32 protein-coding genes and 5 pseudogenes are annotated in these 42,457 nt (G+C 44.2%); 19 read left to right on the top strand and 18 right to left on the bottom strand.

Features of this window, described 5'->3' with window-relative positions; genetic code table 11:
• Positions 1–620 precede the first annotated feature (620 nt).
• Positions 621–5,057, top strand: coding sequence for a response regulator (locus tag RIG66_RS33980; RefSeq protein ID WP_446384542.1), 4,437 nt, complete (start codon positions 621–623; stop codon positions 5,055–5,057).
• A gap of 122 nt (positions 5,058–5,179) precedes the next feature.
• On the opposite strand, the gene RIG66_RS33975 is transcribed toward RIG66_RS33980, so the two are convergent.
• The 5 genes and pseudogenes from RIG66_RS33975 to RIG66_RS33955 form a co-directional block, all read right to left on the bottom strand.
• A complete protein-coding gene (locus RIG66_RS33975; RefSeq protein ID WP_446384540.1) occupies positions 5,180–5,638 on the bottom strand; it encodes a GUN4 domain-containing protein in 459 nt (152 codons plus the stop codon).
• A gap of 115 nt (positions 5,639–5,753) precedes the next feature.
• A pseudogene (locus RIG66_RS33970) lies at positions 5,754–6,052 on the bottom strand (putative quinol monooxygenase).
• Between the two features lie 236 nt (positions 6,053–6,288).
• Complete coding sequence (locus tag RIG66_RS33965; protein ID WP_006100016.1) at positions 6,289–6,642, bottom strand: DUF1257 domain-containing protein; 354 nt, start codon at positions 6,640–6,642, stop codon at positions 6,289–6,291.
• A gap of 144 nt (positions 6,643–6,786) precedes the next feature.
• On the bottom strand, positions 6,787–8,298 hold the full coding sequence (ycf46, locus tag RIG66_RS33960; protein WP_006100306.1) for a stress-responsive protein Ycf46: 1,512 nt from the start codon (positions 8,296–8,298) through the stop codon (positions 6,787–6,789).
• Between the two features lie 85 nt (positions 8,299–8,383).
• Complete coding sequence (locus RIG66_RS33955; protein WP_044206195.1) at positions 8,384–8,734, bottom strand: hypothetical protein; 351 nt, start codon at positions 8,732–8,734, stop codon at positions 8,384–8,386.
• 289 nt (positions 8,735–9,023) lie between these two features.
• On the opposite strand from RIG66_RS33955, the gene RIG66_RS33950 reads away from it, so the two are divergent.
• Complete coding sequence (locus RIG66_RS33950) at positions 9,024–9,527, top strand: hypothetical protein (protein ID WP_446384538.1); 504 nt, start codon at positions 9,024–9,026, stop codon at positions 9,525–9,527.
• Between the two features lie 258 nt (positions 9,528–9,785).
• Positions 9,786–10,463, top strand: coding sequence for a response regulator (locus RIG66_RS33945; RefSeq protein ID WP_446384536.1), 678 nt, complete (start codon positions 9,786–9,788; stop codon positions 10,461–10,463).
• A 465-nt stretch (positions 10,464–10,928) separates the two neighbouring features.
• Here RIG66_RS33945 and RIG66_RS33940 read toward each other — a convergent pair whose 3' ends face one another.
• Positions 10,929–11,246 carry a hypothetical protein gene (locus tag RIG66_RS33940; protein WP_446384534.1) on the bottom strand — a complete coding sequence of 106 codons (318 nt, stop codon included), beginning with the start codon at positions 11,244–11,246 and terminating at the stop codon, positions 10,929–10,931.
• Between the two features lie 315 nt (positions 11,247–11,561).
• Here RIG66_RS33940 and ggpS point away from each other — a divergent pair, with 315 nt between their 5' ends.
• The 4 genes from ggpS (at position 11,562) to RIG66_RS33920 (ending at position 17,278) form a co-directional block, all read left to right on the top strand.
• Positions 11,562–13,070, top strand: coding sequence for a glucosylglycerol-phosphate synthase (ggpS, locus tag RIG66_RS33935; RefSeq protein ID WP_446384532.1), 1,509 nt, complete (start codon positions 11,562–11,564; stop codon positions 13,068–13,070).
• A 243-nt stretch (positions 13,071–13,313) separates the two neighbouring features.
• Positions 13,314–15,002 carry a glycerol-3-phosphate dehydrogenase gene (glpD, locus tag RIG66_RS33930; RefSeq protein ID WP_446384530.1) on the top strand — a complete coding sequence of 563 codons (1,689 nt, stop codon included), beginning with the start codon at positions 13,314–13,316 and terminating at the stop codon, positions 15,000–15,002.
• 90 nt (positions 15,003–15,092) lie between these two features.
• Complete coding sequence (locus tag RIG66_RS33925; protein WP_446351880.1) at positions 15,093–16,121, top strand: NAD(P)H-dependent glycerol-3-phosphate dehydrogenase; 1,029 nt, start codon at positions 15,093–15,095, stop codon at positions 16,119–16,121.
• Positions 16,122–16,297: 176 nt separating this feature from the next.
• The gene (locus RIG66_RS33920; RefSeq protein ID WP_446384548.1) at positions 16,298–17,278 is read left to right on the top strand and encodes an aldo/keto reductase; all 981 of its coding nucleotides are present in this window, start codon (positions 16,298–16,300) and stop codon (positions 17,276–17,278) included.
• A gap of 152 nt (positions 17,279–17,430) precedes the next feature.
• Here the strand turns inward: RIG66_RS33920 and RIG66_RS33915 are convergent, their stop codons facing one another.
• The 5 genes from RIG66_RS33915 to RIG66_RS33895 all read right to left on the bottom strand — a co-directional run bounded on the left by RIG66_RS33915 (position 17,431) and on the right by RIG66_RS33895 (position 25,987).
• Positions 17,431–17,775 carry a slr1659 superfamily regulator gene (locus tag RIG66_RS33915; RefSeq protein ID WP_446384528.1) on the bottom strand — a complete coding sequence of 115 codons (345 nt, stop codon included), beginning with the start codon at positions 17,773–17,775 and terminating at the stop codon, positions 17,431–17,433.
• A gap of 204 nt (positions 17,776–17,979) precedes the next feature.
• Positions 17,980–18,561: a slr1658 superfamily regulator gene (locus RIG66_RS33910; protein ID WP_446384526.1), complete on the bottom strand. Its 582-nt coding sequence runs from the start codon at positions 18,559–18,561 to the stop codon at positions 17,980–17,982.
• A 94-nt stretch (positions 18,562–18,655) separates the two neighbouring features.
• Complete coding sequence (locus tag RIG66_RS33905; protein ID WP_446384524.1) at positions 18,656–20,521, bottom strand: SpoIIE family protein phosphatase; 1,866 nt, start codon at positions 20,519–20,521, stop codon at positions 18,656–18,658.
• Between the two features lie 60 nt (positions 20,522–20,581).
• A complete protein-coding gene (amt, locus tag RIG66_RS33900) occupies positions 20,582–23,092 on the bottom strand; it encodes an ammonium transporter (protein WP_446384522.1) in 2,511 nt (836 codons plus the stop codon).
• A gap of 165 nt (positions 23,093–23,257) precedes the next feature.
• On the bottom strand, positions 23,258–25,987 hold the full coding sequence (locus RIG66_RS33895; RefSeq protein WP_446384520.1) for a tetratricopeptide repeat protein: 2,730 nt from the start codon (positions 25,985–25,987) through the stop codon (positions 23,258–23,260).
• 237 nt (positions 25,988–26,224) lie between these two features.
• Between RIG66_RS33895 and RIG66_RS33890 the strand changes: the two genes are divergently transcribed.
• The 5 genes and pseudogenes from RIG66_RS33890 (at position 26,225) to RIG66_RS33870 (ending at position 29,926) form a co-directional block, all read left to right on the top strand.
• The gene (locus RIG66_RS33890; RefSeq protein ID WP_446384518.1) at positions 26,225–26,782 is read left to right on the top strand and encodes a Uma2 family endonuclease; all 558 of its coding nucleotides are present in this window, start codon (positions 26,225–26,227) and stop codon (positions 26,780–26,782) included.
• A 24-nt stretch (positions 26,783–26,806) separates the two neighbouring features.
• A complete protein-coding gene (locus RIG66_RS33885; RefSeq protein WP_446384516.1) occupies positions 26,807–27,178 on the top strand; it encodes a hypothetical protein in 372 nt (123 codons plus the stop codon).
• Positions 27,179–27,247: 69 nt separating this feature from the next.
• Positions 27,248–27,901, top strand: coding sequence for a hypothetical protein (locus RIG66_RS33880; RefSeq protein WP_446384514.1), 654 nt, complete (start codon positions 27,248–27,250; stop codon positions 27,899–27,901).
• A gap of 129 nt (positions 27,902–28,030) precedes the next feature.
• Positions 28,031–29,266 carry a hypothetical protein gene (locus tag RIG66_RS33875; protein ID WP_446384512.1) on the top strand — a complete coding sequence of 412 codons (1,236 nt, stop codon included), beginning with the start codon at positions 28,031–28,033 and terminating at the stop codon, positions 29,264–29,266.
• A 96-nt stretch (positions 29,267–29,362) separates the two neighbouring features.
• A pseudogene (locus tag RIG66_RS33870) lies at positions 29,363–29,926 on the top strand (Uma2 family endonuclease).
• 206 nt (positions 29,927–30,132) lie between these two features.
• On the opposite strand, the gene RIG66_RS33865 reads toward RIG66_RS33870, so the two are convergent.
• Positions 30,133–30,261 (bottom strand): hypothetical protein, encoded by a 129-nt coding sequence (locus RIG66_RS33865; RefSeq protein ID WP_446384510.1) that lies wholly within the window; start codon positions 30,259–30,261, stop codon positions 30,133–30,135.
• A gap of 57 nt (positions 30,262–30,318) precedes the next feature.
• Between RIG66_RS33865 and RIG66_RS33860 the strand changes: the two genes are divergently transcribed.
• The 6 genes from RIG66_RS33860 (at position 30,319) to RIG66_RS33835 (ending at position 32,708) form a co-directional block, all read left to right on the top strand.
• Positions 30,319–30,675: a toxin-antitoxin system TumE family protein gene (locus RIG66_RS33860; RefSeq protein WP_446384508.1), complete on the top strand. Its 357-nt coding sequence runs from the start codon at positions 30,319–30,321 to the stop codon at positions 30,673–30,675.
• A 12-nt stretch (positions 30,676–30,687) separates the two neighbouring features.
• On the top strand, positions 30,688–31,086 hold the full coding sequence (locus RIG66_RS33855) for an HVO_A0114 family putative DNA-binding protein (RefSeq protein WP_446384506.1): 399 nt from the start codon (positions 30,688–30,690) through the stop codon (positions 31,084–31,086).
• A 157-nt stretch (positions 31,087–31,243) separates the two neighbouring features.
• On the top strand, positions 31,244–31,423 hold the full coding sequence (locus RIG66_RS33850) for a hypothetical protein (RefSeq protein WP_446384504.1): 180 nt from the start codon (positions 31,244–31,246) through the stop codon (positions 31,421–31,423).
• Complete coding sequence (locus RIG66_RS33845) at positions 31,386–31,658, top strand: BrnA antitoxin family protein (RefSeq protein WP_446384502.1); 273 nt, start codon at positions 31,386–31,388, stop codon at positions 31,656–31,658. Before RIG66_RS33850 ends, RIG66_RS33845 begins: the two co-directional genes overlap by 38 nt.
• Before the next feature lie 298 nt (positions 31,659–31,956).
• On the top strand, positions 31,957–32,169 hold the full coding sequence (locus RIG66_RS33840; RefSeq protein WP_446384546.1) for a hypothetical protein: 213 nt from the start codon (positions 31,957–31,959) through the stop codon (positions 32,167–32,169).
• Positions 32,170–32,279: 110 nt separating this feature from the next.
• On the top strand, positions 32,280–32,708 hold the full coding sequence (locus RIG66_RS33835; RefSeq protein WP_446384500.1) for a retroviral-like aspartic protease: 429 nt from the start codon (positions 32,280–32,282) through the stop codon (positions 32,706–32,708).
• A 246-nt stretch (positions 32,709–32,954) separates the two neighbouring features.
• On the opposite strand, the gene hcp is transcribed toward RIG66_RS33835, so the two are convergent.
• The 6 genes and pseudogenes from hcp to RIG66_RS33805 all read right to left on the bottom strand — a co-directional run bounded on the left by hcp (position 32,955) and on the right by RIG66_RS33805 (position 41,826).
• Positions 32,955–34,604, bottom strand: a complete 1,650-nt coding sequence (hcp, locus tag RIG66_RS33830) for a hydroxylamine reductase (RefSeq protein ID WP_446384498.1) — start codon at positions 34,602–34,604, stop codon at positions 32,955–32,957.
• Positions 34,605–35,028: 424 nt separating this feature from the next.
• Positions 35,029–36,057: pseudogene (locus tag RIG66_RS33825) on the bottom strand (cysteine desulfurase family protein); the annotation flags it as partial.
• 114 nt (positions 36,058–36,171) lie between these two features.
• Positions 36,172–37,572: an HNH endonuclease domain-containing protein gene (locus tag RIG66_RS33820; protein WP_446384544.1), complete on the bottom strand. Its 1,401-nt coding sequence runs from the start codon at positions 37,570–37,572 to the stop codon at positions 36,172–36,174.
• A 243-nt stretch (positions 37,573–37,815) separates the two neighbouring features.
• Positions 37,816–39,678 (bottom strand): annotated as a pseudogene (locus RIG66_RS33815) (hypothetical protein); the annotation flags it as partial.
• 380 nt (positions 39,679–40,058) lie between these two features.
• Positions 40,059–40,973, bottom strand: coding sequence for a DUF4007 family protein (locus RIG66_RS33810; RefSeq protein WP_446384496.1), 915 nt, complete (start codon positions 40,971–40,973; stop codon positions 40,059–40,061).
• A gap of 463 nt (positions 40,974–41,436) precedes the next feature.
• Positions 41,437–41,826, bottom strand: a complete 390-nt coding sequence (locus RIG66_RS33805; RefSeq protein WP_446384494.1) for a hypothetical protein — start codon at positions 41,824–41,826, stop codon at positions 41,437–41,439.
• Here RIG66_RS33805 and RIG66_RS33800 point away from each other — a divergent pair.
• Positions 41,807–42,457 (top strand): annotated as a pseudogene (locus tag RIG66_RS33800) (transposase); the annotation flags it as partial. The gene RIG66_RS33805 and the pseudogene RIG66_RS33800 overlap by 20 nt on opposite strands.

The following is a 42,457-nucleotide window of genomic DNA, read 5'->3' as shown; positions in this document are numbered from 1 at the left end:
GATCGCGTCCGTCTCTTGAGTTGGTTGAGGCTTATTTTCACCAATACAATACTTTCGCTCAAAAAAGTTCAGACAATTAACCTGATTCCTGATGAGATCAGAATCGGAAATTAGACCCTATAGGTCGGCACATTTTCCCATTATGAAGTAAGTCTAAAGGAAAACCACTGCATCTGTCAATTCCTCCAATAGGATTATTTTCCAAAACTCGCTTTTGAGACAATCTCTACCTAAGTAGATTGGTGGCAATCAACCCAACTCCATGAAGTTATGTAAATATCCCTCAAACCCTTACACAAGATTTAGCTTGCTGCCCAAGGGAAGCGAGTATGACAAATGATAAATGAAAAATGACTAAGTATCTTAATCTTGTCGCTAAACCCGCCTCGACCCAAAGACAATAATTTTAATCGGCACAAATAAAAATTCACCAATCCTTTACTTAATTTTTATTCAAAAATTTTCCTCTTTTCGTCTGCATCTGTGTCGGCTACAGTATAAGAGAACGTCCCATTCAGGTGACATTAATCTTCTGCCAAAATTTTGTCAGACTGTGCCACCTGATGATCCGGAATGTTCTGATAAATATCCGAAGGATAAAATAGTGACGGGAGACGGCTATGAAACTGAAGACCAAATTTATCTCAGGCTTTCTAGGGGTGGCATCGCTGGTCGCTGTTTTGGGAATTATTACAATTCAAACGAAGAAAAACGTTGATGATAATTTTAATCGAATTACCGAGGGTACTACCCGTCAACTGGTGGCATTAAATCAGATTAAGGCAGCCTCCTTACGGTTAACCAATAAAGCCTATAGTTATGCTGTGATCGAAGGAAAATCGACCACCACCTCGCCAACATCTGAAGAGGAGGAACCAGAAAAGCAAGCCAAAGTTGACTTTCAACAATCCGTTGCGGCTCTGGATCGCTATTTAGCCGAATTTCAGTCCTTTGCTAACACATCTCAAGCGCAAAGTTTTTATCGGGAATTAAAGGTCAGTAAATTGCTCTTGGCAGAAATAAGCCAGGAAATTTTATCGTTGGATGACACCAACTTCCGACGCACTGATATTTTGGCAAAACGGCAAGCATTAGAGAATGCGGAAGACCAATTTTTAGCCGTTGTTGATCAAGCCATTACCTTTCACACGAATACTCTAGACGAAGAAAATCAAACCGCAAATCGCAGTTCAACCTACTCACTGATTATTAACCTCACAGCAATTACTGGAGTTGTCGCCGTATCAATTATTTTCGGTATCGTTTTAGCCGATCGCGTCACCAAGCCGATTGTTAAACTCAAAGAAGCTGCCGCAAAAATTGGTGAAGGGGACTTCGATACCTATGTTGAGGTGCAAACCAAGGACGAGCTAAGTGTCTTAGCCGATACCTTTAACCAGATGAGTAAACAGCTCCAAGAAACGACGGTATCTAAATCCTATCTCGATAATATTATCAGTTCGTTGAGTGATGGACTCATTGTCCTGAATAAAAATATTAGAGTTGAAAGCTTTAATGAAGCCACATTATTTCTATCCGGTTATTCTCCCAAAGAACTGCGAGATCAACCCTTAGAGCGTTTCTTTAAAGAAGATAACTTTTTAGCTCATTTACAGGCAAATGATTCGCAACAAAGTGGATTCCTAGGTCGATACGAAACCACCTTCTTTACGAAAACAGGTACTTCTGTTCCCGTATCTGTTACCGCCTCAGTGATGAAGAATTCTGCCGACAGGATTCAGGGAATTGTTTGCTTAGTTCAAGACATTTCGGCTCGCAAGCGGGCAGATGAGGCATTGCGCCGTCAAGCATTAATGTTTGAAACCATTTATGATGGTGTTATTGTCACCGATTTAAAGGGTCATATCCTGGACTGGAACCCAGCAGCAGAACGTATTTTTGGCTATGAGAAAACCGAAGTATTAGGTCAAACCTGTGGCATGGTTTATCAACCCGATGAAGCCACCGCCCTAACGCAACAAATGCTGGATAGTTTACTCCATGAAGGACGCTGGACGCGGGAGATTGAATTTATCCGAAAAGATGGCAATAAAGGGGTTTGTGAAACCGTGGTTGTGCCGTTGCGGGATGACCTAGGTAGACCCATCGCCGCGATTGGGGTGAACCGGGATGTGACTGAACGAAAAGAGTATGAAAATAAATTAGTAGAAGCGCGGGAAGCCGCCGTCGAAGCCGCCCGGGCAAAAGCTCAATTCTTGGCAAATATGAGCCATGAAATCCGCACACCGATGAATGGCGTGTTGGGAATGAGTGAATTGCTGTTAACCACGGATCTTAATCCCCGCCAACTGGATTTTGTCAAAACATTGCAAGTCAGTGGTGAACATTTACTGGGTGTAATTAATGATATTCTCGACTTCTCCAAACTCGAAGCCGGAGAAATGCGCCTCGATGTTGATGAGTTGAACATTAATCGGTCGTTGGAAGATGTCTTAGATTTGTGTTCTCCCCAAGCCGAAGCCAAGGATTTAGAATTAGCCTTGTTAGTGGATACGGATGTACCGCGACGACTCATCGGAGATGTGGGTCGTTTGCGCCAAATTTGTGCAAACTTGGTGAGTAATTCGATTAAGTTTACCGAATCTGGCGAAGTGGTAATTCGGGTGTCGGTGCATCAGGAATTGCCAGATCAGGACAAGATTCAACTGCGATTGGCCGTGCGGGATACAGGGATTGGAATTAACCCAGAGGATCAACGAAAACTCTTCCAAGCCTTCTCCCAAGTCGATTCCTCGACCACCCGCAAATATGGGGGAACAGGTTTAGGGTTAGCCATCTGTAAGCAACTGGTAGAAATGATGGGGGGTGAGATTGGCGTCGAGAGTCAACTGGGTGTGGGTTCGACGTTCTGGTTTACAATTACCTTTGGGAAAGTAGCGGTGGGTACTGAGGAGAATGAGAGCGATCGCATCTTTAGTAATTTACCAATCTCCCCGGAATCCCTGCAAGGAAAACGGGTATTAATCGTCGATGACCGCCCAATTAATCGCCAAATTGTCAAGTATCAGTTAGAAGCCAGGGGAATGGAAGTCGATGAGGCGGATAATGGTATTATTGCCCTCAATGCCATGCAAGCCTCTGCCGAAGCGGGTAAACCCTATGATGTGGCGCTACTGGATATGAAAATGCCCAAAATCGATGGGTCAACCCTAGGACGGTTGATTCTCGCCGAACCGGATTGGGCAAAAACCAAGTTAGTCCTAATGACCTCGATGCACGCCGGGGATTCCGCCCAACCCTTGCTGAAAAGCGGGTTTGCCGATTATTTAGTTAAACCCGTAAAAGAATCTCAATTGCTGGAATCGTTACAGAAAATTCTGGCGGCTGAGATTCCCGCCACCCTGTTCAGTACCCAATCGGCTATTCCTGACCCCTCTCAACCTGTACCCCAAACCACTTGCCTAAAAATTCTCCTGGTGGAAGATACACCAATTAACCTGAAATTGGTACGCCATCAGGTGCAACTCTTGGGTCATGAGTCGGAGTCAGCGGAAAATGGTCAAGAAGCCCTTGACAAAATCGCCAAAAATGACTATGACATCGTGTTAATGGATTGTCAGATGCCCGTGATGGATGGCTACCAAGCCGTCCGAACCTTACGCGAACGAGAAGGCACAGACCGCCATACCATTGTAATTGGCATGACCGCCTACGCCATGCAAGGCGATCGCGAAAAATGTCTAGCTGCAGGAATGGATGACTATCTCAGTAAGCCAGTCATGGTGAAAAACTTAGCACCCGTATTAGAACGATGGTCATCCGTGGTCAAAGGCGTCTCCCCCAAACCCGAACGTCCCTCTCCGGCTCAATCCACGAGTAGTCTACTCTCTAATGTTGTGGATTGGAAGCGTCTCAAGGAAATCTCCGAAGGTGATCCAGGATTTCAACTAGAGTTAGTCCAAGGCTTTATTAAAGAAGGCGCAAGTTTTATTAACCAAGCAAAACAGGCATTAGCGAATAAAGACTGGGTTATGGTTACCAATAAAGCCCACCAACTCAAAGGTGCCAGTTCCTCCGTCGCCGTGCAAACCATGCCCGATGTGGCGGAACAACTGCGACATGAGGCGAGAACAAAAAATGCCGAGAGTAGCGCTAAACTAATTGGAGAGTTAGAGAAACTCCTTGAGCAACTAAAAGGACATATCGACCTAAATACCACCTCGCTGAAAGAGGAACTCCCCAGCAAAGGATGGGATTTTCAACAAGAGGTTGCTGAGTTAGCAGCAAAGACATCGAAATTGAAAGCGGAAACAGAACCACAGCAGTCGCTAACTCTTTTGTTAGTGGAAGATACGCCAATTAACCTGAAATTAGTCCAGCATCAAGTCCGCCTCCTGGGTCATCAGTGGGATTCTGCGGAAAATGGTGAAAAAGCCCTGGAAAAATTGGCAGAGAATGACTATGACATTGTGTTAATGGATTGTCAGATGCCGGTGATGGACGGCTATCAAGCCACGCAAACTTTACGGCAACGAGAAGGTACAGACCACCATACGATTGTAATTGGCATGACCGCTTATGCGATGCCAGGCGATCGCGATAAATGTATCGCGGCGGGAATGGATGACTATCTGAGTAAACCAGTAATGGTGAAAGAACTGAAAGTCATGTTACAGCGATGGTCGTTGGTGGTCAAGGAAAATAAGGCAAAATCCAGCAAACAGATGGACAGCCAAAATACGGCTGAAGCGACTACAGATCCCGTGGATTGGAGTGCCTTGTCAGAGATTTCTGGCGGTGATCCAGAGTTTCAGTTGGAATTAGTCAAAGGATTTATTAATGATGGGTCAACGTTTCTCACCCAAGTCCAGCAAGCATTGGCGGATAAAGACTGGGTAATTTTGGCAAACAAAGCGCATCAACTCAAGGGTTCTAGTGCTTCGGTGGCGGTGGAATCGATGTCAGATTTAGCATGTCAACTCAATGATCACGCCCACCAGGAAAATCTAGAAGAGGCGAAGAAATTAGTGAGTCAGATGGAGGAAATTATGGCGCAGGTTAAGGTATCGGTGGAGAATAAAACAGCGGCGGTATAGGAAAAGTTTGAGTGTTATATACACTGATGTGCATTAGTCAGAACTTCCATTCGTAAGTGAGGTACACAGATCCCCGACTTCTTAAAGAAGTCGGGGATCTAGCTTGGATAGTGACATTTATACTAAAGATTGCACGCATTAACACGAGCAAACAAATCATCACGAAGGTCTCCCCACGCCAACCATCCCACGATTCCACCGCCAGGAAGATGTCCTATCGGTGCATTCTGATTAAATATCAGCTCATTGTAACTTTGCCACCGATTAGACACCCGCCAGCCAATCCGATCAGCAAATGCCATCAAATCCTTTCCTGATTGCTCATAAATCCGCTGCTGAACACTGAAACCTAATTTACCACTGCTATACTTAACCCACAGTTGATCAATCGCCCGAAGTTCCTGACAAGGAAATTGCTGAATATCTTGATTCGTTAAATAGCCGCGTTTATCCGCACCCGTAATTTCCAAGATAATCATAAACGTTTCCTGGTCTGCTTCTCGCCACTGCCCTGCTGCTAACAGTTCGTCAAGTTTACTATAGTTTGCCTCTTCAGAAGATCTGAAATTATCTTCAAACATACGTTTTCTTGTAAATCAATATACAGTAGAGAACAGTAGAGATTTGGTATCCTGATCACCCAGTTTTTTTCTACTGTATAACTTAATCAATCATTCCCTACCCGAATCAGAACGATTAAGCTAACAAGACATAATGACGAATATCTGGCGGTGAAGCGAACAACTCTTCGCCTTCTAAAAACGCTTGCTGAATGTGAGCCGAGTCCAAATGTAGCCTCCACGCTTGCTCACTTTCCCATTCTGCGACAAAGGCAAACTCCGTGGGGATTGCTGACTTTGTAATAACTCGTAAGTGATACAACCGGGTTCCTTGCGCGTCGCTTCAACGATTTCTAACAGCAGTGCTTTGAGTTTGTCTTCCTTCCCCGGATGCGCGACGACACGAGCTAATACTCGGATTACTGAGTTTACCATGATTATCGATCCTCTGCGTGCTTCTCCTCACCAATAAAAGGCTACCGCAGTTCGGAACGCGATCGCAAAAACCAAGCCCATACAAAAATACGGCGGAGAAACTCCCTGGATGAGAGGTTTTCCCGCCGTTATTATGTTATGGAAAAGACTAGAACCTTTGTTCTATAACCTTTTGAAAAAACGGGTCAACCCCAAATAAATTGGTTAACCCGTAAGCTTGGGAACGCCTTGATGGACTATTTTTGTACCACCAGTTTAACGTTGGCATTTTGTAAGCCACGTTGCTTGACCTCTGCTAAGGTCTTGTTAACGGCATACTTCTGGTTGATCGAGTTGATCAGTTCGGTTTGGTTGTGCTTTTTAGCAACACCCCACAGGTCAGCGATCAGGTCAAAGGAACCATCGCCATTGCGAGACCAACCGAGGTCATACTCGCCTTCGAGAACAGCAACGATGTCCGAACGAACACGTTGACCGTTGTAGCCGCGCACATCAGCTTCCGTTTTAACGGAAATACCTAGATCGCTCAAAGAAGCCTTTAAGATTTCGGCATCGGTGATCTTGGTACGCAGAGTGCTAAAGTGAGACATTTTAGATTTCCTCCAGTAGAGATAGAAAACAAACGACAACGTAGCTTTTTTCTTGGGTCTGCCGCTGTTAAATTGCGGCGTCTTTTGAAACTGCTAGCAAAGTTTTGCTAGCCTTTCCTCCTGTTGGGAGCAGGAGAAAGCCTTTTAGAACTCCATTCGCTGATATTCAGCAACGGAGGCTGCAGCAGGTCTAGCTCTCTGTCTTGCCCAGTCCCTCAGGGCTGTGACCTGCTCAGTCATTGTCCGAGAAAGCGGCAGCGTGGCTTTAATCGCCGCTATAATATCCAGTTGGGTGAATTCCCGGTCTTGTGCAAATGCCTCGTACATTGCAGCGATGAGGGCTTGCTCAATTTCTGCACCGGAAAAACCGTCACAAATTGTCGCCAACTGTTCGATATCAAAGCGCTCTATATCTCGACGCCGCTTACTCAGATGAATCTTAAATATTTGCTGACGCTCTTCTTTATTCGGTAAGTCAACAAAGAATATTTCGTCAAATCGACCTTTGCGGAGAAACTCTCCCGGTAACCGTTCCACTCGGTTAGCTGTCGCCATGACAAAGACAGGCGATGTTTTCTCTTGCATCCAGGTTAGGAAGGAACCAAAGATGCGGCTAGAGGTGCCACCATCGGAGTCAGCCGAGCCGCTGCTTCCCGCAAAAGACTTGTCCAGCTCATCAATGAAAAGGATGGCGGGTGAAATCGATTCTGCTGTTTTTAGGGCATTTCTCAAGTTGGCTTCTGAGCGACCAACCATAGAACCATCATACACCCGACCCATATCTAACCGCAATAGCGGTAGTCCCCAAAGGCGAGAGGTTGTTTTGGCAATGAGAGATTTTCCGCAGCCAGGTACTCCCAAAATCAGCATCCCTTTGGGTTGGGGTAAACCATACTCTCTTGCCCGTTCAGTGAAAGCGCCCGATCGCTGTTTCAGCCATCGCTTCAGCTCTTCTAAACCACCAATGGCATCAATGGTTTCATCCTCTTCAATATACTCTAAAATACCATTGCGGCGAATGAGCTGTTTTTTCTCAGAAAGCACAATATCGACTTCTGCTTCCGTGAGACGCCCAGCTTTGACTTGGGCTTTGCGATACACTTTCTCCGCTTCGTCTCGCGTCAAACCCAATGCGGCTTTCAGGAGTTTCTCCCGCGTTTCCGTGGTGGTGCGACGCCCTTTGGTTTTTTCCAATTGCTGAGACAGCACTTGGTTGAGTTCGGTTAAATCCGGTAAGGGGTAGTCAATAACCACCACTTCCTTCTCTAACTCGATCGGCACCTGCTGCATGGGAGACATGAGTACAATCGTCTTCTGAGCCGCCTTGAAGCTCGCGATCGCATCCCGCAGCCATCGGGTTGTTGCTGGAGAATCAATAAATGGATGTAGATCCTTAAATATATAGATACCAGGTTCTTTTTGTTGAATAACCCATTGAACAGCTGCTTCTGGAGAGACTGTATTGTGCTGGGTGATGTGGCGTGATTGACCATACTCCACAATCCCATGGGTGACAGTCCACACAAATACGCGCCGTTGCTGATTCTTATTTTGAGCAATCATGGCTATTGCCCGTTCTGTCCGCTCTTCCTCTGACGTCACCAGGTAGATTAGAGGGTATTGAGCTTGAATGAGAATACTTATCTCTTCTTGCATGACTATCGACCTACTTAGAGACGGCACAACCACTGCCCAAACATCATTAATAGAACTCTCGCAGTTAGCTGTTTTTGTAACACTATCAACAAGGAACAAGTTCCTCTTCGCCCTGAGAATCGGTACGGGATTTAACTTCTTCTCGCACTTTCTCGACAGGCAGTTCATCATCCAGAAGGCTGGGCTGATTTTTTAGGGCAACCATATCTCCATCTTGAATAACAACTGAGCTAGAACATTCCGGGCAATTGTATACCCGATGAGTATTCCCGTAGGATGCTTCTACCTCGTCTACCACTTCCGGGTGGTGTAGATAGAATACGATTGCTCTCTCGACCATCGCCGACATTGAGTCTGAGTCAACGGCTGCTCGGATTTTGAGCTGGCGATGAAGTCCTGGTGGGAGATACAACGTAACTTTTTGCTTGTCTTGCATATTATTTTCAATCGTTTTACCCGGGTATGTATGTCAGATTATCCGCATTTTCACTGGCTGTCAATACCTTAAGCCAGCATGACGGCAATTTTGTAATATTTCTTTACATTATCCGGTTCTGATGCCCGATCAGGCGGATAAATCCAGGGTGTGGAGGTGCAGGGGAGATGGGGAAGATGGGGAAGATGAGGGAGATGAGGGAGATAGGGGAGATGGGCAAGAGGATTAACAATGAACCATGCATGAACAAAGGACGAATGAATGACAAAGGACGAATGACTAAAAACAAATGACCTGGAAATTCATTGCTCGAATCGCGCCACTGGCTGTTTTGCTCTTAAGCTGCCAGGTTACTAATGTGGATTTGCCAGAAAGCTGGAACACCTACCGCAACCCCCGCTTTAACTTTGAGTTCCTCTATCCCAACAATTGGATACCCTTTCCCATACCCGACAATCTTGATGGTCGAGCCTTTCGTGATCCTGAGAATACCAACTGTGAGATTAGGGGATGGGCAGAATTTGCCCAACTCGGAACCCCATCACCTGAGAGTACATCCCAACCACTCAATCCATCTCAAGCTCAGAATTTCCTCACTGAACAAGGTGAAACGGGTAAACTTCAGGTAGACGTTGACTCTGATATCAGTGTGATGACCCTAACCCTGACCCAGGAAAATGTAAGCTACAACTGGCAGGGACGCTGTGAGAGCGAACAATTTGCTGATTACTATCGCTTTTTCTATTACATTGCTCGTCAGTATCGTCTCCCACTACCCGATGAGAACCAATAGATCCAAATCCGCATCCATAAAAAATGGGTAGTTGCGCTGTCTTCTCTATCAGTCTCGGCATCACCGACAATAAACTCTTTCTTAATTCAAGAAAATATGCTCCGATTTGCCGCCTTGCAAAAAGGTTGATGTAGCAACGGTTAGGGGATTGCGGGATGTTTGGCGCGATCGCATCCGGCTATCCATCTAAAAGAACACATCCTTTCTTTGTAAAATACGGAAGTGCGATCGCATTACTGCCTTACTTGGGTATGAACCATGTCTTCAGAACTTTCCTCCCCGACTAATTCCCCAACAAGTTCCACACCCCTGCGAGTTGTGATTGTGGAAGATGATCCCATGATGCAGCTTGGCTTAGAACAATCCTTATCCACTAACCCCCAGCTTGAACTGGTGGGACAAGCTGAAGATGGCTACATGGGCATTGAAATAACCAAACAACTCAAACCTGATATCGTGGTCATGGATATTGGTTTGCCCCGTTTAGATGGGATTGCTGCTACTCAGCAAATTAAAGCCCAACTCCCTGAGGTGAGAGTGGTCATCCTAACCTCTCATACCACCGATCGCGAAATTATTGCCTCACTCTCCAGCGGTGCTGATGCCTACTGTATTAAAGGATCAAGTGTAGAACGATTACTCCAGGCGATCGCAGCGGCGGCTGAAGGTGCAACGTACCTCGATCCTCAAATTGGTCGTCAAGTTCTCAAGCATCTGTCTCCCCCTTCTCCCACAGGCAATGTTTCCAATTTGTCACAACGGGAGCTAGAAGTCTTAAAACTGATCGTAGAAGGCAATAGTAATCCAGAGATTGCCGCTAAACTCTACCTCAGCGCCAATACCGTTAAAACCCATGTGCGCGGGATCATGAACAAACTTTCGGTAGATGACCGGGTACAAGCGGCGGTGGTGGCGTTGCGATCGGGGATAGTTTAATTGTCATTCGTCATTTGTCATTTGTCATTTGTCATTTGTCATTTGTCATTTGTCATTTGTCATTTGTCATTCGTCATTTGTCATTCGTCATTTGTCATTCGTCATTTGCTTCCCCATCTACCTCATCTTCCCCATCTACCTCATCTTCCCCATCTACCTCATCTTCCCCATCTCCCTGCATCGCTAACAATGTGGGACGAAGTATTCTGCTAAATTTTACTAAAATTTACACTTTTTTATACTTTTATAGTATAGTAGCTACAGATAGCTGCTCGATAAGGAAACCTGCCGGTGGCAGATATCATCCATAACCAGAGTGTAAGGGATGAATCCTTGTCCACTGGATGTCAGACTATTGTTGAATTCTGAGGTATCCCAGTTTTGTTGTTAGCTTTGGCTCAAGTAAACTCTTGCCAACCTGCTATGGCGTTAGTCCTATGGGCAGAGTACTGAGTACGGCAAATACTAATCGAGGTTGAACACAATTCCTCTAGGATTTGATGGCATAGCCAACTTAGTCCGTACATGGGCGGTTTTGTCATCAAAACTAGACTGTTGAGAGTATTTTCGATCTAATAATGACTTCCAATCTGTTTCAACGAGTTGCCATCGCTCTAAATCGGTGGATTTTAGGGGATTGCAATCAGCAACAGCCTGGGTTAAACCAATATCGGCAATGCTACAGCGCTCAGATATTACAACCCTGACCTTATCTATTGCAACCTTCAAAAACATCATTGTTGGTAATATAAGTAACACGGGTAATATGATGTCCGGACCCATCACCCTTAATAAAAAAGCCCGAAACCCTTGCGGTTAAAGCATTGTTATTATGGGCAATTCACCGGACTTGATATAATGCGTTCAATCTTGACTTCCCATCAGGAGACTATTGACTGACTGGGTTTTCCAGCCAACGATTGAGTCATTTTTGAGTAGATACTCATTAAAGTAAGTAGGAAGTCAAAAGGGAAAATCATAACTGTGGACACTCGACAACCCTAAATCCATCGAAGCTATCAAATTATTTTCCCATCCAAGTTGCATTGGGATCGGGAATTGTACCAATTTTAATGGTAAACACCTGGAGGTAGTTGCATGAAATCATCACTCGTTATCCTTTATCACCGCGAACCTTATGATGAGATCGTGGAAAATGGCAAAGTGCATTATCGGGCAAAGAAAAGCCCCAATGGGATTGTGCCGACCCTGAAAAGCTTCTTTGCAGGCGTCAATCAAGGCACCTGGATTGCTTGGAAACAGGTGAATGCTAAACAGAAAGCTAACTTTGAACAGCGGATTGTTGTGGAAGGTGAAGCAAACTACAACGTTCGCCGGATTCCCCTCTCTGCAGATCAAGTCAAGCATTTCTATCACATCACCTCGAAAGAAGCATTTTGGCCCATTCTGCATTCATTTCCCTATCACTTCACTTACGAAACCTCAGATTGGGAAAACTTTCACACGATTAACCGCCTATTTGCCGAAGCCGCCTGTGACGAAGCGGCAGATGATGCTCTAATTTGGGTGCATGACTACAATCTATGGTTAGTGCCCTACTACATCCGGCAGCTAAAGCCGAATGCTCGGATTGCTTTCTTCCATCACACTCCCTTCCCCTCTGTAGATATTTTCAATATCTTACCCTGGCGGGAAGAAATTACCGATAGTTTACTCTGCTGCGATATCGTCGGCTTTCATATTCCACGCTATTCAGAGAATTTCGTCAATGTGGCTCGCAGCCTACGCCCGGTGGAAATTGTCAAGAAAGAACCCGTACCTGAGCATATTACCCCAACGGGAATCGCATTGGCTGAGCCAGAAATGACCACCCAGCTACGATACAAGGATCAGTTAGTTAACATCGATCCCTTCCCGGTTGGAGCCAATCCCCAACAAATTCTCTCTATCCTGCATAAGCCAGAAACTCAAAAACGGTTTGAGGAAATTAAGGAAAGCTTGGGCGATCGCAAGTTAATTATCTCAGCCGGACGAGTGGACTATGTGAAAGGCACTCGTGAGAAGCTAGAAGCTTATGGACGCCTGTTAGCGCGTCGTCCCGACTTGCATGGCAAAATTAACATGCTGGTTACCTGTGTGGCGTCAGCGTCTGGAATGCGGGTTTACAAAACTGCCCAAACCCAGATTGAGCAGTTAGCTGGAAAAATTAACGGGCGGTATGGGAACTTAGATTGGCTACCGATTATGCTCTATACCCAACCCGTTCCCTTACCGGATCTGCTCTGTTACTACAAAGCCGCCGATATCTGCTGGACAACGCCCTTGAGAGATGGTTTAAACCTAGTAGCGAAGGAATATATCATCACTCACGAGAAAAAAGAAGGTGTATTAGTCCTCTCCGAATTTGTCGGTGCAGCCGTCGAACTCCCGGATGCCATTTTGACCAACCCTTACTCAATCGATCGCATGGATGAATCGATTGAGCAAGCGCTGGCTATGTCTCCTGAGGAGCAAAAGGAACGGATGGCGAAAATGTATGACATCGTAACCAAATACGATATTCAGTGCTGGGCAGATCACTTGTTTGAAATGTTTGAGAAAACCAAACATCAGACAGCGACGCAACAGGAAGCAGTAGCTGTTTAAGCTGATGTTCCAGACGTGCCGTGGCACGTCTGGGTGCAGGGGAGCGGGAGAAAGTGTTGAGTTTTTGACTTAAGTTAAGCTTTCTGAGGGTAAAGGTTCCATCCTGGAAGATGTAAAACTCTGCCTCCCTGTGACGGAAGAATCCCCGCGTATGCGAGACAGGGGAGTGTCAACTCCCCTATCGATTACTAATTTGCCGCCGTCGCGACTACTGTGGAAGTTAGATGTTACTCAAACTGGATCATGCGTGATATTCAAACCATCCAGAGCCAAACCTACGATTTAATTGTCATTGGAGGTGGCATTAACGGTGCTGGCGTCGTCAGAGACGCGGCTCTGCGAGGTATTAAAACGATTTTGCTGGAGAAGGCTGACTTCTGCGGCGGTACAACCAGTTGGTCAACGCGATTAGTTCACGGTGGCTTGCGCTACTTAGAATATTTTGAATTTGCCCTAGTGCGGGAATCGTTACGGGAGCGAGAAATTCTCCTGCATACAGCCCCCCACTTAGTCAAGCCCCTAATGCTGACGATTCCGATCTACAGCGATCGCTCTCGTCCCTATTGGAAAATTCAAGCCGGGATGCTGCTCTATGATATCTTGAGCTTTGAGAAAACTGTACCGTCCCATCGGATGCTGCCCAAACAGAAGTTTAAGCAGCTATTTCGCCATATCGATCCCGATGGTTTAGTCGGTGGAGCGCAATATTATGACGGTCAGGTGGCGTATGCGGAGCGTTTGGCATTAGAGAATATTATCTGTGCGGAACTTGCGGGAGCAACGGTTCTCAATTATACCGAAGTTACCCAATTACAGCGCCAAGAGGGTCGCATCACCAGCGTTACCTGTAAAGATGTCTTAACTGGCGAAGAATTCACCGTCCAAGGGAGCGATCGCGCCGTGGTTGTAAATACAGCCGGTCCCTGGGTGGATAAGGTTTGTCAGTCTGGGGTGAAAAATGGACAATCAGCGCCCATCGGTGAGAAGAAAAAACTTGGTCCAACCAAGGGAAGTCACATCATTGTCCCTCCCTTCCCTGGCGCACCGGAAACAACCTTGTATGTAGAAGCCAAAACGGATGGTCGTCCGTTTTTTATTGTGCCGTGGTTGGGCATGTATCTGATTGGCACGACTGATTTGCGACATCAAGGTCCTCTTGACTCAATTAAGGCAGACAACGAGGAAATTGATTATTTACTCACCGAAACTAATCTAATTCTGCCCACTGCCCAATTGTCCCGCCAAGATGTGAAGTTTACTTATGCTGGGGTGCGTCCTTTACCCAATGCAGAGGGTAAGAAACCGGGAAGTGTCACCCGCAGCCATATTCTCTATGACCATACCCCAGAGGGTGTGAGTAATCTGATTTCTCTCATTGGTGGCAAAATCACCACCTATCGCCAAGTGGGTGAGGAAATGGTGAATAAAGTTTATCGCAAGTTGGGACGATCTGCCCCCCCTTGTCCCACCGACAAGAAACCCTTGCCGGGAGCCATTTTACCCAGTGATCCGCGTCTAGAAAAAGCGCTGCAAGACTATCGCACCACATTACCCTTGGCGACAATCCATCACCTGTTTGACATCTATGGTGCTAAGGCGTTGGATATTTTAGCCTTAACCGACGAAGAACCGGAATTGGCACAAGCGATTACCCCCAAATTGCCCGATATTAAAGCCCAGATTATCTATGCGGTGCAGTCGGAATTTGCGCGGACGTTGGTAGATATTGCCCGTCGCCGGACTAGCCTAGCCATGCATACCAACTATGGCTTTGATATTCTACCCGTTTTGACGGACACCCTGTCTCGATATGGCGGCTGGAGTTCGGCGGAGTGCGATCGCCAAGTTGAGGACTATCGCGCTTTCATGGAAGCCAATTGTATTCCAGATTACGTGATGGCGACTCAGAAAGAAACACAACCAGTGAGTTAATCACATCAGCAAAGGCAAAAGAACTCATCATCTTCTTTTGCCTTTGACCCTTAACTTGACCAAAATTATTGAGTTCAAAATATAAGATCTATGGTGAGCAATCTCTCAAATTCTCAATCCAGCTCATCTCAAGCTGATACAACCTCACAAACCAATCAAGCTCATGCACACTCCCATCGGAGACCTGCGCCAGAAGCCACCCTCGCCATTCTCGGCGCTGGTGCTTGGGGTAAAGCGTTGGCAACAATTGCCAGACATAAGAATCATCAAGTTCGACTGTGGTCTCGCAGCAGCGAAGAATCTCTAGAAGAGGTATTAGCGGACATTGATATGCTAGTCTCCGCGATTCCGATGAAAGGGGTGGCGACGACGGCGGCTAAGATTCAAGAGATTGGTTTGCCGGATTATGTGACAATTATTACCGCCACCAAGGGATTAGACCCAGAGACAACTCGTACCCCGTCGCAAATTTGGGAAGCCGACTTTCCCAACCATCCGATTGTGGTACTTTCGGGTCCCAATCTATCCAAAGAAATTGAACAAGAACTCCCCGCCGCCACAGTGGTGTCGAGTACAGATATGGCAGCCGCTGAGGAAGTGCAAACGGTATTTTCCTCCAGTCTCTTCCGAGTGTACACCAGTCCAGATCCCCTTGGCACCGAACTGGGAGGAACGCTGAAAAACGTGATTGCGATCGCGGTTGGGGTTTGTGATGGTCTAAAATTGGGTACCAACGCCAAATCTGCCCTAATTACCCGTGCGTTAACTGAAATCCTTCGGGTGGGGACTCACTTAGGCGGACAAACGGAAACCTTCTTCGGATTATCAGGTTTGGGCGATATGCTAGCGACTTGCAGTAGTGTACTCAGCCGTAATTATCGCGTCGGTTACGGTTTAGCCCAGGGGAAAAAATTGGAGCAAATTCTCGAAGAATTACAAAGTACCGCCGAAGGGGTAAACACAGCCAATGTACTGGTTAAAATTGCCAATCGCGAGCAGATCCCCATCCCCATCTGTCGGCAAGTTTATCGCCTACTCAACCATAAAATTACGCCCCAAGAGGCTGTAGAAGCATTGATGGAGCGGGATTTGAAGGCAGAATTTTGCGATTTGTTCTAAACCGTTACCTAAGACATCAGCAAGTCTAGGCAGAAAGGCTCATATCTAGGCTTGCTGCTTACGTCCTGCTTCATATTGGTGATCACACAGATTTCACAGATTGAAGCCTAGCATAAGAATCCCCACTTAGAATCTTCGATTTGAGTGGGGTGCGTTCAATGACATTCTGTAGGATTATGCAGACTAGCCAAAAACTCTCCCTTCCTATCATGGGCTGCGGAACGTGGGCGTGGGGAAATCGACTACTCTGGGGGTACGACGAAAGCATGGATGAGGAGTTGCAAGCTGTCTTTAATCTGTGTGTCAGTAATGGCGTCACCTTATTTGATACGGGTGATTCCTATGGAACAGGCAGATTAAATGGACGCAGTGAGCAACTCCTGGGACGATTCTCTAGCGACTATTCTGGTATAAACCAAGAGAACATTTGCATTGCCACGAAGCTAGCCGCCTATCCCTGGCGATTAACGCGCGGCTCAATGGTATCAGCCTGTCAAGCCTCGGCGCGACGATTGGGACGAAATGTCGATTTGGCACAGATGCATTGGTCTACTGCCAATTATGCACCGTGGCAAGAAGAATGGCTTTTGGATGGTTTGGCTGATCTCTACGAAAAAGGACTGGTGAAGGGAGTTGGACTCTCTAATTATGGACCCAAACGACTTCAAGAAATTTATCCTAAGTTTAAAGAGCGAGGGGTTCCGATTGCTACGTTACAAGTCCAGTATTCACTCTTGTCTACTTATCCTGTTACCGAATTGGGTATCAAAGACGTTTGTGATCAACTGGGAATTCAACTGATTGCCTATAGTCCTCTGGCGTTAGGACTACTGACGGGAAAGTATTCTGAGAAAGATCCATTCCCGAAAGGGTTACGCCGTTTGTTATTTAAGCAGTTATTACCCGGAATCCAGCCGCTTTTAGGATGTTTACAAGAAATCGCTTCCTCCAAAGAGAAAACTATGGCGCAAGTGGCGATTAATTGGTGTATTTGTAAAGGCACTTTGCCTATTCCTGGTGCAAAGACGATGAAACAGGCACAGGAGAATATTGGTGCGCTGGGATGGCAGTTAAGTGCTGGTGAGATTACTGAATTGGATCAAGTGGCGGCAAGTTTAGATAAGGCGATGGTTCAAAACATTTTTCAAACGCGATAACTTCCATTAAAATATTTCCCGCCTGAATATCGGTGGGTTACGGCGGATAGTTCATTGCAGGATTATCGCCTGAATTCAATTCCCGCCTAACCCACCCTACGAGATTGAAAAAAATCTCAATACTCCTGAATCCGGGCGCAAGCTTTGCGCCCCTACTCGACTTCTAGCGTTAAACTTGGCATAAGTCGCTGCAAGTTTTTTAACGATTTACCTTGCCAAGGAATGTTCTGAGAACCTTTTACAATCATTTTAATCGTCTTTTTCTGTCTAACTTTAATCGCAAATTTCGACAACATGCTAATTCCCGAACTGTTGAGAAATTGCATATCTCGTAAGTTAAGTGTCAGGATAGAGGGCTGACTCTCTATGGCTTGATCGAGTAAGTCTATAATTGGTGCATATTCTTCGGTACCACTTAGCCTTAGGGAACCTTTCCAATAAACGGTTGAATTTTCTTTATCATACAATACACTATACGTATCACTTTTAACTTCCATTTTTCCCATCCTTGACAAAATTATGGCGTTCTCAAAAGCTGATTAAATAAACAAACTTACTTATAAACATCTCTAGAAATTAAGATTTAACCACTGTTTGACAATGGTTTCAGATGAATTATCGGAGATGTCTAATAGAGTGGTTCAACACAATGAACCCTAAACCCTAAACTATAGGGTTTTGTATATAAGATGAAAGAAATACTATACCATCAATCGCACCATGGTGGTGACGGTGGTAATCGGTGGCGTCTTTGCCAGGGTTTCAAACTTCCAGCCGAGGGTTGCCATGTAGTCATTGATCATGGTTAAAAATCCTAAGCGAGAAGCCGTGCTGGTTTCGTCTGCTGCATTTTGTTCTAACTGATGAATATACAACTCTTGGGGGTCTGATGTCGTCAATTTCTGGAGATATGCCTGAAAATTATCCAGAATTTGAGGAGGAACCGTGTTTTTAGTTAAGAAGACTAAGCTGTCGTTATACAGGTGTAAGGCGATACTAATGGCGTGCGGTGAGGTATCCTCGTTAAACTTCATGGCGTTCTCTAACAGCTCATTGGCAATGTAACTCACAGCACTCTTAATCTCGACTTGTTGAGCTGTAGCATTCGTATCCTCTTGGTCAGTCGGAAAAAATGTTACCACATAGTCAGCCATGAAATCTGCGGATAACCCATTATTCCGCCAGCGATGCTTTAACGGAATTGAGCTGGGTGAAAATTGGATAACCAGGTATTCCTCACTGGGAGGTAGCTGTTCGTTGAAATCTCCAAAGATCTGAGTCATATCGCGTTTGTCGGTAGTCTGTTTGAGGAGTGCCAAAGAAAACAATCATAACTTGTAAACGTCAGGCGTAATCTTTTTCCCAGTTCCCTATTCCCTAACTATCCTGTTGAATTGGTGCGACGCCGGAGCGATCGCGCAGCAAGGATGGTTTGGGTTTAATCACTAACAGCGTTATATCATCATAAACCTTTTGTGTCCCAATATGACGCCGCACATCCTCAATCACGGCTTGGCGAATTTCCTGGGCTGACTGTCGCCAGTTGTCACTGAGAATTTGACACAGACGTTCAATCCCATACTGTGCGCCTTGGGGATTTTCAGCTTCGGGAATTCCATCGGTGTAGAGAACCACCACATCGCCAGGATGTAACTGGATTTCCGCATCGGCGACAAAATCGGCAATATCGGCGACTAGACCAATGGGAAAGCCTAAATCAATGGTATCAACTCGCTCAATTTTACCACCCGAACGCACGACAATCATTTCTTCATGTTGTCCACTCAAGCGCAGTTTATCTTGGTGATAGTCCAGGAGGGAGAGAGTGAGATTTTTCTCAGATTTCATTCGCTGGATATTATGATAAATCGTTCGATTCAGGACACTTAAAAATTGCTTTGAATCCGTTTTCACTCCTTCCAATAACGTTCTCACCGCCGTTTGTACCATAATCATCAAGACGCCACTTTCTAACCCATGTCCCGTGACATCGCCAATACCAATAGTGACATGACCATTATTTTGCAGGACATCATAATAGTCACCACCAACTTCAGTAGCGGGTTCCATAAAGCCAGCGATGTCTAATTCAGCAATCTGGTTCAGTTCCTCCTGTTTAGGTAACATCATCTGTTGCAGACGACGAGTTACCTCAACTTCAGCACTCAGGCGCAGATTTTCGGCTTTCAAACGACTATTGAGCAGGGTAATTTCCTGATTCGCTTGAGCCAATTGAGCCGTGCGTTTCTCCACTCTCGTTTCTAATTCTTCATTGGCATGTTGGAGGGCATCTTGACTCCGGCGCAATGCGATAGTCGCTCGTTGAACCGCTTTTTGCAGTCGAACTGGCTCACTGACTAAGATATAAACTAACACTCCAGCTAATAGTGCTGATAATCCGCCCCCTATCCACAACCATTTGGAAATAGGTGCAGTTGATGCCCATCCGTTGACAGGAATCGCCGCTAATTGCCATGTTCCGTTGGGTAACGTTACCTCTAAACTGACGGGATTTTGTTGGAAAATACTAGCATCGCCGAAAAATAAGTCTCCCGTTTCACCCAACCCATCTTTGCCACGAATCGCATATTGGATTTGGTTGGATGGATTGAGTAATTCGGCGTCTTTAAATAATGTGTTCCGGTCAAAACCAATACCAACTAGACCCCAGTAGCGACCACTTTGGGGGGGTTGATCTGGGGGGGTGAGAAATATCGGGGTACGACTAATAAATCCCCAATTTTTTTTAGGTTCTAACTGCAACGGACCGGCAAAAACAGTTTGGCGACTTTGAATGGCTCTCTCAATGGCGTCTCGTTCTTCCGGAATCGTCATCGGATTAAAGCCAATCGCGTCTTCATTTCCGGCTAAGGGATAGAGATGACTAACGATATTATCTTTATACAGGGCTAAGAATTCAATCCTTTGTTGATCTTCGACGAGGACGCTGGAGAGACGCTCAAATTCATTTTGGGTAATGTCCGGGTTAATCGTGGACACATACGCCAATAAACCTCGTGTGAGAAAAAGTCGCTGGTTTAGGGCGGCTTCCAAGCGGGCTCTCGCTGCACTCAGTTGATTGAGAACATCCGAACGTTGTTGTTCGGAAAACCGTTGGTGTTCAGCGCGTTCAAAACCCCAAACTACGGTTAGCAGGATAACTACCGTTAAGAAGGAGGCAAAATAAGGAAAAACGCGATTATTTAGGGCAGAACGGATTGAAAACCATGGGTTGTTTGTCATTGGTTAGGGAACAGGGAACAGGGAACAGGGAACAGGCAATAGGCAATAGGCAATAGGCAATTAAACTTCAAAAATTTTTCTTTGTTTAATCACGAGTAAGGTGATATCATCATAAAGTTGCTGTGCTTGAATATGCTGGCGTAGGTCATCAATAACGGCTTGCCGAATTTCAGCAGCGGATTGTTGCCAATTCTGACTGAGAATCAGACACAAGCGTTCGATGCCGTATGGTATCCCTTGGGCATTTTCTGCCTCTGGAATCCCATCGGTGTAGAGGACAACACTATCTCCCGGATTTAACTGGACTTGAATATGTGCCACGAAATCAGCGATATCAGCATCTAAACCAATGGGAAACCCTAGATCAATAGTATCAATTCGCTCAATATGACCTCCAGTCCGCACGACAATGATCTCTTCATGTTGTCCGCTCAAATTTAGGATACCTTTTTGATAGTCCAACAAAGCCAAGGTGAGGTTTTTGTCGGAGTTCATCCGCTGGATGTTTTGATAAATGGTGCGATTGAGGATATCTAAAAATTGCTTGGGGTCAGTTTGGTTACTTTCTAATAGGGTGCGGACGGCGGTTTGTACCATTAAGCTTAATACCCCGCTTTCTAAGCCATGTCCCGTCACATCACCAATACTAATTTGGACGCGATCGCGATAGGGTAAGATATCATAATAATCTCCACCCACTTCCGTTGCCGATTCCATAAATCCAGAAATCTCTAAGTCAGTAATTTGATTCAATTCTGCCTCTTTTGGAAGCAGCATCTGTTGCAAGCGACGAGTGACTTCAAGTTCAGCACTCAACCGCAAATTTTCTGCCTTGAGACGTTCATTGAGCGTGGTAATTTCCTGATTTGCCCGAAACAAATCGGCTTGGGCTTGTTTGCGTTCGGAGATGTCGCGCAATGTACCCGTATAAAAGCAATATTGACCCGATTTCGTCTCCACAACCGTCGCTTCTAGAGGAAAGCGAGACCCATCAACCCGACAGCCAACAATCTCATGTCTGCCCACTTTTAATAACCGTTCCATTCCCCTATCCGTCTCATCGGCTACGGGTGTTGACCAATCCAATAGCTGATGAATGTCCATACCCGTAAATTCGTTGATAGAATACCCAAATATCTCTTTCGCACTCGGATTAGCGGTAACAATTTTGAGTTGAGGTTTGGTGAAGGTAATAATCGCATCCATTGCCGTTTTCACAATGGCATCGGTGCGCGTTAAAGCATCTTCTAAGGCATCCATCACCTGGTTATAACGCTGGGCAATTTGACCGACTTGGGTAAACGGTTCGACAGGCACTCGTAAGCTTAAATCTTGGGTCTGGGCTTGGGCTTCCATGACCTGAAACAGGTCATAAATCTCAGTTTTGGCGCGATGTTCGGACACATTTAAACCAATCTGTTCCGCCTCAATACTCACCCGCATTGGGAAAAAACGATTGGTGATGAATAATAGGAGATAGGTTAAACCAAATGCCCAAATCCCACAACTGAGAATTCCGATTCCCTGTACACCAAGCTGTAGCACTGGACTCAACCCCGTATTCACTAATTCCGGTTGACCAAACAATGCGACAGCTAATGTTCCCCAAATTCCTCCACCCAGATGCACAGGTATAGCATCTACCGCATCATCAATTCGCCACCGTTCCAACCCCCTCGACATCAAGGTGGCAATAATCCCTGCAACCGCCCCAATAATCACGGATGCGGGAGATGTGACAACATGGCAACAGGCGGTAATCGAGACTAATCCAGCTAAGGAACCATTGATGAGGGATTCGACTTCCGGAAGTTGACACTGATACCAACTCACCATTCCCGCTGCCATCATTCCGGCAATACCCGCCAGCACGGTATGCACAATAATACTAGGGACTTGCTCATTTAAAGTCAATGTGCTGCCCCCATTGAACCCCAACCAGCCAATCCACAGTAACATGGCACCTAACACCGAAAGGGGTAAATTAGAACCGTGGATTTTTCGCGGTGGTAGATGATCCGGAAATCGCCCGGTGCGTGATCCGATAATCATCAAACTGGCGAGGGATACCCAGCCCCCCAAACTGTGAACCACTGTAGACCCCGCAAAATCCACAAAGCCTAATTGTTCCAACCACCCCACGGATACATCTAAATCAATCCCGTTCCACGCCCAATGTCCAAACAGGGGATAAATCAGACCAGACACCAAACCCGCTAAGATTAGATAAGCCCGAAACTTCATCCGTTCCGCTACCGCCCCGGAGACAATCGTAGTGGCGGTGCTACAAAACATGGCTTGGAACAAAAAGAACGCCGCTAGCCGGGGTGTAGCTTCAACGTGAACGAAGAAATGAGTTGAGCCAACCCACCCTAGCACGGAGGTACCAAACATAAAAGCATATCCGAACGCCCAAAATAAGGCGATAGATATGCCCAAGTCAGCTAAGTTTTTAATAGCAACATTGATACTATTTTTTGATCGCGTCAGCCCTGACTCTAGGCACATAAACCCGGGTTGCATCAGGAATACCAAGCCAGAACAGACCAGGAGCCACAGAATATCAATCACTTATATCTGCCCCTTGTTTTTGGCATACAAATATATATCATCCTTACAGATATGGCAGGTCTAATTCCAGATCCTTTAGAATCGGCATAGCTATTTTCTGGGCGCAAGGATGGTGCCCCTACCATCCCCTCCTCGGCGTTGGTTTAATGCCTGATCATCTATGTCCTACCATCCCCCTTGTTGCTGGATAATCCCGGCTAGGGCTTGTTGTCGGGTCTGTTCGTTCTCAATGGTAGAGGCTATCTGTCTGGCTTGGGATAAGGTGTCTAGGGCTTTAGGTTGATTTCCGGCGATCGCATATTTTTGAGCCAGTTGTCGCAGGAGGCTAGTTTTATAGATGGCATCCCCTAGTCCATTCGCTACCTGTTCGATAAAATCATAGCGTTTCTGACTTAATGCTACATCCATCGTTTGCCAAAGTTGAGTCTGCCATTGTTGGGGTTGCTCAATTTTCTTAGCCGCTTCCAGTGCAGCCGTTAGGGTTTTCTCGGCGGCTAAACTATCACTTACATTAGCATAATTTAGCGCAAGTTTAATTAAAAATGTCGCTTTTGTTTCAGGATTGGTAATCCCTTGAGCAATATCTGTCGCCAAATTATAGCGCCAGGTTTCATCCCGATAACTTTGATGCAACTCATTTAAATTTGCCAGAGATGCTGCTGTATTCGTGAGTAACTCATCTCGCTGTTGTTCGTCAAGGGTATTAGCAACCGTTAAAGCTTGGCTGAGTTGTTCAGAGGCGAGAGATAGATTGCCTTGCGCCGCAGATGTTTGAGTCAGGGTTAAAAGCAGGCGGGTTTTATCCAGTTGATTCGGAACCCTTGCCATAATCTTGGGCGCCAGGTTCTGGGATTTATCCTGAGCCAAGACTGTAGCTAAATTGGTCAAATGATTGGACTGTTCATACTCAGAACTCAACCCCAGAATCATGTCCAAGGTTTGGCGAGTTAACGGCTCAACATCTTCTCCCAGGTTGAGATAGACTCCAATTTTGGAGAGCATTAATGGAATTTTTTCAGCATCGCTTTCCAATGTATCCATGGCAGAACTTGCCGTATTTAACAGTTCAACGCCTTTGGCTGTATTTCCCCACTGAATTAATTTATGGGCAATCGTAATTAACAGGGATAGTTGTTCGGATTTCCGTTCGACTGTTTCTACCAAGGGCAGAGTTTTATCGATAATCTCAAGTCCTAATTGAGGATTTCCTATTTCTGCATAAGCTGTAGCAATGGCTAAAGATTCCTGGATAATGTCACGATTACTGGTTAGGTTGGGTACATCGGCAAGTGCGATTGCGAGCAGATTAGCGGCTGGCTCCGGAGTCCCTAATTCCATATACCTTTTCCCTATCTGGCGCAGGACTTGACTTTTTGTCCAGACGGGGATATCAAAAGCATATTGATTTTCAAAGTTTTGCACCGATTGTATGGCTAAGGCTAGGGTTTCACGTCCAGCTTCCTTTTGTTCTAAAGCGATATAATCATCGGCAATGGGGATTAAAAGACTAGCATTGGGTTCAATCCAAAATAGACTCCGTTCTGGAACCACAGAAATTGATTCAATTGTTTTGGCAATAGAAAGCGCTTGATTGAGTGATAAAACCGCTTGATTAGTTTGACCCATTTCTATTCCACAACGAGCAATTATTTGTAACGTTTTTACCTGGTCTTCCTTATGGGTTAGGGTAAGCGCAACCTCCTGAGCAAACTCATATTGTCCAGCTTCTAATGCTTGCTGAATAATGGACTCAAATAGCTCAACTTTAAGATCTTTGTATTCGGCGAGAGGTAATAATATCCGATCTGGAATCAGTTTTGCATATTTAAACGCCTCCCTATATTGTCCCTGATTTAGATAAGCATTCGCCAGCAAAAAACGATTGTATGCGGTTGGGTAATCGTTGGCTCCCGTTAAATTATTCAGAATTGTATTAACTTGGTTTTGCTGTCCAGTTGCCAGAAAATCTTTCACCCAATCAAATACTAAAAACTCCTCGCTTTTTTTACTCATTTCAAAGGCTTGGGAAACGATTGACGCGGCTTGTTCCTGTTGTCCCACGGCTACCAGCGCTTGGGCTAAATTTCTTAAGATTGTGACTTTTAGGGAGAGATTGGTAATGATTTGACTACTTTCTAAAGCAATATCATAGCGTCCGGAACGCCATGCCGCCTCAGCTAGCGATCGCGCGATGCTATCTTTATTATCACTATTAGGTATTCCCTGAACATAAGCCAATGCAGCGTCATATTCATGGCGCTGGATATATTCCGCCAACATAGCAGATTGAGCCTGGTATTGCTGATAGCTATCGGCTTCCAGGGTTTGACTCAGGGGAATTGCCGTTTCAAATTGTTCTTCATGGGCATATCCCGTTATAATATTTACCAATGCTCGATGTTTAGCGGCATCAAGTTCTAAGTTCTGGGCATAGGACAAGGCTTGCTCATACTTTTGCTGATTGATATAAGCTTGAGTCAATAATACCTCCCCTTTCATTCGGACAGAATAGCCTTGATTGTCTGGTAGAAGTGTATCGTAACTAATTGTTGAGAGTTGTGCGATCGCGTCTGAGTAAGCGCCAATTTTACCATACTCAGCGATAATTGTGAATAAAAGCGAATTGCGAGTGGTTTGTTCCTCTAAAGTTTGCGCCAGTTCAAAGGCTTGTGATAAAAGTCTGATAGGTTGATCTGACTGGTTTGTCTTAGCTGAAGCACGAGCATTTTCAATCAACTCCCAAACCTGATCAACTTTAAGGGTTGAGTTTTGAGTTAAAGCGTAGACGTGATTCTCATTTCCCTTCTTGTCTGGCGATAGATTAGCTAAAGCCATTTCTAACGCCGTTACGCTACCCAAACAACCTGCGATGATCAACACAATCCATCGTTTCATAACACTATAACTCCTTAACCGCCGATTTATGCGGCAATGAATTCTGTCGTTGTACAGAGGTTGACTGGGAATCCGACAAATTTGTGTCTGGAGGGTAAGGATGAATTTTATCGCTATACAGCAGCATTAACGATCTTGTCTTGAGTTGTGAATTTGGCTCGATATTTAACCCTATGCGTCGCCCAAATCAGTTAGGCTAAACTCAGAACCTATTCCATACCCTATGATTCCAAAACAATGACAGCAACCACCCAATCCATCACCTTGTCAGAGTTTCTCCAACTTCCAGAAACGAAACCAGCGAGGGAATATATCAACGGAGAAATTATCCAGAAACCAATGCCAAAAGGAAGACACAGCCGATTGCAAGGAAAACTCTGTGCAGCTATCAATCAAACCGCTGAAGATGCCAAAATTGCTTATGCCTTTCCTGAATTACGGTGTAGCTTCGGGGGACGTTCTATTGTCCCCGATGTTGCTGTATTTCAGTGGCGACGCATACCCTTTACCGTCAATCATGACGTTCCTGATAATTTTGACCTGCCACCCGATTGGACGATAGAGATTCTTTCTCCGGAACAAAAACCGAATAAAGTTATTGGCAATATTCTCCACTGTCTCCAGTATGGGAGTCGCTTAGGATGGTTTATTGATCCTGATGATCTGAGTATTTTAGTCTTTCTAACCCAGCAACAACCTGTTCTCCTCCAGGGAGAAGATTCCTTACCTGTATTGTCAGAAATTGAACTGACAGTAACCGTAACTCAGGTGTTTAGTTGGTTGAAAATGAACTGAGGTAACCTCGAATTACACAGATAGATGAGTAACCCCAACGATCCGAACCCATTTTTTGACGATGATGAAGTCAATAAAGATAAACTCTTTATCGAAGTTCCCCCAGATCAAACACCTCCCTATCAGGAACGAATTCCCTCTGGATATGATCCTATGGGAGAAATTTATCTCAGGGGTCGAGCCTTTAGAAGTCTCTCGGCGGGAACAATCTCTTGGTGGATACTAATTTCCGGCTGGTTCATCTTTGGAGTACCAGCTTTATTAATACTGATTAATGCGATTATTTTGCAATCCTTTATGCTTGTCATACCATTAGGCTTGGCGTCTATTCCTCTATTAATTCTCTGGAGAGGTACGGCTGCCAAATTATCTACTACCAAGCGCAAAAGGAGATAATTATAAAGGCGTCCTCTAAGTCGGATTATGATATATTAATTAGACTTCTGTAGGACAGGATGTATAGCCATGTCACGAGTCAAGCTTGTATATCCGAAAATCCCAGATAGTAGAAACTGTTCTCTAGAGCGATGTATCGCCTTTGAGAAATATGATGGTACTAATCTCCATTGGGTTTGGGAGGTTGAGCTTGGCTGGTATGCTTTCGGCACACGTCGAGACAGATTTGACTTGGACGATATGGGTATTGCTGAATTTAATGCTGATCATCCTGGCTTGGAGGAAGCACCTGAGATTTTCCAGAACGATTTTGCCAATTCTCTGGATAGCCTATTTCGAGATAACCCTCAATATTTCTGTCCGGAAATTACAGTATTTACAGAATTTTTAGGATCTAGCTCTTTTGCTGGAATGCATAAAATAGAGGAGGCTAAACAACTTATACTTTTTGATGTCCAGACTGATAAAGATATCATTCATCCTGAGCAATTTATCCGTGACTTCAGTGAATTCAACATCCCCAAAATTGTTTATCGCGGCAAACTCACTGGCAAGTTTATCGATGATGTCCGTCAAGGGAAGTATAGTGTTGCTGAGGGTGTTGTATGTAAGGGAGGTAATCGTAGTTCTAATCAGGTGTGGATGGTGAAGATTAAAACATACGCTTACATGAAAAAGCTACAACAGGCGTTCCAAGATAATTGGGAGAACTACTGGGAGTAATCAGCATAGCTGACGATACTCTACTTGTGTACATCAATGCCGTTGCGTTTCCCCGTCTGCCTCGTTATCAAATTGACAGCTTACTCACAGCTTATTTCCCTCATATTAATCTACTCTTGAAAAGACAATATGCTTACTCAACTACGCCGTCTGTTGAATCGGTTTTTTAGAAGATCAAGGACAATCAACAATGAACCCCTCAATAAGGTAAGTTTGATTGTCATTATCTTGATTGATATTTTTATTTTAGTCAATGTTTTTACCGGACTAAATGATATTAGCCAATGGTATATTAACCCTTCCCAGGCTTATCCCTGTTATTCTGAGTGGAAAAATTACCAAACCCAAACAACTTCAGATAAAGATTATGAGATTATCCAGTTCTCAGTTATTTCTGCAAGAAACTATCAATCTACTTTCCAGCAAACCTATCAACAAGCGGCGGTAGGACGTCTAGGTACTGTTTCTCAAACCTGCCTAGAGTATGGCAGTTACAAAGATCAACTCAATAATCCAGGAAATCAGCAAATTATAACAGCGATTGATCAGAAACAAACAGAAATCAATGAACTTGAACAAACGAATCGCCGTATTCGTGAGCAATATGATTCAACTTTATTGGAAAAAATAGCAGGTCAGCCTCGTGAGCAATCGATTAATCTAGTTGAGGCGGAGAAAGCCAAACAGCAGCTCGAACAAAATAACCGCAATATTGCTAGGCTTAAACAGGAAATTGCTGAACTGAAAAATCAACTAACGGCGAAACCTGAAAGTTTAGCTTTTATCAACTTGCTTAAGGATGATGGGACATTTCAGTCAGTTGAAAATGACTACCAACAGGCATCCTTTTGGTATCCCAGCATCCAATTCAGCTTTCAATCGCTTTTTCTGTTACCGCTAATTTTCCTTTCTTTATCGGTTTACAATTTTGCTCAACGAAAAGGATATGGACTCATTGCCCTAATTAGCTGGCATTTGTCAGTCGTATTTTTTATACCATTAATTTTTAAGATATTTGAGTTTTTGCAATTTGGTGCAATCGTTCAAGTTATCGTTGATCTCATCAGCACCCTTTTAGGCGGACTCGTTTTTCTGGTCAGTTATGCTTATATCTTACTAATTCCTCTGATTGGGTTTGGCATTATCAAATTCTTCCAAAAAATTGTCTTTAATCCAAAAGTACAAGCAGCTAGGCGAGTGCAAAAATCACGATGTATCCGGTGTGCTAATAAAATTCCGACTCATGATGCTTACTGTCCCCACTGTGGTTTTTATCAATACGCTGAATGTCATAATTGTCACAGTATGACTTATAAGTATTTACCGTATTGTAAACAATGTGGACAGTCTCAAGATTCCAATTAATAGCACGCTCGTCGTTACGCTATCTTCGTCATAAGCACTCGCGATCGCGTACAATTCAGGTAGACATACCTCAGTTTCTTTCGCCAGGAAGTCCCAATGGTACAGACTCCATCGAGATCCATAACTCTGGAAGAATTCCTGAAACTACCAGAAACCAAACCCGCTAGTGAATATATTAATGGGCAAATCATTCAGAAGCCAATGCCACAGGGTAAGCACAGTACAATTCAAACGGAGTTTTCTACGACTGTCAACGTAATTCTTAAACCTGGACGGGTTGCACGAGCATTTTCAGAGCTACGTTGCACATTTGGTGGACGCTCAATCGTTCCTGATGTATCCGTAATTACTTGGGAGAGAATTCCCCGTGACGCGAATGGTGAAATTGCGAATACCTTTCCCATTGCTCCTGACTGGACAATCGAGATTCTGTCACCTGACCAAAGTCAGACTAAAGTAACCAAAAATATATTGCATTGTCTTAATCATGGAACTCAAATGGGTTGGTTAATTGACCCAGATTAGCAAACGGTGTTTGTTTATCTCCCCCAACAGAAACTAGAGGTGTTTGATCAACCCGAACAGAAACTTCCCGTTCCCGCCTTTGCCAATGAACTAAATCTAAGTGTGGCGTCTGTATTTGGCTGGTTATCCGAGTAAGTTATTATGCATTTAAATTGGGTATGAGTAGCGAGCAAGATGCTCAATGTAGCGAGCAAGATGCTCGCACTACGGCAAGGATTTCGTCATGATTAAAATTAAAGTTTAAATGCCGAACGGCTTAAGCATTTAGGTATCACCGAAACCTTTGATCTACCGTAGGGTGGGCAATGCCCACCAGCCTCATCTGAGCGTGCCATTTAATGCTAAGTTAATATACCGGACACAAGCCAGTGCGATCGCATCTCAGATGCTGGAACTTGCCCAATCAATCGCACTGTAGCACGAACTTGCAGCGTTTCCCCTTCATAGAGGTTGATTGACAAAGGAGACATAATAAAGTTATGATCTGATGATAACTGTCTCTACAGAATATTAAAGACAGGTATATTTTGAGCCAAGAAGATAGGGACTACGGACTTGAAACGTTACTTGACCTAGATGGGGAAATCTTCCCCATGGAAAACGGCTATTGGACGAAATTTGAAGCTCGGAAGGTGGCTCCAAATGAGCATATACCCCATGGCATCAAATATAGTTTGACTTTACATAACAGTAGAAATGAAAGAATTATCGGATATGATAATGCACATGGAATAAAGCGTAAAGGGAATAAATACACGGCTAATCGAACTGTCTGGGATCACAAACACAAACGAAATGTTGTAGAAGCTTATGAGTTTGAAAGTGCAGGTCAACTACTAGAAGATTTTTGGACTGATGTGAATCGCATTATTATTCCAAAATAAGAGGTGATTTCCATGGAAAATAAGGTTATGAAAATAGGGATTATCTCTAGAGAAAATTACATCAAAAGAACTATAGCGATTGCCAAAGGAGAATATAAGCCCCAAAAAGATGAACCGAAAGTATGGTTTGAATCGATGAAGTCGCTAGCCCAAGTCTTGAGTAATGAAAATCAAGACTTGCTGAGAATAATCATTAACCACGAGCCACGTTCTATTTCAGAGCTTGAAGAGCTAACCCATCGGAAGAAGTCTAACCTGTCTAGAACACTAAAAACTTTAGAAAGATATGGAATAGTTGAGCTAGTGAAAGATAAAGGCAAAGTTATTCCCAAGGTTAAAGCTACAGATTTCCAAGTTGAGTTCAGCCTTGAGAATAACCTTTCTCATCTTGCTGATTCTGCAATGGTTTAGTTCGCTGATCGTCGTAGGTTGGGAAAACGACAGGAAATCTAACCTCTACTTTATCTGTAGCTCTCTTGTGATCGCGCCACGGTCGTTAGCATTTTAACCAGACGTTTACAGCGTACTGCTATGATGCTTTGTAGAAAACTATCTACAGTTAGGAAAGATGACTGAATTACTTCAGCGGGTTATTGCACAGCTTGAGAAATTGCCAGAAGAAGAGCAAGATGCGATCGCGACTCGTCTTTTAGCCGAACTAGAAGATGAACGGGCATGGAAAATTCGTTCAGCACGAAAGGCAAATCGATATGAGCGAAAACGATTTGAACAATACCTCACGTACTAATTGGGAAGCACTCGAATCAATGTCTGATGAAGATATTGATTATTCTGACATCCCACCGTTGACAGATGAATTCTTTGAGGGCGCGACACTGCGAATTCCAGCAGATAAAGCACGCCATCTGATTCAGATCGACCCAGATGTAATAGCTTGGTTCAAAGCCCAAGATAAAGAATACAAGACAGTCATTAATACTGTTCTACGTCGTTACATTGAAAGCAATGGCAATAAGCAATGAGCCTAACCGATTGGTATACCTGACACAAGCAAGTGCGATCGCGTCTCAGATGCTGGAGTTGTCCAATCGCACCGTAGACGGTCTGCCAAGCTATTATGGTGGTGACTAGCCCTTAGTTCGTGTCACCCATGTCTATCTCTCAGCCTTTAGCTCTTCCACCTGGATTCGAGCAGTTAAGCAAGGAGCAGATACCTGTTCGGTGAATGGCATCTTGAAATTGTGCGCGATCGCGTTTCCTCGCAGGATGCTGTTGATCGACAAAGTTAAAATTGGAATAAATAGGCTAGATTTAACTAATATGACTGTAACAGAGCTTCTTCCGACACTAAAAAATCTCTCCCGCGCCGATAAACTAAGGATTATGCAATTTTTAGTCCTTGAGCTTGCCAAGGAGGAAGATGCGCTTTTGCAACCCGGAGCAACCTATACTGTTTGGTCTCCGTATAATTCACATGAAGCTGCCCACAAGCTCGCTGAGTTGCTAGAAGAGGATAAGGGAATAAGTAAGTAGGTTGGTGGAAATCAACTTAACTAGATTAAGTTATGTAAACAAGCCTCAAACCCTTACTGTTCCCTGTTCCCTAATCTCCACTGCTAACTTTAATTGTGTCCACCTACTTAATGCTTAACTCGCAGCGTTTCCCCTTCACAGAAACACAGGATACTTTTGGAATTACCGATCTAGTTCCACTCTTGCCTCTTACTCTTACACACGGCAATGCTTCTGTAGAAGTTACAGGCTTAGTGGATACTGGTGCTAGTGTCAATGTCCTACCCTATAGTGTTGGTGTTCACCTTGGAGCAGTTTGGCAAGATCAGATGACATCTGTAACACTTGCTGGAAATTTAGCACCTGTCGAGGCGAGAGGTTTGATGGTATCTGCAAAAATATGGTCTTTCTCTCCGGTGCGCTTAGTTTTTGCGTGGAGTCAATCTAATGATGTGCCATTGCTGCTAGGGCGCATGAATTTCTTGGTGGAGTTTGATGTTTGCTTTTATGGATCACAGATGGCATTTGAGTTGAGTCCAAAACAGCCACCAGTCATTTGAATTATCCTAAGATCTCGAAAAATTACTAAAATGTTTCAGTATTGAGGTGCAGTCTGTGAAGCTCACCACAATTATTTACCGAAGAAGATATTATCGAAATGCGTACCTTAGAATAATTCCTCTATAATTCCTCTATATATGTTAACTCCTGCCATTGGTAACCCTCCACTTTAAATTAACACCACAAAACCCAACATCCAAGTAAAAAGGGGCGCGACAAAAGCCACACCCCCTCACCTAACTAACTCAACCCAAACAAGCCGCCAAATCCTCATCGGGTGTAGTAATCGCCTTCAACTGATACTTCTCCGACAGCAATTTGAAAACATTCGGAGAAATAAACGCGGGTAACGTGGGACCCAAACGAATATCCTTAATTCCCAAATACAACAACGTCAACAACACAGCCACCGCCTTCTGTTCATACCACGACAAAATCATCGACAAAGGCAATTGATTCACATCCATATCAAACGCCTTCGCTAATCCTAAGGCAATTTGAATCGCGGAATAGGCATCATTACATTGTCCCACATCCATCAACCGAGGTAGAGAACCAATTTCTCCCAACTGTTGGTCAAAGAAACGGAACTTACCACAAGCTAGGGTGAGAACAATACAATCTTCCGGTACTTTTTCCACAAATTCAGTGTAGTAATTGCGCTCTGGTTTCGCGCCATCACAGCCGCCAACTAAGAAGAAGTGACGAATTTTGCCTTGCTTAACCCCATCAATCACTTGATCCGCCACATTTAACACCGCATTCCGGGCAAATCCTGCCATTACCTGACGCGGGGGTTGCTCTTCCACAAACCCAGGCATATCTAAGGATTTTTGAATCGCTGGGCTAAAGTCGGGGATGTTACCCTCCTCCGGTGGAATATAGTTGATGCCGGCAAACCCAACAGGACCAATGGTAAACAGTTTCTCATCATAGGTGTCATGAGGCGGCATCAAACAATTGGTAGTGACAATAATCGCCCCTGGAAACTTACCAAATTCTTTGGTTTGATTCTGCCAAGCTGTTCCATAATGCCCGTACAGATGAGGATAGTTCTGTTTAAGTAAAGGATAACCGTGAGCGGGTAAAAGTTCGCCGTGGGTGTAAACCGTAATCCCTGTATCCGCCGTCTGTTTCAGGATGGCTTCCAGTTGTCTGATATCATGTCCCGATACCAGGAGAGCTTTGCCTTTTCGGGGATTGAGGGGAACAGGAGTTGGCGTAGGATGTCCATAAGTATTGGTATGTCCCGCATCCAATAGTTCCATCGCCCGCAGGTTAATTTCTCCTACCTTTAAGGCTAAATTCACCCAATCATCCAAGGTGAAATCTTGATGATTTAGCGCATCTAAGGCTTCTTGAATAAAGTGATACACCTGCTCATCTTCCTGTCCCAATTCTTGAGCATGAAAGGTGTAGGAAGCAGCGCCCTTAATTCCATAGAGAACCGTGAGTTTCAGGGAGAAGATGTCAACATCACGCGCCGATTCACTAATGAAGCCTAATGCTAAATCTTGACCCTGCTCGACTAAACTCTCATTAAAGTCAGGATGATACCCAGACACTCTTCCCCATTTGACGGGTTCGGGACTAGCTTCCTTGACTTTAGCTTTTAAATTATCTCGCTTCTCGATACACTCACGGACATACTTGGTAAAGCGTTTTCGGTCAAAATTGACATTCGTCATCGTGGCGAATAAGGATTCGCAGGTGAAGACATCCTCGTCGTGAGTAGAAATATCTAACTGACGGGCTTTAATCACCACTGGCGCAAGTCCGCGCAAGCAGTAGACTAATAAATCTTGAACGGCGTTAAGTTGGGGACTTTTACCACATGCGCCCCATTGATGACAGCCATTACCACTGGCGGTTTGTTCACACTGTTCGCAAAACATGAGTTACTTTTTCCTATATTCAGTCTCTCTATCTCTACTCTAGGAAATTTTTGGCAGATAACGCTTTGACTTAAGTCAATTTTTGTAATCTCCGGCAGTTTGTAAAGAAGTTTTACAGTTTCATGCCAGCTTTTTAGGCGCAAACCTTGCGCCCCTACAAATACAAGGCGAATGGTTCAAATCTACCTCTATCTTTAGGTAGAACTTCAAGTTTTCAACCGTTTAGCCAAGGTGTAATATCTCTCCAGCGTCTAGCTTCAATCTGATGCTGTTTGAGCAATCGGTTAAAGTCTTCGGTATCCGTTGTGGCAATAATTATGTCTATTCCTATAAACCATGCGCCTTCATCTAAAGCCGACTTAGACGCGATCGCCCTAATTATTTCTCAATCCCGTAGCCATGTTGAGACTTCAGTTTAGGCGTTCTAGGCGAGTAAACGAGAAATATCTTTAACGGTACTCGCTAAAATATCCGCCGCTTGATCAATTTCAGCTTCTGTCGTAAATTTCCCGATTCCGATTCGTAATGCTCCCTCAATAACATCTTCAGGAAGATTCATCGCACGCAAGACATGAGAAGGGGCTTCTACGCCTGATGAACAAGCTGATCCCCTGGAAATGGCTAATTTTCGACGTACTCTGGCGATCATGGCACTGTTGGGAATACCTGGAATGGAGATATGCAGGTTTCCAGCCAGACGGGAGTTAATATCTCCATTAACGATAAGTTCGGGAATTTTTTCTGCTAATTGAGCTTGCAGGCGATCGCGTTTAGCGGCGATCGCACTCTCATCTTGTACCATCTCCAACTGTCGCAACCGACAAGCTTCTCCTAAACCGACAATTCCCGGCAGATTCAGTGTACCGGCTCTTAATCCTTTTTGATGTCCTCCTCCAAACAAGATTGGCTCTAGGGTATTACCTCGTTTGAGTACCAAAGCGCCAACCCCTTGTGGAGCATAAAATTTATGTCCTGACACAGCTAAATAGGTGATTCCCCATTCAGCAACGTTAATCGGAATTTTACCTACGGCTTGGGAACCGTCGCATAAGAAAGGAATATTATAATTCTGGGTAATACGACCAATTTTTTCAATGGGATAGATGTTCCCAATCTCGTTATTAGCTGCCATGACGCAGAGCAAGGAAACCCCATGCCGACAGGTTTGTTCGAGATGGTTTAAATCTAACCTGCCTTGGGAATCAACGCGAAGGTAAATAATTTCCGCCCGTCTTTTTTTCTCTAATGCTTTACAGGTATCTAAAACCGCCTTGTGTTCTACCGGAGAGATGGCAATGCGGGGTGAAGAGTCATGACTGGCGGCGATACTCCCTTGAATTGCAATATTAATACTTTCGGTTGCCCCCGATGTAAAGATAATTTCTTTCGGGGATGCACCCACTAATTGAGCTAGATTTTGAGCGGCTTGGGAAACGGCTTGGGCGGCGCGATCGCGTCTTCAATGCCATACTCTTCTAAAGCACGGCGGAGGGCTTGGATCAACATTTTGCCTAGGTCAGCTTGGACTTCTCCACTAATACAAATAACAGTGCTATTGAACTTTAAATCAGTGATATGACCAATCGGGGCTAAAGCCTTGAATAGTAGCTAAAGACATCAAAGGATGAATCGTTAGTTCGTATGCCTTCCTTAATTTTTCGATGTCGAGTAGATCTTCAGCATCGCTCATTTTTAACTCAGAAATATGGGATTCAACGGCTTTTAACCATTTTTGATGACTCAGGACTTGGTAAGAAGCAGTTAACCCCAAATATTGTAATTCAACAAAATCGTTAAAGTAGGTTGCTGAAGGTAAGTTATTAGATTTAGAAGCGTTGACACTTGGATGAGTTGGAATTAAGTTCCAAAGCTGATCATGGGCAACAAATGACCAAGGCAAGTAATGATCCAAACTGAGATTTTTTTGATTTAAAAGTTGTCCTGAGTAGATACAGCTAACGGGTTGAACCGCTAAAACCTGTTTCCAGTATTTCGTCTGTGATGATAAAGAGCCTCTTTGCTGAGGCATAAATATTTTACTGACGATGTTGGGCGTGTTGGGATTACGTTGCTGCATATACTTCACCCATTCCCAGGATGCCCAACCCCGAATAATGGCATAGTGTTTTTCTAAATACGTCGCCCAATCGGAATGAATAAAAATTGATTCACAATCGTTGTAATCTGTTTGATCAAATTTATATAAAGGCTTTTGGGAGTCAAAATATTGATCAGCAATGGCGGGAATAGCCTTTTCTAAATCATTACCTCTACCTTTACTAACATTTGCTGCTTTGAGTTCTGCCTCTAAGAAAGGGGCAATGAGGCGAAAGGGAACATAGCGTTTAAGATAATTAATTGAATCACTCAAATCTTGAAATGCAATCGTTGTCCGTAATAACTTTTTATTGATGTCTGTAAATTTTAGTATGGGAGCTGTAATCTCTAACGTTAAAGAGTCCAGTTTTTGAGCAATTTTATCTTGAGTTCCAAAGGACAGCTTAAAGTAAGTGTGAGGATACCAAGCGTTTGCCAACATTTCGACGATTATTTCTTTAAAGCTGATTGAAGAAAGCACTTCAAACTGTCGTCGTTTAAGAATGTCAAGAAGAGACAGAAAAAAGAGGTATTTATAAGATGTGGTGATGTTTGAAAAGAGGCGAGATAGTGCAACTACATCAACTTGATCTGATTCGGGTAGCTGTCCAGAGTCAAGCCTGATTAAGTTCGTAGGTGTGTTGGTTGTCAGATGACCTAAGTAAATCTCAACAAACTCTCTAGAGGCTTCTGGATCAATGATTTGGATAGCTCTGACAATCTCCGCGACAGTTTCAGCAGTGGGATCGGTCTGCTCATGAAACCAACGAAAGACAATAGGACGCTCAACCCCCAACTCTGTAGCCAGTTGGCTTTGGCTGATGTCGTAAGACGTTAAGACTTGTTTGAGTGCTTGACCTGCTTTTCCCATAGTTTCCATTATGGCAGAGCCAAGCTAACCTTTAGTTGGCATTTATGATAACATTTAAGGTTATCAAGTAAAATAACAAAGAACAAAAATGCAAACACCTTTTAACTGTGCTGTCTGCGGACAGCTTGTAGATCCTCGCTTGGCTCATCCTGCTTGTAGCCAAACTTGCGGGAGCGAACAATGCAAAGTTTGAATTTCCTGGGATGCAATACAAACTTATTTTTTGAGGAAGTGTCAATTTAAAACTAAGGTTTTGTTGAGTTGAGGATTATCTCGCATAATCTCCTCCTGCAATACTTTCTCGACCAACTGATCCAGCTTCTGGGATTGATCATGCTCAACCCACACCAAACGGTGAGTTTCTTGTCCATCCGGTTGTGTTACCGTAATCCGACGCGCATCAAACCCATCCCCCTTTCGAGTGTCGTGATTTAACGCTTCCAGATTCTTAAACCGCCGCGCTAAATCCGATAGTTTAATTTCAAACGCCGTGACATTTTCATCCGTCCATGACTCCACTGGCTTATCGGCGAAAATCGTTACCAAGGCTGCTAACCACTCCCCGTCTGTCTTCTCCTCATCCACCGCCCTTTTGGTAAACAGATCCAGTGTTCGCTCGACACATTTTCCCACCAAAGGACGCGATCTCACCCGCAATTCTTCCCGCAGTTTTTGTTCCCGACTACTGACCCCAAACGCATTGTGCAGCAAGCGTTGACATTCACTCAACAAGCCTTCGTAAGCTGTATTAATCTCCCGTAGTACCTGCACCAGTTGCGAACGCAGGCTTTTGGCAATTGTTCCATCATCCCCAGCTTCCGTCTCAATCGGCGGTAAATTGAAGGACTTGGGTAACTGGGTAAACAACAACTCATCCGGTTCAGTTGTCTCCTTGAGTGCAGTCAAAACCCTCTGCGCTTCCTGACTAATTCGCTGGGTTTGCTTCGTATAAGCCGGAAGCCGATTAACAAATTGATATAAAGGAGTCACAACCGTTAACAGCGTGGCATTCCGGATTTTCCCTTTCTTAAGCTTCGATTGGCGTAAAATCGCTTCGAGTTCCTTAAAAACTTGCGATCGCAACCCCACCACTTCAAAATACTTCACCGCGTACCGCGAGGGATCTTTAACCAATAACTCAAAGTGTTCTGAACCCAAAATCGGAATATACGTCCCATCTCGATAAACCCCCAGATCATCAACATGGTGTAGCAGAACCGCCGCTAACATCACCGGAATCGCCCCAGGTTTGATACCGTAGGGTGCCGCTGCTAAACGCTGATAAATTTGGTCAAGGGTTTTGGGTTTCTCCTTAGCTGATAAACAAAATTTCTCAATTGCTTGCCAAAAGGAACCCACTTTCGCCCCTTCCGAGGGTGGGTAAAAGTCCCACTCTCCCTCCTCTTGGCGGTGAATACCAGTTTCCCCTAACAGGGAATAGTACATACTCACTTCCGGACCATAGCCTTCTAGTCCTAACTTTTCCTGATTCCCCCGTTCAACCATTGCTGTAATCAGTTCCCGTCTGGCTTTTGCACCTTGGGAGGTGAGATCCCGACGGTTAATCAATTCATTCCACAAAATCGGACTTTGATCATAGACGCGATCGCACACCTCGGACAGTTTGGCATTAAAATCCGTAATGTGACCAATCCGTTCTGCTTCCCCCTGTACCCAACATTGCTGGTCATTCCCTGTCATCTCAAAGGCTTGCGCCAGGGTTTCATCCAAAAGCTGTTCGGCTTGAACCACCCGAAAGCGCACTTCTTTGCGGGCTACCCCATCCGATTGTAATTCTGATGCTGTATCTTGAATCGCTTTCAAAGCCGCATATTCCCGGCTACGTAAACGCAGGACATCTAGTTTTGCTGCACCCAGTAAAACCAAAGGTTTGCGATCGTCAGTCACGGCGGGAACCTGAGTTGGTGACTCATCATCCACCCAATATCCCACATAACCATCCGCATCAGCACTGTCGCACCGGAGTTGAGTTAAATCCAATGTGCTATCCAGATAATGCCGTTCAAAATAGCGTAATGTCCCTGTTTTATAACTGTGCCGTTGTACTACAATTGGTGGCAATGAACGCAAGGATGACAGCAGTTCTCTTGCTGCTGTTGCTACAGCTCGAAATAAACCCTTTTCCGGAAGTTTAGTTAACGCTTGATAGTCACTACTTTCTGCGGGTGGTGTATGCCGAGCAATTTCTAAAGCAAAGGAACGCATCTGGCTCTGAGCAGGGGCGCAAACAGAGGTAAGATAATGGGTAAACGCAGACTTTCCGGTGCCATAAACACTGGTTAACGTCCAAGCATGATTGGCTTCAGCCGTGGTTAAGCCTTTTAAAATCCGTCGCAAAGCATCCACTGCCCGTTCCGTTAAAACATAACCCTTTAAAGCGTCTGGTCGAGTTAAATCTCGCTCTAAATTCACTGAACGAGAGTAACGACGGTTGAGACTAAAATATTGTTCAAGCGTTTGACGATTCATTGATGACCTCTCGTTCGGTAATACTGATTTAATATCTCTTTTATAAGTAGAGTAGCGTCTTGAGTAAACGAAAATTGGACTAATCCAGCGGTATCAGAAATGGCAATTCCTTTCCTGCTACGAGATATTTTCTCAATCGCTTCAGCAATCGCACTTTCGGGGAGTTTAAAGACGACCCCAGGACTCCCCGAGTCGTAAGTCAGACTGGAAACTGAAATGGTTTTTGAACTGCCACGAGTTTGAGCATAATCTAAACAAGCCGTAACAATAATCTCAGCCGGAAGATTCACTTTTTGTCCAATGCGGAAAGTATAGTATTTTGCGTCTACTGTCATCCGGATAATTCCAAGTTCGGCAAAAGGGCAATCAATAGAGTCTTCTATTAATTTCGTTTTCCCTTCTGGCTGACTATACATACGGAGAATACAGGTGACATCTTTCTTGAGAGACGATTCAGCAGTACGAGTTCCTAATTCAGTTCTATAGTTTTTGAGTCCTCTGAGCAAATCTTCAGATGTAAATTCAACTTGGCGGAATACATTAAAGGTGTAGTACCAAGCAGCGGCTTCACAAGTAGGTTTCAGCAGATACCAATGAAGTAACCATAACGAAGCTGGATCTTCAAGAAATGGATCATAACCCCTATCACCGAGAACTTTCCACCCGAAATCACTCGGTTTGTCTTCTTCTAGAACCTTAAACGCTTGACACCAGTAGCGAATAGAACGTACCATGTTCTTCCCCACCCCTAAAATAACAGGAGCATCGTCTTTGAGAAATACGCTGGAGTCTTGACAAGCCGCATCAAATCCTTTTTTGAGCCAACTAAACCTTGGGTGGAAGGTTTCGTGGCGGGCAAAAATAGGGGCAACTTCTTTTGGTGAAGTCTCTGCTGGGGATGTTCGGGTCACTGTGACTATTTCTTGATTACTTATACGGCTTAGTACAAAGATACCCTGTCCAGGCTTTTTTGTAAACCCCGAATAAACTTTGTTTGCTCTTTAAATGCTTTTTATACATTCTCTAAAGTGACTATTATATTTTTTGAAAATAACTGCGTTTTTTCACTAATGTGTTCGCTTCATGTATAATGATTTTACAAGAAAAACGGTGGCTCATAAAAAAAAAATGAGCCTAGCGATTAAAATCTACCTATATCTTTAGATAGAAAATCAACGTTTAAACTGTTTAGCTACGGTGTAATATATCTCCAGCGTTTTACTATACCCTTTTTCACGTTCTATAATCTGACAATTAGTACAGCCTATTTTACATCTTTGGACTTTGGACAAAAAAACTACATTTGCGTAACTTTTACGCAAATGTAGTTTGGACTTAATTAAGAGGAATTAATTTGACTATGACCGAAAAGTTCTACTCGTCTTTAACTCCCTCATTTTCTCCAGAGAGATCCGGCTCAGTTTCTCCCCCAAAACAAACATCTAAATAACTTTCCTGGAGAGAATTAATAACTCTTTCCAATTCATCGATAAGTCCCCTTCTTGTTACTTTCTCCACAGCATCAATATGAGCCTCACTGCCAGCTTTTCCTAAATATAAGTATTTGCTTTTTTTATTATTGTCACTAGCCCTAGGAAAAATCGGCTCAATGGCTTGTAGTTTATAATACCAGTAAATTTTTTTATTTTGCTTCGTCTGATAACGAATCACATGACAATGAGGCGGAGCCACTTCTCCTTCTGAAGCTATTTTTTGGATTTGTCGCTTTAGCTTACGAAATGAAGATAATTTGGTTTCCATCATTCGAGTCAAAAGCAATCGAGTATTCTACCGAAAATTTATCCCCTCAGATTCTCCTAAAAAATCATCGGGTCATCCTCGTTGGTATGGAGACAGATTTGATCTCAAAGATGAGACAAGTTGGGGCGAACCCGATGAAGTCATTCAATCAACCTTGACAACTAAAAGAGGACGGAGCCTGAATCTCAAAATTTCCGGTTGGAATCAACTGTTAATGAAAGGAACTAAAAATTATAAGATGCACAAACATCCTTTTCGATTACTTCAAGTTGTGGTGAGTGATGACACGGGGAAATCTGTCTGGAAACCGATGTGGCTGATAGTAATTGGTTCTCGCCGTCATGAGTTGAGCCTTCAAGACTGTCATCAAGCTTACGGACAACGTTATGATTTAGAACATTTTTTTCGTTTTGGTAAACAAAAATTGTTAATGACTACCTATTTTACTCCTGAAGTTCATCATGAGGAAAATTGGTTCCAACTGATCTTGTTAGCTTATCTCAATTTGTGGAAAGCCAGGAAATTAGCTACTGTTTTACCCCGTCCTTGGGAGAGTTATTTGACTCAAACTGAATCGCTCAAAGTTACACCCAGCTTAGTTCAACGGGACTTCTATCGAATTATTTCGTCTTTG

It is taken from the genome of Coleofasciculus sp. E2-BRE-01 (genome assembly GCF_040221695.1).
Classification (GTDB): domain Bacteria; phylum Cyanobacteriota; class Cyanobacteriia; order Cyanobacteriales; family Coleofasciculaceae; genus Coleofasciculus.
Note: the sequence above shows the minus strand (reverse complement) of the source record. Positions and strands in the feature narration are given on the sequence as shown.

Coding starts and splice junctions, on each gene's coding strand:
- RIG66_RS33980 (WP_446384542.1), top strand. CDS start 621: ATGAAACTGAAGACCAAATTTATCTCAGGCTTTCTAGGGGTGGCATCG.
- RIG66_RS33975 (WP_446384540.1), bottom strand. CDS start 5,638: ATGTTTGAAGATAATTTCAGATCTTCTGAAGAGGCAAACTATAGTAAA.
- RIG66_RS33965 (WP_006100016.1), bottom strand. CDS start 6,642: ATGTCTCACTTTAGCACTCTGCGTACCAAGATCACCGATGCCGAAATC.
- ycf46 (WP_006100306.1), bottom strand. CDS start 8,298: ATGCAAGAAGAGATAAGTATTCTCATTCAAGCTCAATACCCTCTAATC.
- RIG66_RS33955 (WP_044206195.1), bottom strand. CDS start 8,734: ATGCAAGACAAGCAAAAAGTTACGTTGTATCTCCCACCAGGACTTCAT.
- RIG66_RS33950 (WP_446384538.1), top strand. CDS start 9,024: ATGACCTGGAAATTCATTGCTCGAATCGCGCCACTGGCTGTTTTGCTC.
- RIG66_RS33945 (WP_446384536.1), top strand. CDS start 9,786: ATGTCTTCAGAACTTTCCTCCCCGACTAATTCCCCAACAAGTTCCACA.
- RIG66_RS33940 (WP_446384534.1), bottom strand. CDS start 11,246: ATGGGTCCGGACATCATATTACCCGTGTTACTTATATTACCAACAATG.
- ggpS (WP_446384532.1), top strand. CDS start 11,562: ATGAAATCATCACTCGTTATCCTTTATCACCGCGAACCTTATGATGAG.
- glpD (WP_446384530.1), top strand. CDS start 13,314: ATGCGTGATATTCAAACCATCCAGAGCCAAACCTACGATTTAATTGTC.
- RIG66_RS33925 (WP_446351880.1), top strand. CDS start 15,093: ATGGTGAGCAATCTCTCAAATTCTCAATCCAGCTCATCTCAAGCTGAT.
- RIG66_RS33920 (WP_446384548.1), top strand. CDS start 16,298: ATGCAGACTAGCCAAAAACTCTCCCTTCCTATCATGGGCTGCGGAACG.
- RIG66_RS33915 (WP_446384528.1), bottom strand. CDS start 17,775: ATGGAAGTTAAAAGTGATACGTATAGTGTATTGTATGATAAAGAAAAT.
- RIG66_RS33910 (WP_446384526.1), bottom strand. CDS start 18,561: ATGACTCAGATCTTTGGAGATTTCAACGAACAGCTACCTCCCAGTGAG.
- RIG66_RS33905 (WP_446384524.1), bottom strand. CDS start 20,521: ATGACAAACAACCCATGGTTTTCAATCCGTTCTGCCCTAAATAATCGC.
- RIG66_RS33895 (WP_446384520.1), bottom strand. CDS start 25,987: ATGAAACGATGGATTGTGTTGATCATCGCAGGTTGTTTGGGTAGCGTA.
- RIG66_RS33890 (WP_446384518.1), top strand. CDS start 26,225: ATGACAGCAACCACCCAATCCATCACCTTGTCAGAGTTTCTCCAACTT.
- RIG66_RS33885 (WP_446384516.1), top strand. CDS start 26,807: ATGAGTAACCCCAACGATCCGAACCCATTTTTTGACGATGATGAAGTC.
- RIG66_RS33880 (WP_446384514.1), top strand. CDS start 27,248: ATGTCACGAGTCAAGCTTGTATATCCGAAAATCCCAGATAGTAGAAAC.
- RIG66_RS33875 (WP_446384512.1), top strand. CDS start 28,031: ATGCTTACTCAACTACGCCGTCTGTTGAATCGGTTTTTTAGAAGATCA.
- RIG66_RS33865 (WP_446384510.1), bottom strand. CDS start 30,261: ATGTCTCCTTTGTCAATCAACCTCTATGAAGGGGAAACGCTGCAAGTT.
- RIG66_RS33855 (WP_446384506.1), top strand. CDS start 30,688: ATGGAAAATAAGGTTATGAAAATAGGGATTATCTCTAGAGAAAATTAC.
- RIG66_RS33850 (WP_446384504.1), top strand. CDS start 31,244: ATGACTGAATTACTTCAGCGGGTTATTGCACAGCTTGAGAAATTGCCA.
- RIG66_RS33845 (WP_446384502.1), top strand. CDS start 31,386: ATGAGCGAAAACGATTTGAACAATACCTCACGTACTAATTGGGAAGCA.
- RIG66_RS33840 (WP_446384546.1), top strand. CDS start 31,957: ATGACTGTAACAGAGCTTCTTCCGACACTAAAAAATCTCTCCCGCGCC.
- RIG66_RS33835 (WP_446384500.1), top strand. CDS start 32,280: ATGCTTAACTCGCAGCGTTTCCCCTTCACAGAAACACAGGATACTTTT.
- hcp (WP_446384498.1), bottom strand. CDS start 34,604: ATGTTTTGCGAACAGTGTGAACAAACCGCCAGTGGTAATGGCTGTCAT.
- RIG66_RS33820 (WP_446384544.1), bottom strand. CDS start 37,572: ATGGGAAAAGCAGGTCAAGCACTCAAACAAGTCTTAACGTCTTACGAC.
- RIG66_RS33805 (WP_446384494.1), bottom strand. CDS start 41,826: ATGATGGAAACCAAATTATCTTCATTTCGTAAGCTAAAGCGACAAATC.